This is a genomic window from Methylobacterium aquaticum, from assembly GCF_016804325.1.
GTDB classification, from domain to species: Bacteria; Pseudomonadota; Alphaproteobacteria; order Rhizobiales; family Beijerinckiaceae; genus Methylobacterium; species Methylobacterium aquaticum_C.
This window is the reverse complement of sequence record NZ_CP043627.1, coordinates 1,314,453-1,370,399: the sequence shown is the minus strand read 5'-3', so window position 1 is coordinate 1,370,399 and position 55,947 is coordinate 1,314,453. Positions and strand designations below refer to the sequence as shown.

Genomic DNA, 55,947 nt, shown 5'->3' with positions numbered 1-55,947 from the left:
ACCTCGAGGGTACCCCGAGCGCTGCTCGATCGTGTCGGCGAGGCTCAGCCCCATCGGGCCGCGCGGCGCGAACGGCGTGATCGGCTGCCCGAGCAGGATGCGGGCGCCGGCGTGGGGCGACCGGGCGGCGCGGTCGAGGCCGCGGTGGAAGTTGCCGAAGCGGCGCTCGTGGGCACGGCCCATGATACGCAGCAAACTGGCGACCATGCGCCGGCCCGGGGCCGGGATGGCGCCCAGGCGCAGAATGCGGCAGCCGTCCTGCCCAAAGGCGCGTGGGCGATATGGGGCCACCTTGCACGCGACAGGGCAGGACCGTCCGTCGTCAGCGCCCTTCGGAATCGGGCCGATGGTGGACATACTCGATGACGCTGCCGTCGGGATGCCGGACGTTGAACGCCCGACCGGTGGGAACGTCGCGAATCGGCCAGAGGATCTCCGCTCCCTCGGCCAGGAACCTGGCGTAGTACGGCTCGGCATCGTCGACCAGGAGCGTGCCCGTCGTCTGCCGGAACGGGGCGAGGTCTTCGTCGGAGCCTTCGATGATCAGGAACGAGCCGACCATCGCGAGGTAGAGGCCGACCTGCGGAAACGGGAAGAAGGCATCGTGCTCGAGCCCCTGCAGCCGCTCGTAATACGCGATCGTAGTCGGGAGGGAGCCCGGCTGAACGAATACGCGGATCAGGGTCCGGGTCGGCTTGCCGCGCGTGTCGTTCACACGGCGATACATCGGGCTGCGATACAGGGAGCTGCGATGGAGATCCCCGGTCATGGTCCAGCCTTTCGCTGTCGAGAATGGCCGATGGTGCCGCATCGCGCCCCGGAGCGTCGCCCGGTCACCGGGCGGGTGACCGGGCGACGCGACGCTTCAGTGCCGCTTCAGGGTGTGCAGCGCCTCGAGGAACAGGTCGACATCCTCGCGGGTGTTGTAGAAGGCGAGCGAAGCGCGGATTGACCGGTCGACGCCGAAGCGGCGAAGCGCCGGCTGGGCGCAATGGTGGCCCGAGCGCACCGCGATCCCGTGCCGGTCGAGATGGTGGGCGACCGTCTCGTTCTCGAACCCCTCGATCACGAACGACATCACGCTCGCCTTCTCGCGCGCCGTCCCGATCAGGCGCAGGCCCTTCACCTCGGCGAGCCCCTCCTGGGCATAGTCCAGCAGATCGTGCTCGTAGGCCGCGATGCCCGGAAGCCCGACACCCTCCAGGTAGTCGAGGGCGGCACCGAGCCCCACGGCGCCGGCGATGTCCGGGGTACCGGCCTCGAACTTCTCCGGCGCGCCCTTGTAGACGGTTCGCGTGAAGGTGACGTCCTCGATCATGTGGCCGCCGCCCTGCCAGGGCGGCATCGCTTCCAGCAGGTGGCTCTTGCCGTAGAGCGCGCCGATGCCGGTCGGCCCGAACACCTTGTGGCCGGAGAAGACCAGGAAGTCGGCGTCGAGTGCCTGCACGTCGATCGGGATGTGCGGCGTCGATTGTGCGGCATCGACCAGCACCGGCACGCCGTAGGCATGGGCGAGCGCGATGATCTCCCGGATCGGGTTCACCGTGCCGAGGGCGTTGGCGACATGGGTCACCGAGACGATCTTGGTGCGGCCCGACAAGAGGGCGGCGTATTGCTCGAAGATGATCTCGCCGCGGTCGTTGACCGGGATCACCCGGAGCGTCGCCCCGGTGGCCTGCGCCAGCAATTGCCAGGGCACGATGTTGGCGTGGTGCTCGATCGTCGAGACGATGATCTCGTCGCCCGCGCCGATATGGGCGCGGCCATACGAGTTGGCGACGAGGTTGATGCCCTCTGTGGTGCCGCGCAGGAAGACGATGTCGTCCTTGCTCGGCGCGTTGAGGAAGCGGCGGGTCTTCTCGCGGCCGCCCTCGAACAGGTCGGTGGCCCGCGCCGCCAACGTGTGGGCCGCCCGGTGGATGTTCGAGTTGTGGCGGCCGTAGAACTCGGATGTCGCGTCGATGACGCTCTGCGGCTTGTGGGTGGTGGCGGCGTTGTCGAGCCAGACCAGCCGGTGGCCGTTGACGCTCTGGTGCAGGGCCGGGAAGTCCCGGCGCACGCGCTCGACGTCGAAGGGCGCCGCGACCGGGCTCGATCCGAGGGCGATCGCCCGCGGGGCCGGGCCGTCGTGACGTGCCGGCTCGACCCGTGGCCGGGCCGCGGCCTTGCCGCCGCGCGCCGGGGCGGGCGACGGGCTCAGGAAGTAATAATCGGACTCCGCCGAGGGCACGGACGGTGCCACGTTCCTGCCGGCCCGTGCCGGATCCGCCGGAAACAGCGCCGGTGCCGCCGCCTGCGCGAAGGCGGTGGCGCGCGGATGGTCGGCGGCGATCTGCCGAAACAGATCGGTGCCGCCGGGCAGGCCGGCGGCAACCTCGCTCAAGCTCGGCACCGCGTATTCCGGCAGGCTTCTGGGCCGCAGCGGATCGCTCAGCGGATGTACCGGCGCGATGGCGCCGAGATCGAGGACGTTGGCGCTCGCCGGGCCTGGGGTGGCGCCGAGCGGCCTGGCGGCCGACGGACCGCTCACGCCGGCCAGGCCGACCGGCGGCGCCCCGAAGGAGCGGGCGCCGAGGGCCGAGAAGCCGGGCTCCGCCCCCGAGGGGGTGGCCCCGGCCGGAGCCGGGGACGAGGGGAGGGCGTCGAGGGCCTGCGGGACCTGAGGTCCCGCCGGCAGCGTCGGCGCGACGGGGGCGCTCGCGGCCTGGCCCTGCCCGTAGATCTCGCGGGCGAGGCGCCCGACGAGATCCGCGTGGGCGAGCTCGGCCGGCGTCCCGGAGGGGAAGCCGACCTCAGGCGTAGTCATGGTAGTTGCCGAGCAGCACGTTATCGAGACGGGCGATCGCGTCCTCGACCAGCACCGCGGCCGAGAAGTAGCGGGTCACGAGGTGCGAGGCGATCGAGTGGTCGTTGGTGCCCATGTAGCGCACCGACAGGCCGGGCTCGATCTCGCCGGTCACGCCCGACTTGTGCAGGCCGACCACGCCCTGCTCGCCCTCGCCGACGCGCAGCAGCAGGATCGAGGTGGTCTGGGCCCCGGTCGCCGGGTCGATGTCGATCGGCAGCTTGTCGCTCGGCACCAGCGGCACGCCGCGCCAGGTGATGAACGGCGCGCCGAACAGGTGCACCACCACCGGCGGCACGCCGCGCCGGGTCGCCTCCCGGCCGAAGGCCGCGATGGCGCGGGGATGGGCGACGAAGAAGGCGGGCTTCTTCCACACCAGGGTCAGCAGCTCGTCGAGGTCGTCCGGGGTGGGGGGACCGCCGCGGGTCGGGATGCGCTGGCGCGGCGCGACCTCGTGGAGCAGGCCGAACTGCGAGTTGTTGAGCAGCTCCCACTCCTCGCGCTCCTTCACGGCATCGACCGTGAGGCGGATCTGCTCGCGCAGCTGGTCGATCTCGTTGGAGTAGAGGTCGGTGACGCGGGTATGGGTGTTGAGGATCGTCTGGATCGTCGAGAGATGATACTCGCGCGGATCGAGTTCGTAATCGACGAAGGTGGTCGGCAGGCGCGGCTCGCCGGCATGGACCGCCAGCAGTTCGATGCCCTGCTCGCCGTGGGAATTGGTGTGGCCCTTCAGCCGGTCGCGCTCCTCGCGGTGCTGGGCGATGCGCGCGGCGATGGCCTCGTCCTCGATCGCGGCGCGGTCGAGGGTGAGCAGGGTCACCGCCGAGAGCGCCTTGACGGCCGGGGCGGGGCCGGGCTCGCCGACGAGGTCGCCGTCGCCGAAATGGTCGCCGCGGGTCGCGAGCCCCTGGCGCAGGCGGCCCTTGTAGGGGCCCGACAGGGTCAGCTCGACGGTGCCGTCGGCGACCACGACGAGGCTGCGCCCGGTCGAGCCCTCCTCGGCGATGACCTCGCCGGCCTGATGGCGGCTCTCGGTGAACCTGCCCGCCAGAGCCGCCAGCTCGGCGTCTCCGAGGCGGCTGAACAGCGGCACGGCGCGCAGGGACCCGGCCTTGACCGCCCGGGTCTCGCCCTCGGCCGCGACATCGATGCGGCCGGCCTTCGCCAGCACGACGGCGCGGCGGTTGACCCGGTAGACGCCGCCCGCGACGTCGACGAAGGGCAGGAGCCGCAGAAGGAAGCGCGGCGTGTTGGCCGCGTTCTGGACCGAGGTGACGGTCGCGGTGGCGAGGTTGCGTGCGGCTGAGGCGCTGACGCTCAAACCCGGTCCGCTCATCGTATTTCGTCTCCGTGTTGCCGTAGGACCCGATCGCGGCCCGGCATTGCGCACAGAAAGACGCCGGCAATCATCGTCGTCCGCATGGAATGACAAGTCGTAGCAAGACATCGACGACCGACGATCTTGCCCGGCGCAGCATCTCGACAGGGGCGAGGGCGGCGGCCACTGGTGAATGCTGGGCCGCCCGCCGTCTCGCTGACCCAGCGATAGCGGCCGGCAGGCCCGAGGGTCAATAGAATGTTTTTTCCTTTATCGCTGCGCCGGGATGTTCCTGTTTTCATTGCGTCACCCAGCAGATGAGAACGGCCTCGACATAGCGGTTTTCGTAAAATGGATTTCTCCGCGGGTGCGATCGTGTCGTGCCCGCGCGATCGCCCGTCTCCGGTACGGCGGACGCGGCGCCCGTCAGATCCCGTCGCCGAAGAACTGGTCCATGGTCAGGGCCGGCTCCTCGTTGCGGGGGATGCGCGACACGACCCGGGCCGGTACGCCCGCCACGGTGGTGTGGGGCGGCACCTCGTGGAGCACCACCGCGGCGGCCGCGACCTTGGCGCCTTCCCCGACCCGGATGTTGCCGAGCACCTTGGCGCCGACGCTGAGCAGCACGCCGCGCTCGATCTTCGGGTGACGGTCGCCGCTCTCCTTGCCGTTGCCGCCGAGCGTCACCGATTGGAGGATCGACACGTCGTCGGCGATCACCGTGGTCTCGCCGATGACGACCCCGGTGGCGTGGTCGATGAACACCCCCGAGCCGATCCGCGCTGCCGGATGGATGTCGCAGCCGAACACCTCCGAGATCCGGCTCTGGACGTGGAGGGCGAGCGTCATCCGGCCCTGGTGCCAGAGCCAGTGGGCGACGCGGTAGCCTTCGAGGGCGGCCAGCCCCTTGTAGAACAGGAACGGGTCGAGGAAGCGGCGGCAGGTCGGGTCGCGCTCGCGGATCGCGATCAGGTCGCGCACCGCGTGGGCGCCGGTTTGCGGATCGGCCTCGAAGGCGGCGAGGCAGAGGTCGCGCATCGCCAGCCGGGCGAGGTCGCCGTCGCCGAGCCGGTGGGCGAGGCGGTAGGCGAAGGCCTGGGCGAGACCCCGCTGGTCGAGGATCGTCGCCTGGATGATCCCGGCATAGAGCGGCTCCTCGATCAGGGCCGCCTCCGCCTCGGCGCGCAGCTCGGCCCAGACCTCGGCCTCCGCACGGCTGTGGCTCGTCGCGCGCAAGGGCGGGGGACGCAACGCGGAGGCGCTCGCCCGCAGGGCGGGCGGCAGGACCTGATCCATACCGGGCTATCTCCGTGACGGGGGCGTTATACCGACGGTCGCTGGAAACGACCGTTGGTTCCGTTCTCGAATTTTCGTCAAGCCTTTGGCTTGGCATAGACAATTCGAGATGGGTCAATGGACCGGTGCGTCAGCACCTTGGGCCATTGGTATGACTGCACGCGCCGGAAGATATCCGGCAGGTAGCGATGCAGGATCTCGTGGCCGTCGAACGCCACGTCGATGGTCGGGGTGCGGCCGTCCTGGCCGTGGATGCCGACGACCCGGCCCTTGGCGTTGCGCCAGATCCCGAGTGCATCCGCGACATCGAGCCGTTCGAACATCACCTCGTCGCCGCGGGTCATCGTCGCTGAAGCCATGGCGTGATCCTCCGATGGGGTCCGCGACGATGTCGGCCGCGCGCCGCTGACCACCGGGTGGGAAGAACGTCCCTCGATTCCGGTCATGCCGGAGAAGGCTGTGATCGCGAACGGTGCCGACACGAGCATATTCTTCGCTAAACCGTTGATTTATAATGATAATCAACGAAACGACCGCGTTCGGCAAGCCGTGCTCCGTACTTTCCCTTCGTCCCGTCGCGGCGGTCTGCGCCGGGGTGGCGGCCTGTGGGGACACATCCTCGGACTCGCGGTCGTGCCGGCCGACATCCGGGATCGCGACGGGCTGCCGGCCTTCGAGGCGAGCCGGAGCACTCGCCGAGCCTGCGCCCGGCGACCTTCGATGCGTGTTCCGGGCGAAAAGCTGCAAAGAGCGGTACCCTCCGCACGGCATGCGCTGCGGGGGCGTGCCGACGGAGCCGGGTCGGGAGGGGGTCGTCGTGCTCGAGCGGTGCCGGGTGGCCGAGTCCATCTCGGGCTGGTTCGGCCCCTTTGACGGCACGCTGCGCGGGCGGGCCGGTCGCCTCGCCTTCGTTGCCGGCCTGATGGCCCTCTCCGCTCTCGCCAATCCAGACTGAGACAAGCCGCTCGACCATGCCCCCGGATCCTCGACGACCTCTTCCGACCGGGCGCCTCGTCGCCCTCGACCACCTGCGCGGCTTCGTCGTCGGCCTCGTCGTCCTGCATCACGCAGTGCTGGCCTACTGCACCTTCGGACACGTCGACCGGGTCCACTACGCCCTGTCGACCGCGCCGATCGTCGATCCGCAGCGGTGGATCGGCTTCGATCTGGTCGTCCTGATCGACGACGGCTTCTTCATGCCGTTGCTGTTCGGGCTCTCGGGCCTGTTCGTCCGCGACGGGCTCGTGCGCAAGGGCGCCCGGTCATACTGGCGGGCGCGGCTGGTCCGCCTGTTCCTCCCCTTCTGCGCCGCCGAACTGACGATCGTTCCGCTGGCCTACTACCCGTCCTTCCTCCAGGCCGGCTTTGCGCCGGGCTTCCCGGCCTTCTGGCTCGCCACGGTCACGACCGGGCCGTGGCCGAGCGGGCCGCCCTGGTTCATCGGCGTCCTGCTGCTGTTCGATGCCGCCGCCATCCTCGGCTTCGTGCTGGCACCGCGCTGGTGGAAGAGCCCGCCCCTGAAAACGCCTCGCCCGGTCCGAGATTTCGCGATCCTCGCCACCGTCACGATCCTCGCCTTCCTGCCGCTCCTCCTCGCCATTGGTCCGAACCGCTGGTTCGCGATCGGGCCGTTCGCCGTCCAGGGCAGCCGCATCGGCCTCTACGCGGCGTATTTCGCCGCCGGGCTCCGGTTGGGCGCGGGCGGCGGGCCGGCAGTCGCCGGGTTCGGGCGGGCGCTCGCCCGCCGCTGCGGGCTCTGGGTCGCGCTGGCGGTAGGGGCGGGCGCGGCCTTCGTCGCGGCGGCCCGCTTCGGTACGGCCTTCCACTTGCCGGCCCGGTCCGCCCTCGCCGTCACGGGCATCGCGCAGGCGGTCTTCTGCGCCGCCGCCTGCTTCGCGCTGCCGGCCGTGTTCCTGCGCCTCGCGGGAGGCCGGCGCCCCGCCTGGGACAGCCTCGCGGCCAACGGCTTCGCGATCTACCTGCTGCACTATCCCGTCGTGACCTGGACGCAGTTCGGGTTGCTCGCATGGAAGGCCGGGGCCGTGGCGAAGGGCCTGACGGTGTTCGCCGTCGCGCTCGGCGTGACTTGGGCCGGGGCCGCGCTGCTGCGGCGGATTCCGGTGACGGGACGGGGGCCTTGAGGGATCTTCGGAACGCAACCGGCTTGCCGCCGGCGGAAATCCCGGTAGATTCCGCGGCGGGTCGGCAGTCACCCAGGCGTCACCGCCCCGAGAGGGGAGCTAAACCTGTCCATTCTCCTACGGACCGGGCTCGTTCCCGTGCCGCGTCGAAAGCCGGTGACCCTCGACACCTGATTCAAGGTCGGCACCCGGAGAATGATCGTGCCGAGAGACTTGATCCCCTTCGCGATGCGCGACGTGTCGGCGCTCGCCCAATCCCTGCGCGCCCAATGGGCGGCGCGGACGACCCCGCCGGGCCCCGTGCCGAGCCATGTCGAGATGCTGAACATGCTGGCCCGGGCCGCCGGCCACCGCAACTTCCAGCAATTGCGCGCCTTGAGAGATCGACTCCCGCCGGAGGAGCGACCCGCCCCCGTCGAGGCCGATTCCGCGTCCGTGCTGCGTGCCGCCCGCTACTTCGATTCTCAAGGAATGCTCTGCCGCTGGCCCGCCCAGCGGTCGATCCAGGATCTCTGCCTCTGGGCGCTCTGGGCGAAGATCCCGGCCGGCCGCAGCTTCGACGAGCGCGGGATCAGCGCCCTGCTCGTCACGCTGCACCTCTTCGGCGATCCCGCCATCCTCCGGCGGACGATGTGCCATACCGGGTTGATGACGCGGAGCAGCGATGGACGGGATTACCGCCGCATCGAGCGCCCGCCGTCGCCGGACGGGGCGGCGCTGATCCGCCACCTTCACCGCAGCGGGCACTGACCCGCCCTGCCGCGACGAGGCCTGCGCCCGGCCCCGTCGCTGCCGGATGGATCGAGGCCGGGCCTGTCAGCCCCGCACCGGCGAGACCGCGGAGGGCACCGTCCGGGTGGTCTCCGCCGGTTCCCGTGCCGCGACCCAGCGCAGGCACAGGGCCGCCACGAGCATCGGCAAAGCCAGGGCCACGCAGTACTCCGCCCGCTCCCAGCCCGCCGCCATCAGCATGCCGGCGAGGCCTGGGCCGGTGACGGCGCCGAGGCGGCCGACGCTCATGGCGAGCCCGGTGCCGGTGGTGCGCACCGGGGCGGGGAAGATCGGCGGCACCACCGCATACATCGCGTTGATCGAGCCGTAGAGGCAGAAGCCGATGAGGAGGGTGGCGGCGAGCAGAGCCGCGGGCGTCGCCGGGACGTGGCCGAAGACCGTGGCGGCGAGGAACAGGCCGGCCATGAAGGCGGCGGCGAGGCGCCGCGTCCCGGCCTTCCGGGCGACGAACCCGAACAGCAGGCAGCCGGCGGCGCCGCCGAGATTCATCAGCATCGCCCCCGAGATGCCGCCGCTGACGCTCAATCCCAGCTCGGTCAGCACCTTCGGGGTCCAGCTCAGGAAGAAGTAGCAGGTGGTCATCACGCAGAAATACGCCGCGCAGGCCGCGAGCGTCCGGCTGCGATAGGGCGGGCGCGCGATGGCCGCGAGGCTGGCACCGGTCTCGACCTCGGCACGCGAGGGGACCGGCAGGGCGGCGAGGCCTGGGCGCCCGAGGCGCGCCAGCACCCGGTTGACCTTCGCCAGCGCCCCGGCCGGGCGCCGGGCGATGAGGTAGTCGAGGGATTCCGGCAGGAAGGCGAGCACCGCCGGCACCAGGGCCAGCGCCACGAGGCCGCCGAAGACGTAGACCGCGCGCCAGCCATGCGCCGCGATCAGGTAGACCGAGAATGCGCCCCCGAGGGTCGCGCCGAGGGGATAGCCGAGCGACATCAGCGAGATCGACAGGTTGCGCCAGCGGTCGGTTGCGTATTCGGCGACCACGATGTTGACGGTGGCGAGCCCCCCGCCGATGCCGAGCCCGGTGAACAGCCGCATCAGGGCGAGCTCGGTCAGCGTGCGGGTCGCGGCCGCCGCCAGCATGCCCAGACACAGGATGGCGAGGCAGAGAAGCACGGTGGTGCGCCGGCCGAGCCGGTCGCTCAAGGGTGCGATCAGCAGGGCGCCGAGCCCCATCCCGGCGAGCCCGGCGCTGAACAGCAGGCCGAGATCGGTGGGTTTGAGGGAAAAATCCTTGGCGATCGAGGCGGCGGTGAAGGCGACGACCAGCACGTCGAACCCGTCCAGCGCGCAGATCAGCACGCAGACCGCCACGGCGGCGACCTGGAACGGGGTCATGGCGCCCTGGCGGATGGCGGCGCGGGGGTCGGATGGTTCCTGTGCGATGGCCACGGTTGTCCTCCCAAGGATTTCGATTGTCGTTTTCTGATGATGCTCGGGGGTGATGACACCCTCCGCGTCATTCCGGGGCCGCGACAGCGGAGCCCGGAATCCAGACGCTCGGTTGGTCAAGAACGAAGCGGGACGCCGGCCGCTCTTTCCTGGACCATCCGCGGTTCTGGATTCCGGGCTCCGCTTTCGCGGCCCCGGAATGACGTTTGGAGGATGATGGGACGCGTCCTCGGCTAGACTTCCGGTGCCGAGGAAAATCCCCCTCACCCCGCCCGATCCGCCGTATCGATGGTGATCCCGCCTCCCACCACCCGCGACACGCAGGTGCAGAGCTGGGCGTTCGTCGCCTTCTGGGCGTCGCTGAAGAACACGTCGCGGTGATCGACGGTGCCGTCGACGCCCAGGATCTTCACCGTGCACAACCCGCATTCGCCGCGCCGGCAATCGTGGATCATGCCGACGCCCGCCGCCTCCAGCGCCTCCAGCATGGTCTGGTGGCGCGGGACGACGATCTCCCGCGACAGGCGCGGGATGCGAACCGTGAACGCCTCGGCGGCGTGGCGGCCGCCGGTGCCGAAGGTCTCGAACCGCAGGCCTTGCGCCGGGCGGCCCGATTCCGCCCAGGCCCGGCGGGCCGCCTCCATCATCCCGAGGGGGCCGCAGAGATAGGCCTCGCCCCCGGGCGGCAGATCCGCGATCGCCGCCGCGAGGTCGATCCGGCCGCCCTCGTCGTCGGTGACGGTCTGGAGCCGGTCGCCGATCCGCGCCCGTAATTCCTCGGCAAGCGCCAGGTCCTGCCGGGTCCGCGCCGCATAGAGCAGGCGGAACGGGGCGCCCGTCCGGTGCAGGGCGAGCGCCATGGCGTGCAACGGCGTGATGCCGATGCCGCCGGCGACGAGCAGGTAGCCGGGCCGTCCGGGGCTGAGGCCGAAATGGTTGCGCGGACCGGAGATGCTCAAGCGGGCGCCGGGCTCCAGCCCGTGCATGTAGGTCGAGCCGCCGCGGCTGTCGGGCAGCCGCTTCACGGCGATGCGGTAGAGCCCGTCGGCGCCGGAATCGATGAGCGAGTAGGAGCGGGTATCCGGCCGCTCGCCGATCATCACCGCTACCCCGAGATGGCTGCCGGGCGGGGCCGGGGCGACCGGGCCCGCGGGTTCGATCTCGAGCAGGCGGATGTCGGGCGTCAGCGCCCGGGTGGCGCGCAGGCGCGCCGGCTGCCAGTCGGTCGCGGCCATGGCGGTCATTCCGCCGCGATGCCGACGGACGGGGCGGCTTTCGCCGGGTCGCGGCCCTCCTTCGCCATCATGCCGTCGATCAGCCGGTGGGCCCAGAGGGCGCCGGCATCGATGTTGAGGTTGTAGAAGGGCTGGCGCGGCTGGCGGTCGATCGCCCGTTGCTGGGCCTCCAGCACGTCGTGATCCTGGTCGTAGACACCCTTGCCGTCGTTGACGTGGGCGCGGTTGAGCGCCTTCGTCAGCTCCTCGTCGTCGGTGCGCCAGCTGCGCACGAAGTTCCAGAAATAGTGGCAGCTCGTGGCGGTCTCCGGCGTGATCGCCGCCAGGAAGAAGCCGTTGACGCCCTGGCTCCGGTCGCCCTGGCGGGCGCCGGTGCCGGCGAGCGCCACCCCGACATCGCCCGCCACCACCGTCGGCGCCTCGAACCGGATGATCTGCCAGCGGTCGACATGGCCGGGCTTGCCGAGATTGCGCGCCCAGAACGGCGGCGGCTCGATGTTCTCCATCCAGCGCTCGACCGTGACGCAGGTGTCGGTATGCGTCACCTCGAACGGGCTGCGGGTGATCGCCTCGTCGCCGATGCTGCCGGCATGGACGTAGGTCTCGTGGGTCAGGTCCATCAGGTTGTCGATGACCAGCCGGTAATTGCACTTCAGGCCGTAGAAGGTGCCGCCCTCGCCGACCCAGGGCGCATCGCTGTTCCAGTGGAAGTCCGGCACGAGGTCGGGATCGGCGAGGGCCGGGTCGCCCATCCACAGCCAGACCAGGCGGTAGCGCTCGACCGCCGGGAAGGCGCGCACGCAAGCGGACGGGTTGATCGTCTCCTGCGCCGGCATGAAGGTGCAGCGGCCCGACGCATCGAAGACCAGGCCGTGATAGCCGCACATCACCTGGTCGCCCTTGAGGTGGCCGAGCGACAAGGGCAGCAGCCGGTGCCAGCAGGCATCCTCGAGCGCCGCGACGGCGCCGTCGGTGCGGCGGTAGAGCACCACGTCCTTGTCGCAGATCCGGCGCGGGGTGAGCGCGCGGCCGATCTCGTGGTCCCAGGCGGCGGCATACCAGGCGTTCAGCGGGAAGCCCTTGGGATCCGTCATCGTTCTCTCCCTCGTCGTGTCGGCCTCGCGGGTCTTCTCGCCGCGCTGGAGGTCCGGTCGTGCGGCAGCCGGCTTGGTCGTATCTTGGCCGTATCGGGTCGCCGGGCGGCTCACCCGGACGGCTCCGTCGGCAGGCCGGCCGATATTGCGCCGCACACAAGTTTCGCGTGCCGGATCAGCAGTTTGGAACTGGTCCGGTTCGATGCTCGGACGCTACCTGCCCCGATGGGGCCCGGCCATGGACGGGCGTCGGAATTTCTTGGACGGATCTGGCGCCGGGCGTTAGCGTCAAGGGCACGTCCGGGTGAAGAAAGGACGCGGATTTTCTTCTCTCTCCGCGGGCGGCCACCGCATTCGTGCAACTCGGTCTGATCGTCCTCTCCATAAGAAAGTAGCGCGCCTCCCCTCCCCCTTGTGGGGAGGGGGCAAGGGGGTGGGGGTGGTGCCGGAGAAGCCTCGCGCTTGACGCGGCACCACCCCCACCCCTGACCCCTCCCCACAAGGGGGAGGGGAAAGCGCCCGATCTTGCAAAGGGTTGCGTGTCAGAAGCGCTGTGTGAATCCGTAAGCCGCCGGCGGGGAGAGGGGGTACCTGCGCCCTTTCTTCACCGGCACGGCTCTGCCACGGGCGGGAGGAGACGGCGATGCAGATGCAGCGCGAGCGGCCGATCCCGGTCTTTCGCCTCTACGGCGAGACCGCCGAGGCGACGGTGCCGAGCTTCGTCCATGCCGAGCGGATCGGCACCAGCGCGGCCCTGCACGATTGGGAGATCGCGCCCCACCGCCACGGCGCGCTGACGCAGGGGCTCGTGGTCACGCGCGGCCACGGGGCCCTGTCGCTCGACGCGCACCGCGAAGAGTTCTCCGCGCCCTGGCTGGTCTGGGTGCCGTCCGGGGTGGTCCATGCCTTCTCGTTCCGGCCCGGCACCGACGGCGTGGTCCTGTCGCTCGCCGACGACTTCCTCGCCGCCGTGCTCGATCCCGACCCGGACGCCGCGCGCCTGCGCGCCACCGCCGAGGCGGCGTTCAGCGGCCGGGCCGGCTCGCCGGAGGAGATCGACCTCGATCTGGCGTTCCTCGTCGAGGCCCTGATGCGGGAGGCCTCCGGTGCCCTGCCGGGGCGGCGAGCGCGGTGGCGGCCCTCACCAAGCTCCTGGTCGTCGGCGTGCTGCGCACCCGCGCCGCGCGCTCGATCACCGAGCCGGCGGCGCTGGCGCGGGCCGACCTGCACCGCCGCTTCCGCCGCCTGGTCGAGGCGCATTTGCGCGAGGGCTGGCCGGTCGCCCGCTTCGCCGCCTCGCTCGGCGTCAGCCCGGACCGGCTGCACGCCGCCTGCACCGAAGCGGTGCGGCGCTCGCCGCAGGGCATCCTGCACGACCGGCTGATGCTCGAGGCCAAGCGCAGCCTGATCTACACCACGCTGCCGGTCTCGAAGATCGCCTTCGATCTCGGCTTCAATGATCCGGCGTATTTCTCGCGGTTCTTCGCGGCACGCGCCGGCCTGAGCCCGGCGGCGTTCCGGCGGACCAATCGGGGAGGGGAGACCTGACAGACGGATCGTCAAGCGGGCGCAAAAGGCGTCGCCGCGAGATCCGAACACAGTGTCAGAATAAGGAAAGTGGCTCCCCGAGTAGGACTCGAACCTACGACAAGGCGATTAACAGTCGCCTGCTCTACCAACTGAGCTATCGGGGAACGTTTCTCGCCGGCGCCCTTGGTGGCCGCCGACGAGGGCTTCTTAGCCAGTTCATTTCGGGAGCGCAACCCCGCTCGTCACGCTCCAGGCGGACTTGCGTCGGCAGGCCGACGCAAAACCGCTTAAGTCCTTGTTTTGTCGCAGATTTTTCGCGCCGAACCGGTAACCACCTCGGCGAAATCTGGTTAGCGCGGCGGGCAGGCCGGGCCGAACGGACCGACCGTCAGGTCGCCCTGGCGGGGGTCGTTGAGCACGAACGGCTCGGTGCCGCCCTGGCCGAATCCCATCAGGCCGAGATCGTAGTAGCAGCGGTCGATGATCGCCGTGAACGTGTAGCTGTCCTGCGCCACCGGCGGCCCGACCGGGACGAGGCGTCCGCGCGGGCCGCGCCCGGCGCAATAGGCCGCGATATCGACCCGGCCCGGCGCCGTCATGCCGATCGAGCGGGAGGAATGGGGCGGGATGCCGACGCTCGGCCCGCCGTTGCGGCTGGCAACCGCGAAGTAAGGCGAGCGGTTGATGACGCGCCGGACGCAGCCGGCCTCCGCCGCGCTGATGCCGGCGACGAGCAACGCCGCCGCCGCCGACCACCGATAGAGCCGCTTCACGCACGGCCGCATGGCATACCCCCCTCCCGACGCGCGAGAATCCCAACGCGCAAGAACCCCAACGCGCAAGAACGCGTGACACCCGCAACCTAACGCTTCGTGGCGCAACGGCCAGGCTTGGCGTTGCACGCCCCCTGTGCGCGGGAACGAAACGGCAGAGCTTGGCGTTGAGTTCCGGTCTTCGTGTGAGGCGGCATCCCGGTGCCGCGCCGCACCCGCCTGGACCCATCGCCCGGAGCCCCGATGCGCATCCGTACCCTGCTGCTGGCCCTGTTCCTGCTCACCGGCCTCGGCGGCCTCGCCGGCGCCTCGCCGCTGATGCCGAGCGCCGCGGTCACCACCGCCCTCGACCAGCCCTCCACGGTCGAGACCGTGCGCTGGCGCCGACACCGCCATTGGCACCGCCGCCACTGGCATCGCCGCCATTGGCACCACCGCCGCCACTATCGCCGCCACTGGCATCACCGGCGCCACTGGCACCATCGCCGCCATTACGGGCGCCACCATGTCCGGCGCCACCGGCACACCATCCGCCGCCTGCATTTCAGCCGCCCGGCCGCCGCCCGCCCGGCGCGCTGGATCGAGCCGCGCTAACCGGGACATAGAACCTTGACCGAGCGGCCGCCCGAACCCGGACCCGATGGACGCAACCGCGACTGGCTCGACCTTGGGGGCGCGGTCGGGCCGGCCGCTCGGTCGGGGGCGGAACCCGCGGGCACGAAGCCCGCGGGAGCGCATCCCGGACACAGGCCGGAGGGCCGGTTCGCGGGATTCTCCCGTGCCGCCGCCGGACTCGGCGCCCGGATCGGCCCGGCCGCCCGGTCGGGATTCATCCGGATGCGGACGGGCGCCGGCCGCCTCGCCGATCACCCCGCCACGCGCCGCGCCGCGTCCGCGACAGCGGCGGCCTGGCGGCCTGTCGCGGACGTCGCCCGGCGCGTGCCCTGGCTCAAGGCGACCGCAGCCACCGCCGCGCTCGTGGCCGGTCTCGTCCTCGCCTACACGATCTACGCGCTGTCGACCCTGCCGGTGAATGGCGGCCTCACGGTCGAGCCGACGGCCTCAGCCCTCGTGGTGCGGGCCGCCGACGGGCAGGCCTTCGCCACCCGCGGCGTCATCAAGGGGGCGAAGCTCTCGGCGAAAGAGGTGCCGCCGGTCCTCGCCAAGGCGATCGTCGCGATCGAGGATCGCCGCTTCTACGAGCATCACGGCATCGACCTGCGCGGGCTCGTCCGCGCGGCCTTCCGCAACGCCGCCGCCGGCGGCACCCGGGAGGGCGGCTCGACCCTGACCCAGCAGCTCGTCCGCATGAGCTACCTGTCCCAGGACCGCACCCTGAAGCGGAAGGTGCAGGAGGCGGTGCTGGCGCTGTGGCTCGAATCGCAGCTGCCGAAGGACGAGATCCTCACCCGCTACCTCAACGCCGCCTATTTCGGTGCCGGCGTCTACGGCGCCGACGCGGCCTCGCAGCGCTATTTCGGCAAGCCGGCCAAGGACCTGACCTTGAGCGAGGCGGCCATGCTGGCGGGCCTGGTGCGCGCACCCTCGCAGCTCGCCCCCCACCGCAACCTCGACGGGGCCCGGGGCCGCGCCGCCCAGGTGCTCGAGGCCATGGTGGAGACCGGCGCGGTCACGAAACAGGAGGCCGACGCGGCCAAGCGCGCCCCCGCCACCGTCCGGGTGCCGACGGAGACGCCGGTCGGCACCAACTACTTCGTCGACGGCGTCGCCGACTCGGTGCGCGGGCTGATCGGCACCGGACCGGCCGACGCGACGGTCCGCACCACCCTCGACCTGACGCTCCAGAACATCGCCGAGAGCGTGATCGCCCGCCGCCTCGACCAGGACGGCGAGCGCCGCAAGGTCTCGCAAGGCGCCCTGGTGGCGATGTCGACCGACGGGGCGATCCTGGCGATGGTCGGCGGGCGCGACTATGCCGACAGCCAGTTCAACCGCGTCACCCAGGCCAAGCGCCAGCCCGGCTCGCTGTTCAAGCTGTTCGTCTACCTGACCGCGATGCGCCAGGGCTATCGGCCGGATTCGACGATGATGGACCGGCCGACCCAGATCGGCGAGTGGGAGCCGGAGAATTACGGCGGGCGCTACCGCGGCGCGGTCAGCTTGCGCACCGCCTTCGCCCACTCGATCAACACCGTGGCGGTGCAGCTCGCCGAGGCGGTGGGGATGCCGGCGGTGATCGAGACGGCCCGCGGCCTCGGCGTGACCTCCGACCTGCCGAACCTCCCGAGCCTCGCCCTCGGCTCGGCCGAGACCACGCTTCTCGAGATGACCCGCGCCTACGCGGCGGTGGCGGCCGGCGCCGAGACCATCGAGCCCTACAGCGTGCGCCAGATCCTCGCCCGCGACCAGACGCTCTATACGCGGCCGCAAACTCCCCCGACGCCCGCCCGCGATCAGGCGGCGCGCACCGCGATGCTCGATCTCCTGAGCGCCGTGGTCCGGGAGGGCACCGGCAAGAACGCCCGCGTCTCGATTCCTTCCGGGGGCAAGACCGGCACCACCCAGGACAGCCGCGACGCCTGGTTCGTGGGCTTTGCCGGCGACCTCGTGGTCGGGGTCTGGCTCGGCAACGACGACAACGCGCCGATGGCCGGCGTCACCGGCGGCGACATGCCGGCCCTGATCTGGCGCGATTTCGTCACCCAGGCGCTGGCGGCCCGGGCCAAGGCCGGCAAGGTCGAGGCCGGCAGGCCGGAGGCACGCGCCACCCCGGCGCCGCGGCCGGAGACGGCGAGCATCGCCGAGCCGGATGCGGATCCGCGGGCGCTCACCGATCGCGACCCGACCGGCCGCGCGGTGCTGCGGGGCAGCCCGGCGGTGGTCGATACCGGCACCCTCGATTTCGACGGGCGCACCGTGCGGCTCGCCGGAGTCGACGGCCTGTCCGGCCGCAACGCCCGCGAGCTCGGCCGCTACCTGCGCCGGCGCGACGTCGCCTGCGCGCCGGCGGGGGAGGGCGGCGCCTATCGCTGCTCCCTCGACGGGCAGGATCTGTCCGAGCTGATCCTGTTCAACGGCGGCGGCCGCGCCAGCGCCGACGCCACGCCGGACCTGCTCGCCGCCGAGGAGCAGGCGCGCTCCAACCGGATCGGGATCTGGCGGCGGTGATCATTGGCCCTTCAGGCAGGGTGCCAGCGCCGCCTTGAGCCGGTCGGCATCGGCCGCGCCGATCGGCACCGTGACCATCACCGGGTCGTCACCCTTGCGCGGGCTGTCCTGGCGCCAGCGCAAAGTTCCGGGTCCGGCACCGACGGCCACGGCGACCGCCCTGACCCGCGTCAGCTCGGCCGCCTCGCCGCGCAAGGCGGCAGCCGTGCCGAGGGAGAAGGACGTGCCGTCAAACGCGATGGAGCCATTTGCTGACAGGCGCACGCTCTGCACCACCGTGATCTCGGTCAGCGGCTTGCGGGTGCCCTCCGGTCCCTCGAAGGCGCCGAAATCGAAGCGTTTCTCCAGGGCCTCGAAATTCGGGATGTCGAAGCCGATCCTCAGGCTCCCGGTCTCGTTGCGCGACCGCGACGGGGTGCATCCGAACGTCATCGCGATCACACGGCTCTCGGGGCCGATCGCCGCCGTGCCGGGCAGCTTCACCTCGGTGGCGAGCGCGGCGCCGCTCCAGGCCAGGCAAGTCGCCAGCAGGGCAGATCTCAGCATCGTCGTCACCGGTCGCTCGGGAGGGAAACAGGGCCGTCGTAGCTGATTCGATGCGGGGAGGGCTGGCGGATTTGCCTGTCGGGCCGTTGGAAGCGCTGCGTGTCCCTGACACTTTTTGCGAAGATCGCGTCGTTCGGTGCCGGATTCTGGTGGTGCGGGTCGTACGTGAACCTCGACGGGTCGTCTGTCCGGGCTTTGCCGATGGCCTCGTACGGGTCAGACTACGCAAGGTCTTCAGTCGACATGCGACGTTGTAGGCTGCGCCCGTCCGGTCCTCGCGGTGGGCCACACGCAGCGACACCACGCCCCCGGATACGATATCGTTCGACGGTTGCGACACCCTCCTCAACGATTGCCGGCGATCGTTCGTTTTCGTAAATATGTCGCATGACGGCCCTGAACTACCACCACCTGCGCCTGTTCCATTGCATCGCGCATGAGGGCGGCCTGACCCGGGCCGCGGACGTCCTCAACCTGTCGCAATCCGCCCTGTCGGTGCAGCTGCAGAAGCTGGAACAGCAACTCGGGCACGACCTGTTCGAGCGCCGCGGCAAGAAGCTCGTCCTCACCGAGGCGGGACGCATCGCGCTCGACTATGCCGACACCGTCTTCGAGACCGGCAACGAACTGCTCAAGGTGTTGCAGGGGCGGCCCCGCGCCGCCCAGCAGGTGCTGCGCGTCGGAGCCCTGACGACGCTCTCACGCAACTTTCAGCTCGAGTTCCTGCGCCCGGTGATCGGGCGCCCGGACGTCGAGCTGGTGGTGCGCTCGGGGACGATGCGCGAATTGCTGGCGCAGCTCGAGATGCATGGCCTCGACGTGGTGCTGGCCACCACGGCGGTGCGCCGGGACGCGGGCACAGACCTCCACAGCCACCTCATCGCCGAGCAGCCCGTGAGCCTGGTCGGCCGGTCCGGGTCGGTGGCGGAGCCCCTGCGCTTCCCCGATGTCCTTCGGACCGTGCCGGTCACGCTGCCGAGCCTCGACAGCGAGATCCGCGTCGCCCTCGACCGCGTGCTGTCGCTCGCGGGCATCCACCCGATCATCCAGGCCGAGGTCGACGACATGGCCATGCTCCGCCTGCTCGCCCGCGAGGGCGAGGGCGTCGCCGTGGTTCCCCCGATCGTCGTGCAGGACGAGCTTCACACGGGCCTGCTGGTCGAGCATTGCCGCATCCCGGACGTGACCGAGCGCTTCTACGCCATCGTTCAGACCCGACGCTTCCCCAACCCGGTGCTGCAGGAGCTGATCGCCGCGAGCGTGACGCCACCCATCGCCTCGGCGACCGGGTGATCCATTTCGCGCATCGAGCGCGAGGCGCGCCGCCCGGACCCGGTGCCGGATCGACACCGGGCCCGCGACGGCGCTCAGACGGCGGCCTTCAGGTCCACGTCCGGGGCGGCGCCGGCCGGCGCCGTCGTGCCGACCCACCGCAGGTCGCCCGCGTAGCGCCACGCGATCCGGCCGCTCTCGTCCAGGGCGAACAGGTGCAGCCAGCGGTTGTCGAACAGGGCGCGCACCCCGGCGTGACGCCGCAGCACCTCCGTGATCGCCTCGCGCGGCGCCTCGAGGCAGACCGACAGCCGCAGGGGCTCGTGGGCGTAGGCCTCGCCGTCATGCACCGATTGCCGGGGCAGGCCGGCCCGCAGCGCTCCGCCATTGCCCTCCAGCACCCCGATGCCGCCCGTCACGTTGTGCAGGAGCTTGTTGCCGCTGCCGAACAGCGCGGGCGCGACGGTCGAGCCGTAATATTGCAGGCTGATCCAGCTCGCCACGACGACCGGGGCGGTCAGGATCAGCTCCAGCACGCCGAACCCATCGTCCTGCCGCCAGTCGTAATCGTGCAGGAAGGCGCGCCCGTCGAGCGCCCGGCCCGCCGTGCGGTGGCGCGGCGCGGCGATGAAGGCGCTGCACCCGGCCAGCCCCCATTCGGGGCGGGTCTCGGCCCAGTCGCGGCTGCGGCGCGCGAGGCTGTCGCCGTCCCGCGCCCCCGGCAGGCGGAGCGCCCGTTCCCCGCGGGCCAGGGCGCCGGCGGCCGCGAGCCAGCCCCGGATCCGCTCCAGGTCCCGCGGGCGCGCCGCCTCCGGGAGATCGTCCGCGTAGAGCGTGACCGCGTCCGTCGTGGTGTCGTGGAGGGCGGCGAGGAACACCGTGTCCGGCGGGACCGCGATGCCTCGCTCCCCGAGGCCGGCCCTCACCTGCGGGTCGTTGAGCAGTTGCGCCAGCAGGCGCGCGTTCACCTCGCCCGAATAGCCGCCGCAGGCGCCGCAATGCAGCGCGCTGGCGTGAGGGTTGTTGACCACGTTCGCCCCGTGCCCGGCCAGCAGCACGACCGGGGCGAACCCTTCCGTCAGCGACATCGCGCGCAGGATGCGCGCGGCGAGCGCGACCCGCGAGGCGGGATCGAGCCCCGGATCGAGGCGCGGGGCGGGGTCGTTCGCCGCCGCCGCTCGACCGAGGCCGAGCGAGGCGCCGACGAGCTTGCCGAGATAGAGGGGGCCCGCCGCCTCCACGAAGGCGAAGGACGAGACCGCGGCCTGCCGGAAGCGGCCCCAGGCCCGGCCCGCGCGCGCCGCGACCCGGGCGGACCGATCCTCGACCGCGGCCTCGTGGCCGCCCGCGCAGGTCTGCAGCGCCGGCTCGAGGAGGACGGGCAGGCGACGCTCCGCGACGTCGGAGGCGAAGCGCCGATGCGACAGGGGCAGGCCGAAGAAGCCCGCGAAGCCGAGGGTGCGGATGCCGGGATCGAGGGATTCGAGGGCGCGGCGGAAGACCTCCGACCGCACGTCGATGCAGAAGGCGGCCTGCAGCACCGGGCGGCCGGTCCGGCCCTGCGGCGCGGTCGCGGCGAGCGTCGCGGCGAGGGCGCGCTGGCTCGCGCGCTCCACGGCCTCCTGCAGGATGGCGTCGACGACGAGGTCGGGCGTCGCTTGCGCGGGCGCGGCGTGGGCGGCCGCGCAGGCCGCCCAGCGCTCCGCGACCGCCTCTCCGTAGCGGGCGAGCAGGGCCTCGTCGAAGATCACCCGGATGGCGAGGAGGTCCCGCAGCGTCCCGTCGGTGGTTCCGGACAGCTCCGCCTGCCACAGCCGGTAGCGGGCGACCTGGGCCCAGCCGCCGAGGGACAGCAGCACCTGGTGGAAGTAGCTCTCCAGGGCCTCCGCGCCGAGGCCGAGCCGCGCGACCGCGCGGGCCAGGGCCGGCAGCGTCCCGTCCGGCACCTCCGACACGTGCCGCGCGAAGCCGCTCAGGCCGGCGATCTCCGGGGTGAGGTCGTGGACGGCCCAGGCGCGCCAGAGCGCGAGCGCGCTCCCGCCGAGCTGCGCCGCCCACAGGGCCTGCCCCTCGTCGAAGTGGCCGACCGCCCAGGCCGTGATCCGGTCGGTGACCAGGCCCGGCCAGTCGATCCCCGACGCCTCGGCGCAGAGGGAGGCGAGGGTCGGAACGGCCGGGGCGGGCGGGGCCTCGGCCCGCATCGCCGCCTTGAGGGCGTCGAGGCCGGCCGGGCGCGAGGCCGCAGGCGCGTCCGCCAGGGCGTCCCGCAGATCCGCGTCGGTGAGGAGCCCCGAGGCGGCCCTGTCGCGGTACCAGTCGCGGGGCATCGTCACCGCCGCGCCGCTCGCCCGGGCGAGACGTGCGCCCGCGGCCCAAAGCGGCTCGCCGGAATGCCCGAGGAAGGGGTTGACCGCGACGCTGGAGGCGAGCGGCCACAGGGGCGGGATCAGCCGGCCCGCCGCGTCGGCGGCGGCCCTGACGGTGTCGTGCGCGGTCGGAAGGGAGTGGACGATCTCGATCATGGTGGCGTCTCCGGGCGGATCAGGCGGCGTGACGGGCGGACCAGCCGCCGATCAGCCGATCGAGGGCGGCATTGGCGTAGAGTCCGTTGGCGAGGTGCACCCGCAGGCCGGCGGCGGCGGGGTGGTGGGCCCAGAGCGGGAACATCGCCTGCAGGACCGCGACGAACCCGAAGCTGAGGAGCGCCAGCACGATCAGCGCCCATTCCAGCGGCCCCGGTGCGGGCGTCGGCGGCAGCACGCCCGCCGTGAGGCGGATCGCGAGGGATTGCAGGGCGAAGTAGCTCACCGAGGCGGCGACCGCGTAGGCGGCGGCCCGCGCCATCAGCGCCCGGGGCGCGGCGTCGGCGAAGCCCTGCGCCAGCATGTAGGCGACGCCGAGGATCAGGATGGCACCGAGCGCGAGCGCCTGGGGCGACTTGTGCACCAGGCCGAAGCCGAGGCCGGCGAGGAGGAAGATCACGAGGGCCGCCAGGAAGGCGCGCGCGATGGCGCCCGCGCCCGGGACCGCCACCGGCCCCGGCCGGCGGGTCGCCGCGACCGCCGCGACGGCGCCGCCCGAGGCCAGGAAGGCGTGGGCCTTGTAGAGCGAATGCGCCACGATGTGCAGGAGCGCGAGCGGGAACAGGGCGAGCCCGCATTCGAAGGTCATGAACCCCATCTGGGCGACGGTCGACCATGCGAGCGAGGTCTTCACCGACGGCTGCGTCAGCATCACGAGGCCGCCGAGCAGGGCCGTGAGACCGCCGACGATCACCAGGACCGCGAGCACGCCGGGGGCGAGGAGGAGCACGTCCGCGAAGCGGATCAGCAGGAACCCGCCCGCGTTGACGATGCCGGCATGGAGCAGCGCCGAGACGGGGGTGGGCGTCTCCATCACCTCGGTCAGCCAGCCATGGGTGGGGAACTGGGCCGACTTGAGCAGGGCGGCGAGGGCGAGCAGGCCGGCCGCCGCGACGGCGGGCCCGCCGCCCTCTCCGGCGCGGGCCGCGAGCAGGATCCGGCCGATGTCGCCCGTGCCGTAGGCCGCGGCCAGGAGGATTGCTGCGGCGACGAGCGCCGCGTCGCCGAGGCGCGCCGTGATGAACTTCTTGCGCGCCGCGCGCCGCGCCCCCGGCCGCTCGGGGTAGAACAGCAGGAGCCGGTGCAGGGCCAGGCTGGTGGCGATCCAGGCGACGACCAGCTGCGCGAGCGTGCCCGCCGTGACGAGCAGCAGCACCGCGGCGAGCGTGAGGCTAAGCCAGCCGGTGAAGGCGCCCTGACGCTCCTCGCCGTCGAGGTATCGCGCGGCGTAGCGCACCACGACCCAGCCGATGAAGGCGACCAGCAGGAGCATGGTGACGCTCACCGCATCCAGCCTGACCGAGAGGCCGATGCCGGAAAGGCCCAGGGCCGGGCCGGCGCCCGGACCCGACGCCACGAGCACGGCCAGGGCGGCGGCCGCGACCGCGAGGGCCGCGAGCGCCGTTCCCTCCGCGACCGGAAGGACGAGCCTCGGGCGACGCCCGGGACGTAGGAAACAGAAGACGGCGCAGGCGATGAACGCCGCCGGCGCGAGCAGCGGCAGGTTGAAGACGGGCACGAGGATCTCCCCCACGATGTGCTGGGACAGCGAGATCTCGTACCCATCCGGGTCATTTCGGTAAAATTGATTGTTTATGACTTATGGTTCTAAAAAATAGATGGAAGGCGGGCGGGATCCGCTGGAGGGGGAGCCCGTGCCGCGCCTGCGAGACCCACGGGCCGGTTCCGGATGTCGGCGACCCGTTCGACGGTGATCCGTTCCCGGCATGGGCGCGTCGAGGCGCGGCCGGCCGCCCTCAATGCCCCATGGCCAGCATCCAGACCGCCATGGCGACCATCATCACGTTCTCGGTGAGCGAGACGAAGCCGAGCGGCACCTTGCTCGACCCGCCGACGCAGGCGCACTTGATCTCGCGCCTGTCGAGGTAGACCGCCTTGAACACCGAGACCGCCCCGACCGTGCCGATGAACAGGGCCACCGGGATCGAGATCCAGTCCAGGACGCCCGCCACCATCAGGATGCCGGCGATGCCCTCCAGGAACGGGTAGGCATAGGCGTAGCGCACCCAGCGCTGCCCCAGCAGGTCGTAGCCCAGGAACATCGACGAGAACGTCTCGACGTCCTGGAGCTTCAGGAGCGCGAGCACGCACATGCTGAAGGCGACGAACCACTCCGCCGCCCGGGTGGTCAGCGGGGTGCCGTAGACCGCGTCGCTCGCCGCCAGGGCCATCAGCGCGGTCATCGAGAACACCGCGACGACGGGCCGGTAGGTCGTGGCGTCCGGGTCGTCGGACGCCTTGCCGAAGTGCCGTCGCAGGTCGTCGAAGCCGCCGACCCGCTCGCCGTCGATGAAGGTCTGGGGCGTCGACTTGACCCCGTGCTCGGCCTTGAAGGCGTCGGTCTGCTCGCGGGTGGTGAGCCAACGGTCCTCGACCGAGAATCCCTGGCGTTCCAGGAGGTCCTTGGCCTTCAGGCCGTAGGGGCAGACATGCCCGGGCATGACCATGCGGTAGAGGGCGGCCTTGCGGCCGGCGGTGGCTTGCATCGAACGCTCCGAAGAGTGGCTGGACCGGTTCCGCCCGGCACGCCGCATTTCGGAACGGCGGGCGGGCCCGGTCGTCGGGGGTTGCGGACCGTCGTGGACCTTCCCATCATGGTAAGGTCAACAGGGGGAAGCAGGCCGTCATGAACATCGGTCAGGCCGCCCGGACCTCCGGGGTCTCGGCCAAGATGATCCGCTATTACGAGAGCATCGGCCTCGTGCCTCCGGCCGACCGACGGGACAGCGGCTACCGCGACTACGGCGCCTCCGACCTGCACCGGCTCGGCTTCATCCGGCATGCCCGCGACCTCGGTTTCTCCCTGGAGCGCATCAGGGTGCTGCTCGGCCTCTGGAGCGACCCCGGCCGAAGCAACGCCGACGTGAAGGCCATCGCCCAGGCGCATGTCCGGGAGCTGGAGGAGCGCGCCCGCCGGCTCAACGAGATGGCGGACGCCCTGCGCTCCCTGGCCGAGGCCTGCGAGGGCGACGGACGTCCGGATTGCCCGATCATCGCCAGCCTGGAGACCGGAGCGGACGTCCCGGCCTGCCACCCGAACCCCGCCGCGACGGCGCCGGAACCCCGGGGCCGCGCGGGAAGGCCCGGGCCGAGCGTTGACGACGGGAGCGACCGCAACGCTCGGCCGCCCGCGTCACATCGTCATCGACTTGTCCATCTTCATCGACTTATCCATCTTCATCGACTTGCCCATGCCCTCGCAGCAGCAGCCCTTCTTGCCGCTCTTCATGGACATCGACGCCATCGGCTTGGCGCACATTCCCTTTCCGCCCTTGCCGCAGCACCCGGCCGCCATGGCCGGGGTCAGCGAGAGGGCGAGGAGGGCGGCGGCGGTCACGAGACGCGTCATGGTCATTCTCCTTGGATAGTGCGATGGCGAACCGGCGTTGCGGGCAGCGGTTCGGCGGGGAAGCCGGCTTGCGCGATCGCCCGGGCGATCCGGTCCGCCGGGCCGTCGGCGCCCGACACGGTCACGGTCTTGCCCCCGAGATCGACCTCGATCCGGGCGTTCGGCTCGATGGCGAGGACGGCGCGGGTCACCGACCTGGCGCAGCCGCCGCAGCCCATCGTCTCGACCCTGAACCCCTGCATGACGCTCTCCCTCGACGGCGTCCCCATCGGATGGGGCTTCCCACGATGGGAAGGTCAAGGGTCGGCAGACCACTTTCCGTCAGGCAGGGAGGGATGCTGCCGGGGAGGCGGCCCGGGTATGGTGACCGTGGCGGATGCCCTCCCAGCCGAGCCAGCCGGTGTAGAGGCCGACCAGGACGATGAGCGCGGCCGAGGCATAGGGCGCCCGCAGCGCAAGCCTGCGGAAACCGGACCAGCGCGGGGCCACGTGCCTGACGCTGAGCGCCGCGATCACGCCGGCCGAGACTATGGTGAGCGCCAGGCCGAGGCTCCGGCGGCCGGTCGCGTAAGACCTCGACGATGTCGGCGCAGGTCGCGGCAGCGGGCGCCCCGGGCCAGCGCGCGAATCCCCGCCCTCATCGGACAACCCGCGAGGTCGAACCTCTGGCGTTGAACGCCACCGCCGGCCGCCTCTGAAAACCAGGGTCGCATCAGCGTTCCCCTTCTACCGGGTTGATCTGCTCACATCATGATTCCGGCGGCTTTATCGGAGAGTTATAATTTAGTAACACTTGCCCGGGGCCGCGCATTCGGAGAGAGGCTGTCAGGTTCCATTGTCGGTGCCGCCGGCGGTTCACTGCCAGGCAGGGCAGATACCTGCAAACTCAGCGTTCTTTCGATCTTGGGTTGTATATCTCCCGCCGGGTATGGCTGCCGCCCTGCCTCCGCACCATGACCTCCCAGCGACGGCGGCCGGTTTGGCGCTTATCGCCTTCAGGTTGTCTTTATTCATCGTGCAACCTTAAGGGTTGTAGACTCCCGGCGGCGGAGTTTTTCTGACGGTTGCTATCCTCTGCCAGGCGGTAAATCTTCTCGATATTCGCATCAGACTCGTTGAAGGCTGCAGAGCGATAAGCATTGGCAGCGGCACACCCTAGTTGATATATGATGCGAGAGCGTTATATGTGGCCTTAACAAGACAAGCATTACATCGGAGCCTGCCGTGGATCGCAATCCTGCGCTTGACAGACTCAAGAAAAATTTCCTGGATCGTGGATATTTAGGCGGAGATGTTGGTGCCTGGGAATGGGATATCGTGAACGACCAGATGTGGTCGGACAGTTATGTACATGAGATGCTCTGGGCAAGTGCCGAGCAGCGCAAGGGCAGCGGCACGCTGGCCGAGTTCGCCACCTGCATCCATCCTGAAGACCGCGAAGCCGTCATCGCACGCATGAAATCGAACGCGTCGCAGGGCGCTGCATTCATCGCCGAATTTCGCGTCTGCTCGGCTAAAGGCAACGTGCGCTGGGTGCTCGCCCGCGGGCGCTACGACTTGGACGAGGCCGGTCGGCCCCTGCACGGGCGAGGCATTCTTCTCGACATTACAGGCGCGCACCTCAGCGAGACATCGTATGATCAGCGGATCGAGGCGCTGCAGGCCTGTCATCCGCTGGAATGCGCTGCCGACCATTGCATATCGATGCGACAGGTGATCGCCGAGGCAAATCAGCCTTTCCTCCTGAAGCTCGCCGACATGGTTCTGCTCGAGCTTGGCCGCTGTCTCGCCAGCCTTGCTCGGAAAGAACGCAGCAGCAGGCTGAACTGATTAACAAACATAAATATTATTATCATCAATAAGTTGTTTAATTATTTTAAAGTCTGATCATAAAATTGATATTCAAATATATAACTGTTATCTATAAAATTATATTAATATTTTCGTCAAGTGTCATCAATGGATCTTTACGTCGCGCGCATTTTCGATCGATGTTAGCTTGGATGTTCTGGTGTCATTTCCCTGCCAATGGAGGTCGTATTTTCCCGCCTGCGCAGGGTTTCTCATTAAAGAATGTTACTCTGCACCATTAATTTTGCTCCCAGGGTCGTCATTGCAATCTATATTGCCTCCATAATAAACGCGCGCGATTGATTTCGGAAATAAAAGTTGATTGATTGCCTACCAACGTGTTGATATTGACGTTATTGAAATAATCGACGATTATTTAGAAAATTTTAGGATGCCATGCGTAAATCAACTATAGTAATTTAACGTATTTAAAATTCAACTCATATCATAGTTTAGACAACCAATCATCATTATGTTTGTGACGTTGTCGTTACTGCGTCGATGTTAGAAATAAATACATAAAATTGATGAATATGCCATATTTTTATAATTGCGCGATGACCTGCGGGACTGGTGGCAAAAGTCAGTCCTCGCCTGATCGCCGCGGAGATTGGCGTTGCGCAGACGATGCCGCGCCCGATCCCGCACTGGTGATACGCGGCCTGATCTCGCACACCCGATGCTCGTTGACGTCGAGCCCCGGCATCCGGGGCTTGTCGGCATTAGGCGATCCAGGCCGACGGCGCGGGCATCCGCGCCGTCGGTCGAGAAGGAGGGATGGCCTCAAGCGTCCGGGCCGTCGTCAGGGTGTCGCACCGGCGGGTCCCGCTCGGGTCGAGGCCGGTCGGCAGGCCGCGCGCGTCGGGGACGAGGTGGCGCCTCGTCCCCGACTCGACCGAGGTCCATCCGGTGCGACCCTGGTGCGGATCCGCGCCACGCCGACGCGATCCGCGCCTGCTCCGTCGGACGCGTTCAGGCGATCGTGTCGGTGGGCAGGAACACCGTCGAGGCCTGGAGCTGGACGACGCTCGCGCCCTGCGCGTAGATGGTGTGCTGGTTGCCGATATTGATCAGTGCCCCGCTGTCGTAGGTACCGAAGCTGACATCTGCCTGCACCGAGGTCGGCAGGTAGACGGCGTCGCCGACGCTCAGATCGGTGATGACGTCGTAGAGACCGTCGTAGAGGTCGGCGCGATTGAAGATGAAGTTGTCGGATCCGCCGCCGCCGGTGATGAGGTCGATGCCGGAACCGCCGATCAGGTTGTCGGCCTGTCCCCGCCGACGAGGGTGTCGTTGCCCGTGCCACCGTACAGCCCGGCACCCTGGTTCGCACCCGCCGACAGGACGTCGTCGCCGGCACCACCCACCGCGTAGGAGAAGCCGCCCGTGCCGGCACCGGCGACGATGGTGTCGTTGCCGTCGCCGCCGTCGATGTTGTTGCTGCCGGCGCCGCCGGAAATGGTGTCGTTGCCGCCCTGGCCGAAGATGACGTCGTTCCCGTCGTCGCCGGAGATCACGTCGCCGGCCGAGCCGCCGACGATCAGGTCGTTGCCCGCGCCGCCGTTCAGGACCTGTGCGGCCTCGGCCGTGTTGTAGGCGATGGTGTCGTCGCCGCTTCCGCCGAAGACGGTGTCCGATCCCTCGCCGAGGCCGCCTTGGATCAGGTCGTTGCCGCCGCCGGCGAAGATGAGGTCGTTGCCGAGTCCGCCGCGGATGTAGTCCGCCCCGTCGGTGGCCAGCTCGCCGTCCTGGTCGCCGTAAATCACGTCGTTGCCGGAACTGGCCGCGATGCTGTCGTTGCCGCCGCCGAGGACGAAGGTGGAGCCGGTCGTGCTCGGCACGTAGTAGACGTTGTCGTTGCCGAGGCCGGCATAGACGACGTCGTGCCCGGTCTCGTTCGGAGTCGCGGTGTTGCTGAAGATGGTGTCGTTGCCGTCGCCGCCCGAGATCACATCCTGCGCCGCCGAACCCACGATCGTGTCGGGGCCGGCATTGCCGGCCACCGTCACGCCGTCCGCGAAGATCGCGGTGTTGAGACCCGGCGTCGCGTCCAGGGTCAGGTTCGCCACGGCCTGGTTCTGCGGGGCCGCGCCGACCAGCAGTTCGACGACACCGATGGCGAGCCCGGCCACCAAGCCGAGGACCCCTCCGCCGGAGGCGGTTCCGAAGTTCACGCTGCGCGGCTGGATGTCCGCCGCGGCCAGAACCTGGTTTCCACTATACACCTCGATCCGGCTATACGAGCCGCTGGCGCTCACCGTGCCGGTCAGGATCCCGTTGTTGAAGTCGACCTGCCAGTTGCCGATGTAGCGATAGGTCAGCCCGTTGGACTGAAACTCGAAGGCCGAGAACTGGGTCTGCGATTGCCCGGCGAGGAGGGTGCCGGTCTGGCCCGTCTGACCGATGAATTGCTTTCCGGTCGTTTGCCCCAGATCGCTCACGAAGAAGCCGGCCGTGTTGAATCCTGAACCGGTGCCGATGACAACGGACGACATGCATACAGCTCCATGCGCGACGCGTCACAACCTGACGTTGTGACGTTCTTAGCACGAGGCGCGGTCGTTGCAAGCGTTAGTTGTCGGCGTCTTGAAGGCATTCGCCGTCGTCACGGCTACCGGCGCCCCTATCCCGATAAATTTTCGTAAATCATTGCATGAAATCGTGGTCCTTCTCGATCGTGTTCGCTCGAGCGCATCGCCACGTCCCCTCACGATGACGGGCGCTCTTCATCGGCGTCCGGATCCCTCGACTTCGACCGCCTGCGCGAGCGGCCGGAATCGACCGGTGCAACCACCGCAGCCCGCTCGCGCCGATCGGCGGCGTCCCCCGCCGGAGCCGATGCGCGCAACAGCGCAAACGTCGCTCTCATCAGGCGGTCGCTCCCGCTCCGAGGTTTTTTTACAGCCGCGCGAATTCGAAGGCTGCGGCTGTCGAGGTGAGGGCCATGTCGATCCGCTCCCGCCCTCGGACCCGGACGCGGCCGATCAGGCCGATCTTCTTGCTCCAGCCGAATGCGGAACGCGAGATCCACCTGAAGACGCGTCACGATCGCGGTGCGATCGTGACGCGTCTTCAGAGACGCCGCTCCCGCTCCCGCCCGGCCTCGATGATCGAGCGGATCCGGGCGGCCATCGTCTCGATCGAGAACGGCTTGGTCAGCACCGCCATGCCGGGGCTCAAGGTCCCGCTGCCGAGGATGGCGGTCTCGGCGTAGCCGGTGATCAGCAGCACCTTGAGGTCGGGCCGGGTCTCCCGGGCCGCCTCGGCCATCTGGCGGCCGTTCATGCCGCCGGGCAGGCCGATATCGCTGACCAGAAGGTCGATCCGCACGTCGGAGCGCAGCACCGCGAGGCCGGCCGCGCTGTCGCCGGCCTCGATCGCCGTGTAGCCGAGGTCCTCCAGGATGTCGGTGACGAGCATCCGCACGGTCGGCTCGTCGTCGACCACCAGCACGGTCTCGCCGCCCTCGGAGCGGGGCAACGGCGTGGTCGCCCCGGTCTCGTCCTCGCCCGGCACCGGGCCGGCATGGCGCGGCAGGTAGAGGCTGACGGCGGTGCCCTCGCCGACCCGGGAGGCGATGCGCACCTGCCCGCCGGATTGCTGGGCGAAACCGTAGATCATCGACAGGCCCAGGCCCGTTCCCTCGCCGATCGGCTTGGTGGTGTAGAACGGCTCGAACACCCGGGCGATCACCTCCGGGCTCATCCCGGTCCCGGTATCGGTCACGCGCAGGCGCACGTATTCGCCCACGGGCATGTCGTGCCGGCGGGCGGTGGGGGCGTCGATCGTCCGGTTGGTGATCTCGACGGTGATGCGCCCGCCGTCGGGCATCGCGTCGCGGGCGTTGAGGCAGAGATTGAGGAGCGCGTTCTCGAGCTGGGACGGGTCGACCAGGGCCGGCCAGGCGTCGGGCGCCTCGACCACCGCGAGGGCGATGCCGGGCCCGACGCTGCGCTGGATCAGCTCCTGCATCCCCCGCGCCAGCCGGTCGACGTCGGTGGGGCGCGGGTCGAGGGTCTGGCGGCGCGAGAAGGCGAGCAGCCGGTGGGTCAGTGCCGCGGCGCGCTTCGCGGCGCCTTGCGCCGCCGCCATGTAGCGCTCCACGTCGCTGAAGCGGCCCTGGGCGAGGCGCGTCTGCATCAGTTCCAGCGAGCCCGAGATGCCGGCGAGCAGGTTGTTGAAGTCGTGGGCCAGTCCCCCGGTGAGCTGGCCCACCGCCTCCATCTTCTGCGACTGGCGCAACGCCTCCTGGGTCGCCGCCAGCTCGGTCTCGGCCCGCAGCCGGTCGGAGATGTCCCTGGCGAAATGGAACGCGCCGATCACCCGGCCCTCGCCGTCGCGCAAGGGCGAGTAGGACACCTCCCAGGCCGGCTTCGCCAGGTCCGGGTCGCCGAATTCCTCCGTGACCGTATAGGATTCGCCTTTGAGCGCCCGGGCCATGAAGCCGCGCATCACCGGGGCCTGGTCCGGCGGGAAGAGGTTGGGAAACACCTCGCCGATCCGCACCCGGTGGCCGAAGATCCGGTGGAATTCGTCGCTATGGGCCTGGTTGAAGGCGATCAGCCGGAACTCGGTGTCGAAGGCGCAGATCGGGTCGGCGCTCGACTGGATGATGTCGCCGTAGAGGCGCAGCTCCGCCGTGCGGTCGGCGACCTGCCGGCCGAGCGACAGGGTGAGATCGCGCGAGGCGACCTCGGCGGCCTTGCGCTCGGTGATGTTCGTGGCGGCGCCGTACCATTCGGTGATCCGGCCGTGCTCGTCGAGCACCGGCACCGCCCGGGACGAGGCCCAGCCGACCGAGCCGTCGGCGAGGTAGACCCGGTGCTCGAGGCTGTAGGAGGTCTTGGTGTCGATGGCGCGCGCGATCTCGGCCCTGAGCGCCGGGCGGTCCTCCGGCGGGATGTAGGTCTCGATCCAGTCGCTGCTGGTCGAGGTCGTGTCGGCCATGAAGTCGCCGCCGGAGAGCTGGTACAGCCGGCTCCAGTCGGCGCTGATCCGGTAGCGCACCTCGGACGACGAGCGCACCAGGGCGTCCAGCATCTGCTCGCGCCGGCGCAGGGCCTCGCCGAGGTCGCGCAGCCGCTCGCGCTCCAGCGTCACGTCGAACTGCGAGGCGAAGAAATAGGTGAGCGTGCCGTCCTCGTCGAAGACCGGCGAGATCAGCAGCCGGTTCCAGAACCGCTCGCCGTTCTTCTTGTGGTTGAGGAGGTCGATCTCGATCGCCACGCGGCGCTCGATCGCGTCGCGGATCTTGTCCACGTCGGCGCGGTCGGTCTCCGGCCCCTGGAGGAAGCGGCAATTCTGCCCCAGCACCTCGTCGCGGGTGTAGCCGGTCAGCTTGGTGAAGGCGGCGTTGGCGAAGACGATCGGGTTGTCGGGCCGGTGCGGATCGGTGATCAGCATCGGCATCCGCGTCGCGCGCACGGCGGCGGCGAACGGATCGTGGCTCGGGGTCGAGCGGCCGATCTCGGCATCGATGCGGTCGGTTTCGCGGCGATCCGTCACTGTGTTCCGCCGCCCCCTCGCGACCTCCGGCGGTTCCCGACCACCCGGGGCGGGGCCTAGCACAACCGGGCCCGCTCGCGCACGGGTCTCTTTGCACCGCGGCAAAGCGCGCGGGGGCGTCGGGCGCCGGGTTGGAGCCTGCCTATTTGATTCAGTACCTGATCCCATCCGCGACCTCATCCCGAGGTGCGAACGGAGCGAGCCTCGAAGGAGAACTCCAGGGATCGCTGTGGTCTCTGGAGCCCGCCTTCGAGGTCAGTCGATCTTCGATCGAATAATACCAATGGCCCAAGATGCTGACGCATCGGGCCATTGACCCATCTCGAATTTTCGATTCCAAGCCAGAGGCTTGACGAAAATTCGAGAACGGAACCAAAGGTCGTTTTCAACGACTGTTGGTATAACACCTCAGAGCCTGTTTGAGCATCGTGATTTGACGAAAACTGAGAAAAATCAGGAGATATCCTACCATTCCACCTCATCCTGAGGTGTCAGTCGATCGCAGATCGACTGACCTCGAAGGAGGGCTCCAGAAGCCTCTGCGATCCTTGGAGCCCTCCTTCGAGGCTCACTTCGTTCGCACCTCAGGATGAGGTTAGCGGGTAGGATGATCCCGTCTGCCTCAAATATTGGGTAGAAATCACGCTCAAACAGGCTCTCAGGATGAGGCGGGAGGGAGGGTCATCGGGTTCGCCCGAAACTTGCGAATCCCGATATTGCCCGCGCAGCTTTTCAAGCTACGTCGAGCCCCAGATCGACGATCGGCGCGCTGTGGGTGATCCAGCCGGTCGAGATCAGGTCGACCCCGGATGCCGCGACGGCGCCGACGGTCTCGCGGGTGATCCGGCCCGAGGCCTCGCTGACCGCCCGCCCGTCGATCATCGCCACCGCCCGGCTCAAGGTCTCCGGCGTCATGTTGTCGAGGAGCACCGCGTCGGCGCCGACCGCCAGGGCCTCGTCGAGCTGCGCCAGGGTATCGACCTCGACCTCGATCTTCACGAGATGCCCGACGCTCGCGCGGGCCCGCCGGATCGCCGGGCCGACGCCGCCCGCCACCGCGACGTGGTTGTCCTTGATCAGAACCGCGTCGTCGAGGCCGAAGCGGTGGTTCGCTCCGCCCCCGGCCCGCACCGCGTGCTTCTCCAGGCTGCGCAGGCCCGGCGTGGTCTTGCGGGTGCAGACGATGCGGGCCTTCCCGTAGGGCTGCGCCGCCTCGACCAGCGAGGCGGTGGCGGTCGCCACCCCGGACAGCCGGCAGAGCAGGTTGAGGGCGACGCGCTCGGCGGAGAGGATCGCCCGGGCCGGGCCGTCGAGGGCGATCACCGCCTCGCCCGGGGCGATCGCGCTGCCGTCCGGCCGCAGGATCCGGACCCGGATCGCCGGGTCGAGCAGCTCGAAGGCCAGCAGGGCGGTGAGCGTCCCCGCCACGACCCCGGACTGGCGGGCGACGATGGCGCCGGAGAACCGGGCCTCGGCTGGGACGATGCTGTCGGTGGTGAGGTCGCCGGCCCGGCCGAGATCCTCCAGCAGGGCCGCCCGGACGATCGGCTCGACCATCAGGCGCGGCAGCGGCGGCAGGGGTGACATGCGGGTGGCGTCGGTCATGGGACCTCCTGGAGTCGGGCGGGTCGGGGGGCCGCGTCCGCGACGGACGCGGCCTGAGTGAAGGCCTGAGACAGCGTGATCTCGGTCGAGCGAGGCGCATGCTGCCCCGGATGGTCGGCCCGCCAATGGGCGCCGCGGCTCTCCCGGCGTCGGAGGGCGGCCGTTGCCACCAGAAGGCCGGTGACCGCCTCCGCCGAACCCGCTTGCGCCAGGGCGGCGAGGCGCCGGACCGCCCGGGCGAGCCCGGCCTCGTGGCGCACCAGCCCGACCTCGGCCTCCATCAGGGCGCGGATCTCCGGCAGGGCATCCGGCAGGGAGGAGGGGAGCGGCGCGGCCGCTTGCCAAGCCGCTTGCCCAGACCCTTGCCCAGACCTTTGCCCGGGGCCGGCGGGAGCGCCGGCCTGGATGTCCGCCGCGATCGGGCTTGCGAAGGCCATCGCCTCGAGGAGCGAGTTGCTGGCGAGGCGGTTCGCCCCGTGCAACCCCGTGGCGGCGACCTCGCCGCAGGCCCAGAGTCCCGGAAGCGAGGACCGGCCGTGCCCGTCCACCCGGATGCCGCCCATGTGGTAGTGGGCCGCCGGCCGCACCGGGATCGGCTGCGCGGCCGGATCGAGGCCGGCCGCCCGGCACAGCGCCGCCACCGTGGGGAAGCGCCGCGCCACGTCGAGGCGGCGGGCATCGAGGAAGACCGCCTCGCCGCGGATCGTGCGCGCCGCGATGGCCCGGGCGACCACGTCCCGCGGCGCCAGCTCGGCCCCGGCGATCCCCGCCATCACCCGGGCCCCCGCGGCGTCGACCAGGACCGCGCCCTCGCCCCGCAGGGCCTCGGTGGCGAGCGGCAGGGGACCATCCGTCCGGGTCGCGATCGCCGTCGGGTGGAACTGCACGAACTCGACGTCGCGCAGCACCGCGCCGGCCCGGGCCGCCAAGGCGAGGCCGGAGCCGACCGCGCCGGCCGGGTTCGTGGTCGAGCGGTAGAGGCCGCCGAGCCCGCCCGTCGCCAGCACCACGGCGCGGGCCGGCAGGGGGAGGGGGCCGTGGGCGGTCTCGGCGATAAGGCCGGTGACCCGGCCCGCCTCGTCCTGCATCAGGGTGCGGGCGTGCCCGACCACGACGGAGATCGACGGACACGCCAGGGCCGCCCGGCCCAGCACCGCCAGGACCGCCGCGCCGGTGGCGTCGCCCCCGCCTTGACGATCCGGCGCCGGCCATGCGCCGCCTCGAGGCCCAGCGCGAGGTTTCCGTCCGGCCCGCGATCGAAGGCGAGGCCCAGGCCGGTCAGCCACGCGATCAGGCCGGGCCCGGCCTCGGCGACGCAGCGCGCCACCTCCCCGTCGCTCAGGCCCGCCCCCGCCGCCAGGGTGTCGGCGGCGTGGAGGGCGGGGTCGTCGTCATCGCCGATCGCCGCCGCGATCCCGCCCTGCGCCCAGGCCGTCGCCGTCTCCTCGCCCAGCGCCGCGGCGCTCACCAGCGTGACCGGCAGGGGCGAAAGCCGCAGGGCCGTGGCGAGGCCGGCGACGCCGGCCCCCACCACGACGACGCGATCCCCGCTCACGGCCGCACCGCAAGCATGCGCTCGACCGCGCGACGTGCCGGCGCGATCAGGTCGTCGGGCACCGTGACCGCGTGGGTCATGGTCTCCAGGCTGCGCCGGATCTTGCCTAAGCTCATCCGCTTCATGTGCGGGCAGAGGTTGCACGGCTTGACGAACGCGACGTCCGGATTGCGGACCGCCAGGTTGTCGGCCATCGCGCATTCGGTGATCATCACCACCTGCGCCGGCCGGCGGGTCTCGACGTAATCCTGCATCGCCGCGGTCGAACCGGCGAAATCGGCCTCGGCCACGACGGCGGGCGGGCATTCCGGGTGGGCGAGCACGGTCACGCCCGGATAGGCCTCGCGCGCCTCGCGGATGTCCTGCGCGGTGAAGCGCTCGTGGACCTCGCAATGGCCGGCCCAGGTCAGGATCTCGATGTGGGGCAGCTCGGCCTGGACGTTCTGCGCCAGGTACTCGTCGGGCAGCATCAGCACCCGGTCGACCCCGAGGGATTCGACCACGGCCTTCGCATTGCCGGAGGTGCAGCAGAGGTCGGATTCGGCTTTCACGGCGGCGGAGGTGTTGACGTAGGTCACCACCGGAACGCCGGGATGGCGCCGCCGCAGGGCGCGGACATCCGCCGCGGTGATCGAATCCGCGAGCGAGCAGCCGGCCGCCGGGTCCGGGATCAGCACGGTCTTGCCCGGGTTCAGGATCTTCGCCGTCTCGGCCATGAAATGCACGCCGGCGAGCACGATCACGTCGGCGTCCGTCCGGGCGGCCTCGCGGGCCAGTGCCAGGCTGTCCCCGACGATGTCCGCCACAGTGTGGAAGATCTCCGGCGCCTGGTAGTTGTGGGCCAGCACCACGGCGTTGCGCTCGCGCTTGAGCGCCCGGATCGCCGCCACGTCGCCGGCGAGCGCCGGCCATTCGAAGGCCGGCACGTGGTGGCGCACGCGCTCGTAGAGCTCCGCCTCGGGCAGCAGCGCCGCCCCTCCGGTCATCGCGTTCATTCCGGCCTCCCGGGATATGCTCATAGTGAGCATTTACCCGGCTAGGCTAATCCGCCGGTTTCGTCCTGTCCAGATATGCTTGATGTGAGCATAAGTGCGGCGAGACGCCGCATGTCGACGCTCCGGCTGCCTCGTCAGGCGAGGCGGCCGGCCGAGAGGCGCAGGCCCGGGGCGGGGCGTTCCAGCAGCACCTCGCGGCGGAAGCGCATCAGCCGGGCGGGGCGGCCGCCGGTCTCGGCGGTGATCGCGTCGGTCTCCTCCACGAGACCCTGCTGGGCGACGAGGCGGCGAAAGTTCTGCTTGTGCAGGAGGATGCCCGACAGGGCCTCGACCACGAGCTGGAGCTGGCCGAGGGTGAAGGCCGGCGGCATCACCTCGAACACCACCGGCCGGTACTTGATCTTGCCGCGCAGGCGCCCGAGCGCCGTGGCGAGCATGCGGCGGTGATCGAGGGCCATGGCCTGGCCGGCGAGGGTGTCGGGAGCGCCCGCCTCCGGCACCAGCCCGGCCTCGAACAGAAGCTCGTAGCGCTCCAGCACCCGTTCCTCGTTCCAGCCGCTCCCGGCGCTGCCGAAGGTCAGGCCGATCCGGTCGCGGCGGCGGCGCTCCTCCTCCGGGTCGGGCGCGGCGGCGGCCCAGGCCTCGAGCCGGGCCTGGAGCGCGTCGAGGGCGGGCGGGCGCCCGGCCCGCCGATCCTCGTAGGGGAAGTACCGGTACCAGCAGTGCCAGGCCGAATCGGCGGCGGGCCGCGCCTCGCGCACCAGGGCGAGATAGGCGACCGAGAGGGCGTGCCGGCCGCCATCGCCCGTCCCGGGCCGGCGGTTGCGGTCACCGAAGGTGTAGAGCTGCTCGACATAGCCGAGGGTTTGGCCGGTCTGGCGCTCGACCCAGGCGCGCAGGCCCCGTTCCAGCGTCGGGTGGGCCGGTTCCAGCGGGCCGGCGGGCAGGCCCTCGCCCCGGCCCTCGGGCTGGCCGGCCACCGGGACGGTGAGCACCCGCGGCTCGTCGGGCGTCGCCGCCAGGATCACGGCGGCGAGGCCCACCAGGGGGGACGCCGTGGCAGGCTCCGCCTCAGTCATATCCGGTCAAGCCCCGTGCGATGCGCCGGGGCCTTAGCACGGCCAGCCGCGGATGCCAGACCGGTTGTTAGCGTTCCGCAGCCGGATGTCCGCCGCCCGCGACCCGCGCCACGGCCTCGGCGCAGGCCTGCATCGCCCGCAGCACCGTCCCGGCCGGCAGGGTCTCGAAGCGATAACGCGGCAGGCTGACGCTGATGCAGCCGAGCACCTTGCCCCCCGCGCCGCGCAGGGCCCGGCCGTAGCAGCAGATGTCGAGCTCGTTCTCCTGCAGGTCGAGGGAATGGCCGCGCTCCCGCGTCTCGGCGACGGCCCGCCGCAAGGCATCGCGGTCGGTGAGGCTGTGGGGGGTGCGCGCCGGCAGGGCGAGGCGGTCGAGCAGCGCGGCGAGTTCGGAATCCGGCAGGGTCGCGAGCCAGGCCTTGCCGACCGCACTGGTATGCAGCGACACCCGGGTGCCGATGCGCGAGGCCATGCGCACGGTGCGGTGGCTCTCGAGCTTGTCGATATAGACCATCTCGCCGAAATCCGGCACCGCGAGATGCACGGTCTCGTCGAGATCGTCGCGCAGGCGCGACAGCGGCTCCTGCGCCGCCTGGCGCAGGAGCGAGCCGTCGACGGCGCGGAAGGCCAGGCTGACGAGGCGCGGACCGAGGCGCAGCGCCCCGTCCTCGTCGACCGCCAAGCCCTCCGCCACCAGGGCGGCGGCGATGCGGTGCACCGTCGGCCGCGGCAAGGCCGTGTCCCGGGTCAGCCGCGCCACCGTCGCGCCGTCGGGGGCGTCCGCCACCGCCTGGAGCACCCGCATGAACTTGCCGAAGGCGGCGGTGCCCGGCACCTCGGGGCGAAGGTCCGCCCGGGCGTCGTCGTCGGAACCCATGCGGACCTCGGTCCTCTCCGGTGACCTCACGCGATCAGGTAGCCGCCATCGACCGGCAGCACCACCCCGGTCATGAAGGCGGCGGCGGGGCTCACCAGGAAGGTCACCGCCGCCGCGACATCGGCGGGCGTGCCCCAGCGGCCGAGCGGCGTGCGCGCCAGGATCGGCCCGGCGCGGGCCGGATCGTCCTGGAGCGCCTGCGTCAGCGGCGTGGCGATCCAGCCCGGCGCCACCGCGTTCACCCGGATGCCGTCCGGCGCGTAGGCGATGGCGAGCGACTTCGTCAGCTGCGCCACGCCGCCCTTGCTGGCGCTGTAGGCCGGCACGAGGCCGCCGCCGAAGAACGACAGCATCGAGGCGGTGTTGACGATTGCACCGCCGGCCTCGGCCAGCTTCGGGCGGGCCGCGGCGCAGACCCGCATCGTACCCGTGAGGTTGACCGCCAGCACCTCCTCGAACACGTCGGGCCGGTGCTCGTCGCCGCGCCGGATGATGCCGGCGCAGTTGACCACGATGTCGAGCCGGTCGCAGGCCTCGACGAGGGCCGCGACGGCACCGCCGTCGGTCACGTCGAGCTCGTGCGCGGTGAGCGCGAGGGTGTCGGGGATCGCGCAGGACGCCGCGCCGATGCCGGCCGCATGCACCCGGGCGCCGAGGCGGGCGAGCGCCTCGGCGATGCCGGCGCCGATGCCCGAGGTGGCGCCGGTGACGAGGGCGGTGCGGTCCTTCAGGAGATCGGGGGTGAAGGTCATGCCGTGCGCTCGCTGGGAATCAAGGTCTCGCCGCCTTCGAGCGGCTTGCGCACCAGGACGATGTAGGCGATCGCCGCCAGCACCGCGACCGCGGCGGCGGCGAGCAGCGCGTTGACGTAGGAGCCGGTGCCCTGGACGATGTAGCCGGTGATCACCGGGGCGAACGACCCGGCGAAGTAGCCGCCGAAATTCTGGATGCTGCCGAGCGAGGCGACCTGGCGCTTGGGCACCGCGACGCTCACCATCATCCAGGCGGCGCCGCTCGCCATGTTGATGAAGAACATCGCCAGGCAGATATAGACCACGGCCATCGTCACGCTCGGGGTGTAGGCCGCCGGCACCGTGAAGGCGCCGCCGCCCAGCAACCCGATGCAGACCGGCCATTTGCGGCTGGCGACGATGCCGGCCCCGCGGGCGAGCAGCCGGTCGGCGGCCTGTCCGGCGCAGAGCATGCCGAGCGTGCCGAACACGTAGGGAATCGCCACCACCCAGCCGGTGCGGGCGACGCTCAGGCCGCGCTCGTGCTCGAGATAGGACGGCAGCCAGGTCAGGTAGAGCCAGACCATGTAGATGACGCCCATGAATCCCAGGATCATGCCCCAGGTCGTGGCATGGGCAAACAGCCCGCGCCACTCCGCGAAGGTCATCCGCCGGGCCGGCGGCTCGGGGGCCGCTCCCTCGTCGAGATGCGCATTCTCTTCCCGCGTCAGCGCGACCTCGGCCCGGTTGCGGTAGACGAGATACCAGCCGACCGCGACCACGATGCCGACGAGGCCGGTGACGACGAACATCCAGCGCCAGCCGAGTCCCAGCATCATCGCGGTGAGCAGCGGCGGAGCGATGCAGGGCCCGATGCACGACGAGGCGACGAAGATGCCGGTCGGCGTGCCGCGCTCGCGGAGGCTGAACCACTCGCTCACCGTCTTGGCGCCGGCGGGAAATTGCGGGGCCTCGCCCAAGCCCAGCACGGCGCGGGCCAGCACGAATTGCTGGAAATTCGCCACGAAGCCCGAGACGAGTTGCGCCAGGGACCAGAAGAACATGCCGGCCCCCAGCATGATTCGCGAGCCGATCCGGTCGAGCAGCGCCCCGACCGGCAATTGCGAGAAGGCATAGGCCAGCGAGAAGGCCGAGAGCAGCCAGCCCATCTCGGCCGGGGAGAGGGCCATCTCGTCGCGGATCGCCGTGTTGGCGATCGAGAGCGCCGAGCGGTCGACGTAGTTGATGATCCCCGCGGCGGTCAGGAAGGCGACCGCGATCCACTGGATGCGGCGCAGGCGCGCCGACTTGGCGTATGATGCAGTGCCGGACGACATCGCGTGCCGGTCCTCCCGATTGGTGATGTCCGTGCGTGTTTGTTAGATCTTAACGACGGCCTTGCAGCCCTCCCGCCATCTCCGGCCCGCGCAGCGGGGCGCGCGGGATGGCAGGGTCGGCATTGCTCGGGTCGATCAGTGTTTCAACGGCCGAAACGCCGGGCGGCGTCAGCGGATGAACCGATCGACGTAATCGGCCCCCAGCCCCACCGCCTCGTAATGCGCCCGGCACAGGTCGATCTTGGTGAAGACGTCCTCGTACCCGGTATGCCGGCCCCACGGATCGACGTAGTACATGCAGCCGTTGACCTGGAAATAGGTGATCATCTCCTCCACGCCCTCGTCGACCACCAGGGTGTGGGTCTCGCCCGGCGGCTCGAAGGCGTAGGCGCCCTCGCTCGCGACCCAGTCGTGCTCCAGGTAGCGCCAGCTGCCCTTGAGCACGAAGGCGTGGACCGGGCCGGGATGGCGGTGGCGGCTGAGGATACCGGCCTTGCGCACCTTGAGCAGGTTCATCCAGTAGCCGGCCGAGACGTTCAGGCAGAGCGGCCGGAACCACACGCTCTCGGCCTGCGGCACCCAGATCCGGTCGTCCTCGGGATGGCCGGCGCCACCACGAGGTCGGGCCGGATCTCCGCCGGCTGCGGATTCTGGTAGGGCATGCGCCGCAGGGTGGCGGCGTCGAGCCCGGCGGCGGGATCGTCCCCGACGTGGGGGCTTGTCATGGCATCCTCCCGATGTCCATATCGTGGACGTTCTGTCCGTGATGTGGATGGTCGGAGAGGTGCGTCGTCCTGTCAAACCCTGGCCGCTGCATGGCAGCGTTGCAGGCACCTTGGCGGTGCGGCCCGCGCGAGACACAGCATTCGAGCCCCGAGCCCCGAGTCCGACGCCCATACCGGTTCCGGTCGGCAGCTTCCCGGAGCGGAACCTGACTCTGCTCGCCGGCGTGAAGCCCGCGGCTCCGCCGCGCGGGCTGACGATGCGAATCCCGGACGATCGCGTCCGGGATTCGCATCATATCAATGGCCCAAGATGCTGACGCATCGGGCCATTGAGCCATCTCGAATTTTCGATGCCAAGCCAGAGGCTTGACGAAAATTTGAGAGCGGAACCAAAGGTCGTTTATAACGATCGTTGGTATCATTCGTGCGCTTGCGTCGGATCGACCGCCACGATGGCGCCGTTCTCGGCATAGACCGCCCCCAGCACCGAGCGGAAATGGCCCCGGACCTTGCCGTAGCACTCGCAGGCGGCGTGCTCGGCCTTGGCGCGGTCCAGGATCGTGATCTGGCCGCGGCGGACCGAGATCAGGCCGCGGCGCTGCAGCGACCCGATCACGCCGGTGAGATAGGTGCGGCGCACGCCGAGCATCTCGGCCAGGATCTCCTGCGTCACCGGCAGGACCGGGGTGCCGAGCCGGTCCTGGAAGGTCAGGAGCCAGCGCAGGCAGCGCTCCTCGATCGGATGGACGGCGTTGCAGGCCACCGATTGCAGCACCTGGGCCAGCAGGCAATCGGCGTAGCGCACGAACAGGTCGCGCAAGGACGGGGAGGCGGCGCGCGCCTGGGTCAGCCGCTCGGCGTCGAGGCGCAGGACGTCGCCCGCGACCTGCACCACCGCTTCGCTGAAGGCCGGCAGATAGCCGTGGCTGACCACGCCGCCGATCGCACCTTCGTGACCCACCGTCGCGGTCTCGACCATCCGCCCATCGCGCATCCGCGAGACCAGCGTCACGGTGGTCCGGTTCAGCGGGAAGGTGACGTGCGACACGTCCTCGCCGGCGCGGAACAGCACGGTGCCGCGGCTGCGCTGCCCGCGCTCGAGATGCGGCGCCAGAAGGGCGCGATCGCCCGCATCGAGGGCTTCGAGCAGGAGGTTGCCTTCGAAAAGACCGGCCTCGAGGGGCCGCGACTCGTCCGGCGCATTCAACGTCGTCGTCTCCGGGAAATCAGGGCCGCCGTACAATCGGGGCGGCGGCCGGCGACGCCCGGAAATGCTCGATGGTGATGCAACGCGCAGTCTCGCGATAGGGATGACGCCACGCTTGATCTAACGATGCGTGAACCGCGTGTCTGTCCTGTTTCTGACACTGCAACAACAATTCCGGCCTATTCCGATCAGCCGAGTGCGCAATTCCGCGCCATTTCACATACTGCCTCATAGTATAATCGAAGCCAATTGGGATGAATGACGCTGCTGTATCAGCAGATATCCCCTCAATATGTCAAGAAAATTCAAAAACGCATCCAATTGATCAAATTTTTGTCTTTTATGCTTCCAGGGTGGCACAGAATTTTTGCAAATTGAACGAAATTGCGCTCAACCTCGACAACCTGAATGATGCGAAGACCGATCGGCGCAAACATATGGCCGGCAATATAATCGACCGATGGCATTCCCATGATGAGCGGCGCCCGTCATACGCCACGCCTTCCTGCGCAGGAGGCGACATTCGCCCGGCCGGATCGGGGCGCCCGGCCTACCCGTCGGACAGGGGCGATCTGCCCCATTCGTGAATGCCGACGTCCGATCTCCCGGAGGGAGGCCTGCGAAGCGGTCCTGGCCGCCGGGTGGTCCGTCGCCGTCGGGCCAATGACGCACTGCCTGCCGTGATCCCTCGACCGCAGGCGGTGCGAAGGACCGGGAAGCACTGCGGGATTGTCGGAAGAAATTTGTCTTGCCTCAGAGCCTGTTTGAGCAGCGTGATTTGACAAAAACTGAGAAAAATCAGGAGATATCGTACCCTTCCACCTCATCCTGAGGTGTTGGCGATCAGAGATCGCACGCGATCGCAGATCGACTGACCTCGAAGGAGGGCTCCAGAAGCCTCTGCGATCTCTGGAGCCCTCCTTCGAGGCTCACTTCGTTCGCACCTCAGGATGAGGTTAGCGGGTAGGATGATCCCGTCTGCCTCAAATATTGGGTAGAAATTCTGCTCAAACAGGCTCTCAGGTGGGCGAGGCCAAGCAGACTTGCGTTGGCAGGCCAACGCCCCCGGGCGACGATGGAAGCAGACCCGGGCAGCCGTGACAACACCGGTGCCCTCGCCGCACCAGCCTGCGGCCGCACGCCAGGCACAGGAAGCCGGATGATCCGATACGCTCTTCCCTCGACATCCCGGCATTCGCTTTCACGGCCCGGAGATGCCGAGGGAGGGAATCCAATCCGTCGCGGCGGGCTCACGCCGCCGGAATATACTGATACGTCCAGGTCTCGCTCAGCGTCTCGTCGCCACGGCGCAGGAACAGCCGCAGCTCCACCGGTTCCGCCCCCGTCACCGCCAGGTCGAACTCGGCCCGCCAATGGCCCGGCACGTCGTCCGGCACCGCCTCGGTGCGGGCGAGCGGGAAGCTGCCGTGCGATGCGGTGAGCACCGGCTCCGGCCTCACGCCGGCCGGCAGGCGGCCGAGCGGCTCGCCTAAAAACTCGACCACGAACTTGCGCACGCCCTTCGGCCGGTCGGTGCCGGCCTGGCCGCCATTGCCCTCGCGGGTCGCGACGACGCGGGCGAGGTTGCTCGGATAGGGCTCGTCCGCGACCCAGTGCAGGCGGTAGGCGAGGTCGTGCGAGGTGCCGGCGCGGGCGGGCTCGGCGGGCACCCACATCGCCACGACGTTGTCGTGGATCTCGTCGTCGGTGGCGTTCTCGACCAGCTGGACGCTGCCCTTGCCCCAGTCGCCGAGCGGCTCGACCCAGAGCGAGGGCCGGCGGTCGTAATAGACGCCGTCCTGGTAGTGGTCGAACAGGCGGTCGCGCTGCATCAGGCCGAAGCCGCGCGGGCGTTCGTCGGAGAAGGCCGAGACCATCGTGCGGGGCGGGTTGCGCAGCGGGCGCCAGATCCGCTCGCCGGTGCCCGTCCACAGCGCGAGACCGTCGGAATCGTGCACCTCCGGACGCCAGTCCACGGCGGTGGGCTTGGCGGTCTCGGAGAACCAGTACATCGAGGTAAGCGGCGCCAGGCCGAAGCGGCCGACATCCTTGCGCAGGTGCAGGCTCGCCTCGATGTCCATCACCACCGACTTGGTGCGGCGCATCTTGAAGCGGTAGGCGCCGGCGGCCGAAGGGCCGTCGAGCAGCGCCATCACCGTGACGGTGTCGGATTCCGCCGCCGGGGTCTCGAACCAGACATGGGTGAAGTCCGGGAATTCCTCGGGCCGGTCCGGCATCACCGTGTCGAGGGCGAGTCCCCTCGCCGAGAGGCCGTACTGGTAGAGTTCGCCGATCGCCCGGAAATACGAGGCGCCGAGGAACGCCACCCAGTCGTTGCGGCGCCAGTCGAGGGGGCCACCGCGGCGCTCCTGGAAGCGAAAACCCGCAAAGCCCGGATTCGGGGCTAGCCGCCTGGCCGGCGAATCCGCCGGCATCTCGAAAGCGGCCGGATCGTAGACGATCTCGCGGGCCTGGCCGCCCTCGACCACGTGCATCCGCACCGGCTTCTGGAAGTAGCGGCCGAGATGGAAGAACGTGACCGGGAAGGCGCTCGGGCCGTCGGCCCACAGGGCGTGGTCGGGCTTGAACTTCAGCTTGCCGTGGGCGTCGTAGTCGATCGCCTGCAGCACGTCCCGGTCGGGCACGGCCGGGGCCGCGTAGGGCCGGCCGGCCATCGCCTTTGCCCGCGCCTTGAGGGCGTCGAAGCTGAAGGGCTCGGGCTTGCCGAGGGGCAGTTCGGCGCTCAGGACCTGGGGGCCGGACCCGAGCAGGAGCGCGGCGCCGGCGAGCAGCGTGCGGCGATCGATCATCGGCGGCTCCTTAGCGGATCGGCTCGATGCTGGTGGCCCGTTGCCAGAGCTGGACCATGATGTAGAGGGCCAGCAGGCTGAACAGCCCCATCAGCACGTGGCCGACGGTGTCGCCGAGCTCGAAGATGCCGGCGAGCGCCCAGCCCGCCGCGATCGCCACCGCGAACACCTCGACGCCGACCAGCACCATGATGCTGAGGATGGTGACGAGGCTGCGGGGCTTGAGGGATCGTGATGCGGGCACGCGGCCTGACCCTTGTGTCTGTGTGGCGGGGCGATGGGCGTGCGAGGCGCCTATCGTTTCATGGCTCCGGGGACTAGCCTGAACCGCAGGCGCCGCGCAACCGCGCGGGAGCGGCCTCGCCGTACCGTCACGTCGAACCGTACGTCACTCAAGCCCGGATCACCGTAAGCCCCCGATGCCCGAGACCCCCGTCTTCTCCCGCGCCGCCTGTGCGGCTCCCCACCACCTCGCGGCCGAGGCCGGCCGGGCGATTCTCCAGGAAGGCGGCAACGCCGTCGAGGCGATGCTCGCCATGGCGGCGACCATCGCGGTGGTCTATCCGCACATGAACGGGCTCGGCGGCGACGGCTTCTGGCTGATCCGCGGTCCGAACGGCGTGGTGCGGGCGATCGAGGCCTGCGGGCCGGCCGGCAGCCTCGCGACGATCCGGCGCTACCGCGACAAGGGCTACGAGACGATCCCCGAGCGCGGGCCCGACGCGGCCCTGACGGTGGCCGGCGCGGTCGGCGGGTGGGCGCTGGCCCACGGCATCGCCCGCGACCTCGGCGGACGCCTGCCCCTCGACCTGCTGCTGTCCGACGCAGGGAGGCATGCCCGCGAGGGCGTGGCGGTATCCCCCTCCGAAGCCCGCTACGTGCCGAAGGAACTCGATACGCTCCACGACCAGCCGGGCTTCAAGGACACCTTCCTCATCGACGGCAAGATCCCGCAGGCAGGCACCCTGCGAAAGCTGCCGGCGCTCGCCGCGACCCTCGAACAGCTCGGCCATGCCGGGCTGGAGGACTTTTATCGCGGCGATATCGGCCGCGAGATCGCCGCCGACCTGGGGCGGGCCGACAGCCCGGTCACCCGCGGCGACATCGAGCGCTACCGGGCGGTGTCGCGGGCGCCGCTCTCGCTGAAGCTGTCGGGCGGCACGGTCTACAATTGCCCGCCGCCGAGCCAGGGCCTCGCCGCCCTCCTGATCCTCGGCCTCTACGAGCGTCTCGGCAGCATCCGCCCCGAGACGGCGGCCCACTACCACGGGCTGATCGAGGCGACGAAGCGCGCCTTCCGGATCCGCGACGCGGTGGTGACCGATTACGACCGCCTGCGCCACGATCCCGCGAGCTTCCTCGCACCGGAGCGCCTGGCGGCGGAGGCCGCGGCGATCCGCATGGACCGGGCCTCGGCCTATTCCGTCCGCCCGGTCGGCGACGGGGATACGGTGTGGATGGGGGCGGTCGACCAGCACGGCGTCGCGGTCTCCTACATCCAGTCGGTCTACTGGGAGTTCGGCTCCGGAATCGTCCTGCCGCGCACCGGCCTCACCTGGCAGAACCGCGGCGTCGCCTTCTCGCTCGATCCGAAGGCGGTCAACCCGCTGGAACCGGGGCGCCGGCCGTTCCATACCCTCAACCCCGCCATGGCCGTGCTGGCCGACGGGCGGGTCATGTCCTACGGCAGCATGGGCGGCGACGGGCAGCCGCAATTCCAGGCCCAGGTCTTCACCCGCTACGCGACCTACGGGATGGGCGTCGCCGAGGCGGTGGATGCCCCGCGCTTCCTGTTCGGCCGCACCTGGGGCGCCGAATCGATGAGCGTGAAGGTCGAGGATCGGTTCGAGTCCGCCTGCATCGCCGCGCTCTCGCGGATGGGCCACGAGGTCGAGGAACTCGGCGGGTCGTACATCGACTCGCTGGGCCATGCCGGCCTGCTGGTGCGCCACCCCGGCAACGGGCGGATCGAGGCGACGCATGATCCGCGGTCGGATGGTGGGGCGGCGGGGGTGTGAGCCGTCGCGCTCGCTGTCCGCAAATTCGGTGAATCCGGGTCCTGCCCGGTGATGTCGGATCAGAACGGATGAGCGGTGTTGAAAAGATAGCCGGAAATCTTGAGGGTATCGATCGCGAAGCTATGGGGCGGCGTTGTATGCAAGATCTGCACGCGTCGCCCCCGGTATCAGCTTCAGCTTCGCCAGCTCGATCGTGGCGAAGACCGGGATCGGATGACCGGCATCCGACACGCTCTGGCTTCCGAACTCGACAAGATACGCAGCACCACCGCCGAGAACGGACAGGACCGTTCCGCGCGCGCCCTCTTGAACGGTCTCTCCCTCGTCACCTGTCACATCGGTGCGAACCAAGACCTGATCGAGTTCGTGGATGACCGCGGATGCGACGGGAAGCGAGGTGTAGGCGAGGTGCGTGGTCACGGCGACACTCCTGAGGTTCAAGGAGACGCAGGTGCGAAGCTAGGCCGTAGTGAGAAATTAACTATCTGAGCCAGATGGCGATGGCCGCAAGCTTGACGAAACCCATGTAGTTGGCAAGCAACTTGTCATAGCGTGTGGCCACCCGCCGAAACTGCTTCAGCTTGTTGAAGAAGCGCTCGATCTGGTTGCGTTCCTTGTACACGTCGCGATCGAACTCACGTGCGACTTTGCGGTTGCGGCGCGGTGGGATCACCACCGTTGCGCCGCTTGCGCTCGCCACCTCGACCAAGCGGTCCGCATCGTAACCTTTGTCAGCGATCACAGAGCCAGGCTCGAACCCATCGATCAGCGCGCAGCCGCGTGTCACGTCGTGTTCCTGGCCAGGGCCGCCAATCAGCCGAACCGGCAAGCCAAGACCGTCCGTCGCCGCGTGGATCTTCGTCGTCAGGCCGCCGCGTGACCGACCCAAGCCCTGGGCATTCGCCCCCCTTTGACCTTGCGCGCTCCCGAAGCCTGACTGTGCGCGCGCACAATCGTCGCGTCCAGCATCAGCCAGTCCAGATCAGCTTCCTCGGCCAGGGCATCCAGCATCTCGTCCAATACACCACGAGAAATCCAGTCGTAGTAGCGCCGCTTGACCGTGTCGGGTTTGCCAAGACGCTCCGGAAGATCCTTCCAGCGGCCACCCGAGCGAGCCATCCAGAGCAGCGCGTCAAGAAAACGCCGGTTGTCGGCCCGGCGTCCACGTGTTCCTCTTCGACCGCCAGGCACCAACATCTTGAGGCGATCCCATTGCTCGTCCGTCAGGGCATCGTGATCTCGCGACATGGCCAGCACTCCTCCGGCCACAATCAGCAACCGCAACCTTGCGCCAGGCTGGCGATCGTTAATTTCTCACTGCAGCCTAGTGCGAACATCGCATCCCGGGCAAGGCATCCCGGGCAAGAGGCATGCGCGTCGACCGGAGACCGTGTCATACCAATGGCCCAAGATGCTGACGCATCGGGCCATTGAACCATCTCGAATTTTCTATGCCAAGCCAAAGGCTTGACGAAAATTCGAGAACGGAACCAAAGGTCGTTTCCAACGACCGTTGGTATCAGTCAGAGTTGCCGGGGCCAGTAACAATGTCCGGCTCACGGAAGCATGCCGACATGCGAAAGGCCCGGCACCTTACGGCACCGAGCCCTTCGCGATTTATCCATCCTGGCTTCAGCGCGGCGCCCGCTTCGCCAGGATCCGCTGCAGCGTGCGCCGGTGCATGTTCAGCCGGCGCGCCGTCTCCGAGACGTTCCGGCCGCACAGCTCGTAGACCCGCTGGATGTGCTCCCAGCGCACCCGGTCGGCCGACATCGGATTCTCCGGCGGGTCGGCCCGCTCGCCGGGCTCGGCCATCAGGGTGCCGTGGATCTCGTCGGCGTCCGCCGGCTTTGCCAGGTAGTCGAAGGCGCCGAGCTTCACCGCCGTCACGGCGGTGGCGATGTTGCCGTAGCCGGTGAGGATCACGCCGCGGGCTTCCGGCCGGCGCTCCTTCAGGCGGGCGATCACGTCGAGGCCGTTGCCGTCGCCGAGCCGCATGTCGATGACGGCAAAGGCCGGCGGCTTCGCCTCCACCGCCGAGACACCCTCGGCCACGCTTTCCGCGACATGGACCAGGTAGCCGCGGGCCTCCATGGCCCGGGCGAGGCGGGTCGAGAACGGCTTGTCGTCGTCCACGATCAGCAGGCTGCGGTCGGCGTGGTTGAGGAGGGCGTCGCCCTCCGGGATGGTGCCGGCCGGAGCCTCCGGGCTTAACGTTCCGTACTGCGTCATCAGGCGACGCTCCTTGCGAAGTTCAGTCAGTCTATTCAGAGAACTATATAGGAACGTCGCGGGCCTGCGTCAGGGGTGCGGCGTCGCCCGTACCCGAGTTTCGACGGCCTTTCGCCTCCCTCTCGAAAACGTGACGGGGCCAGGCGATCCGCACCACCGCGCCGGTCGAGGGATCGACCGCGTTGGCGAGGTTGAGCTGCGCGCCGGAGCGCTCGATCAGCGTCTTGGCGATGAAGAGGCCGAGGCCGAGGCCGGTCCCGCCATCCGGTCCGTCCTTGGCGGCGCTGCGGGTGCTGACATAGGGCTCGCCGACCCGCAGCAGCACGTCGGGGGCAAAGCCCGGCCCGTCGTCGCGGATCTCCAGCGAGACCCGGTCCGGCGACCAGCGCGCCTCGATCGACACGCAGCTTTCCGCGAAATCGACCGCGTTGTCGACGATGTTGCCGAGGCCGAACATCACCCCGGGATTGCGCCGGCAGGCCGGCTCCGGTCCCTCGCCCTTGGTCGTCACGTCGAGGACGATGCCGAGCGCGCGCTGGGGCGCCACCAGTTCCTCGACGAGGTGGCTCAGGGAGATGGTCTCGATGAAGCCGCCCTGGTCGGCATCGAGCGAGGTGAGCTTGGAGAGGATGCCGCGGCAGCGCTCGACCTGGTCGCGCAGGAGCGCCAGGTCCTCGGCGACGCTCGGGGAGGCGCTCGGCCCGAGCTGCCGGTCGAGTTCCTTGGCCACCACCGTGATGGTGGCGAGCGGCGTGCCGAGCTCGTGGGCGGCGGCCGCCGCCAGCCCGTCGAGCTGCGACAGGTGCTGCTCGCGGGCGAGCACGAGTTCGGTCGCGGCCAGCGCCTGGGCGAGCTGGCGCGCCTCCTCGGCGACGCGCCAGGCGTAAACTCCCGTAAAGGCGGTTCCGAGCAGGATCGCGGTCCAGACGCCCGACACGTACAGGAACGGCAATTCGAGCTTCTCCCCGGCGAACCACGGCAGCGGCCGGTAGACGAGCGCGAGCAGCGTCGAGAGGCCGACGGCCAGGAGGCCGAGCGCCAGGGTCCGGGCCGGGGGGAGGGCGGTGGCGGAGATCAGCACGGGGGCGAGGAACAGGAGGGCGAAGGGGTTCTGCAGGCCGCCGGTGAGGAAGAGGAGGGCGGCGAGCTGGATGATGTCGAAGGCGAGCAGCAGCACCGCGGCGTCGTCGCTGAGGCGGTGGCTCGCCGGATAGCGGATGCGCAGGGTGAGGTTGAGCCAGGACGAGGCCGCGATGACGAGGAAGCACCAGCCGAAGGGCAGGGGCAGGCCGAGCCCGAAATGGGCGCCGGCCACCGCCGCGCCCTGGCCCGCCACCGCGAGCCAGCGCAGCCGCACCAGGGTGTCGAGGCGCAGGTGGCGGGCGTCGCGCACCAGGTCGGCTTGCAGGGTTTCGAACATGCCTGACACCATAGTGCGCGCCCGCCCGCCGGCCAGGGCGGGGAGATGGAAACCCTTCGCGCTCCAGTGCGTTGCCTTCGACGGCGAACGTGCCGGTTCAGGGCCGGCGCATGGCCGGTCCGGGCCGGTCATCGCACTGCACAAGGCACACGCGGGAGTTGAGGTAAAAAAGGCACAGTTCCACCTTTTGACACCTTGGATTTCCGTAAGTGTTGCCCTTCAATATCGGACCTCTATTGTCCTGACTCCCAATCGGGACAGGCGTCTCCCGGCGGCGGTGCGCGCGCCTCTGGGTCAATCGTGGACGGTGGCGTCATGGATCTCTCGTATTTCTGGTATGAAGCCGCGCACTGGATGTTGACGCCTGCCCGTGCGGCCGCCGACGCCACGCAGCTCGCGTTCAAGAACCCGGTCAACCCGATCACCTACACGCCCTATGGCCGGACCGTGTCGGCGGCCTGCGAGATGTTCGAGCGCACCACGCGCCGCTACGGCAAGCCGGCCTTCAACCTGCCCAGCACCGTCGTCGAGGGCGTGGTCACGGACGTGACCGAGCGGATCGTGTGGTCGAAGCCGTTCTGTCAGGTCATCAAGTTCGACCGCGCCCTGAAGCGCCCGACGGCGCAGGCCCAGCCGAAGGTGCTGGTGGTGGCGCCGATGTCGGGCCACTACGCCACGCTCCTGCGCGGCACCGTCGAGGCGATGCTGCCCGCCCACGAGGTGATGATCACCGACTGGATCGACGCCCGCATGGTGCCGCTCGAGGCCGGCCGCTTCGACCTCGACGATTACATCGACTACCTGATCGAGATGTTCCAGGCCCTGGGGCCGGACCTGCACGTGATCGCGGTGTGCCAGCCCTCGGTGCCGGTCTTCGCCGCCGTCGCCCGCATGGAGGCCGAGGGCATGCAGGGCGTGCCGACCTCGATGACCCTGATGGGCGGCCCGATCGACACCCGCCGCTCGCCCACCGCGGTGAACTGCCTCGCCGCCGAGCGCGGCTCGGAGTGGTTCAAGCGCAACTGCATCACCGTGGTGCCGCCGGGCTATCCCGGCACCTGGCGCGAGGTCTATCCCGGATTCTTCCAGCTCTCCGGCTTCATGGGCATGAACCTCGACCGTCACCTGACGGCGCATTGGGACATGTTCAAGCACCTGGTGCGCGACGACGGCGACTCGGCCGAGAAGCACCGCGACTTCTACGACGAGTACCTGTCGGTGATGGACCTGACGGCGGAGTTCTACCTCCAGACCGTCAACACCGTCTTCGTCGAGCACGCCCTGCCGAAGGGCACGATGCGCCACCGCGACAAGCCCGTCGATCCCGGCGCGATCCGCCACTGCGCCATCATGGCGGTCGAGGGCGAGAAGGACGACATCTCGGGCGTCGGCCAGACCCTCGCGGCCCTCGACCTGACGACGAACCTCTCGGCCGAGCGCAAGCTCTACCACCTGCAGCAGGGCGTCGGCCATTACGGCGTCTTCAACGGCTCGCGCTTCCGCGCCAACATCGCGCCCCGCATCTCCGCCTTCATGCACGAGATGCAGGGCACGCAGGCCCTCGCCGACCTGCGCGAGGCGTCCTGATCCTCTCCATCCGGCGCCGCCCCCGCGGCGCCGGTCCTTCGCCCTGACGCCTCACCATGACGACGTCGCCGGTCCGCCGCCTGCGCGCCTGGGTCGCCGGACTTCTCGGCCTCGCGCGACGCACCGGGACGCTGACAGGCTCCGGGTCTCCCGGATACAAGGGTGGCATGCGAGTCGCGCTCCTTCGCCGTTCGGCGCCCGAACCCAGCCACGTCACCGTCATCCACGCCGGCACCTGCTACCCGGTCGCCGTGCGCCGCCGCGCGACCGCGCGGCGCATCACCCTGCGGGTGTCGAGCGCCACCGGCGAGATCGTCCTGACCCTGCCGGAGCGCACCGCCCTCGCCGCCGCGCAGGCCTTCGCCGATTCCCACGGCGCCTGGATCGCCGCCCGGGTGGCCAAGCTCCCCGAGCGCGTCGCCTTCGTCCCGGGCGCGTTGGTGCCCCTGCGCGGCGTTCCCCACCGCATCCTGCACTGGTCGACGACGTCCGGCGCCACCCTCGCCACGACCGAGCCGGACGGCACGCCGGTGATCGCGGTCTCCTGCGGGCTGCCCCACGTAGCGCGTCGGGTCCGCGACTTCCTGGAGGCCGAGGCGCGGCGCGACCTCACCGAGGCGGTGGCGCGCCATGCCGGGGCGCTGGGCCGGACGCCGAAGCGCCTGACGGTGCGCGACACCCGCAGCCGCTGGGGCTCGTGCTCGGCCGCCGGCCACCTGAATTTTTCCTGGCGGCTGATCATGGCGCCGCCCGCGGTGCTCGACTACCTCGCGGCGCACGAGGTCTCGCACCTCGCCGAGATGAACCACTCGGATCGGTTCTGGCGCGTCGTCGAGACGCTGTCCCCGGGCTACGACGAGCCCGAGGCCTGGCTGAAGCGGCACGGGACGGAGCTGCACCGCTACGGGTGATCGGGCCGAGGGCCTATCGCGATTCGCTCTGAGAAATCTCGAACCGTCCGGGTCATTCCGGGCTCCGCTTCGCGGCCTTGGAATGACCCGGAGGATGGTCATTCCGTCGCGGTAAAGACAGATTCGGCCGCTCAGCCCTTCGTCCGCACCACCACGACGCGCTGCGCCGGCCAGGCCGGGCGCGGATCGACGTGGCCCGGGTTGAGGGTGCGCGGCGCGATGCTGTCGCAGGTCTCGCGCTGGCGCAGGATGACCTCGCCGTACTCGCCCCGGCGCCGGATCGTCCCGCCGTCGCGGCAGAACCCGGCGATCTCGGCCGAGCGCGAGGCCCGGCGACCGCGCGGGTTGCGCGGCACGGGCGGGTGCTCGATCGTCAGCGTCGCGTCCCGGTTGAGCGAGCGCTCGACATAGGTGGTCTCGCCGATCGGCAGCGACTGGGCTTGGGCATACCCGGCGGTCAGGACCAGGAGGGCGAGGGTGGGGGCGGCGAGTCTCATCGTGGGCTCTCGCGAAGAGGGGCGGATCCGGGGCGGTCGAGCCGGTATGAACCGGAAACCATGCACAACCGTGAACGGCACGCGGCCCCGGACGCGGCCGGACGGGATCCTCCTGCTAAGCCCGTTTCCCTCCGCGGGTTCCCGACCCGAACGGGCGCCTCGGCTTGACAGCATCCCGGCCCCGTGGTCGGAACGCCCCCGGGACCGGCGGATGGCCGGGGCAGCGGAGCGGTGAACGGCGTGGGAGACAGCTTGCAACGGATCGGACGCCGGGTGCGGGCCGCCACCCTCGGATTCGCGCTCGCGGTCGGCCTGCCGGCCGGGACCGCCCTGGCGCAGGGCGCGGTCAAGCAGACCTTCGACGACTGGCAGCTGCGCTGCGAGACGCCCGCCGGCGCCAAGGCCGAGCAATGCGCCCTGGTGCAGTACGTCGCCGCCGAGGACCGGCCGAACCTGTCGCTCGTGGTGATCGTGTTGAAGACCGCCGACAACCGCGGCACCCTGCTGCGGGTCGTGGCGCCGCTCGGCGTGCTCCTGCCCTCCGGCCTCGGCCTGAAGGTCGACCAGGCGGAGATCGGCCGCACCTCCTTCGTGCGCTGCCTCTCCACTGGCTGCGTCGCCGAGGTGGTGATGGACGACAAGCTCATCACCCAGCTCAAGACCGGCAAGCAGGCCACCTTCATCGTCTTCCAGACGCCCGAGGAAGGGGTGGGCATCCCCCTGTCCCTCAAGGGGTTCAAGGAAGGCTTCGACAGCCTGAAGTGATCGACGAGCGGGAGCGAATTGTGACGGCCGGTTGTCTTCGTAGCTTGAGCCTCGGTCCCCTCGCCCTGGCGTTCAGCCTGCTCGCCGCGTCGGCGCAGGCGCAGAACGCGGCGCCGCCGGACGAGGGCAATCCCTTCACCAACATCTTCAAGTACGGCGGCACCACCAAGCCGCCCGAGGCGCCGCCCAGCCTCGACGACGTCTATTGCCCGACCATCGACGTGGCCGAGGGCGGCGCCTCGCTCCAGACCATGGCGGGAAGCACGGTGCGGACGCAGATCCGCCTCGGACAGGTCAGCCGTTCCTGCCAGCCCGGGGCGAACGGCGGCATCGTCGTCACGGTCGGCGTGCAGGGCATGGTCCTGCTCGGGCCCGGCGGCGCCCCCGGCCGCTTCAACGCCCCGGTGACCGTCACGGTGAAGAACGGCAGCCAGGTCATCGCCCGGCGCAGCCGCCAGGGCTCCGCGACGATTCCCGCCGGCCAGGCCAGCGGCAGCTTCACCGTGGTGGAGGAGGGGATCGTCGTTCCGGCCAACCTCGCGCGCGACTTCGAGATCGAGGTCGGCCTCGGCAGCTCGGGCAAGCCCGCACGGGCGCCCCGGCGCAAGCCCGCCGCCGCAGCGCCGGCCGACGGTTGACCGCCCGGGTGGCGGCGAGGGAGGCAACCTGGCGTCTCGCCCCCCGCCCTGACGATCCGGATTTCTCCCGCGCCCTGGTCTTCGAACGGCTGCCGGCCGGGCGCTGGCTCGCCCTCGACTTCGCCCTCGACCGCTTCGCCGCGCCGGTGCGGCCGGTTCTGCGCTTCGCGAAGCGCGACGGCAGCCACGAGGATGCGCTGCTGCCCGGACCGGTGCTCGGACGCGCCTCGTGGCTCGGTCCGGTCCCGCCCGGCACCGAGGACATCCGTCTCGCCGCCCCGCAG

Annotated in this window: 50 protein-coding genes, 1 tRNA gene and 5 pseudogenes (2 of these 56 running past the window's edge); 17 read left to right on the top strand and 39 right to left on the bottom strand. The window is 69.9% G+C overall.

Going from position 1 to position 55,947, the window contains the following annotated elements; all coding sequences use genetic code 11:
- From F1D61_RS06000 to F1D61_RS35275, 6 genes are all read right to left on the bottom strand, one after another.
- Window positions 1-207: the 5' portion of a hypothetical protein gene (locus tag F1D61_RS06000; protein WP_203156916.1), read on the bottom strand. 39 nt of this gene lie to the left of the window's left edge; the window shows 207 of its 246 coding nt (coding positions 1-207); the start codon lies at window positions 205-207; its stop codon lies beyond the left edge, outside the window.
- A 115-nt stretch (window positions 208-322) separates the two neighbouring features.
- The gene (locus F1D61_RS05995) at window positions 323-769 is read right to left on the bottom strand and encodes a VOC family protein (RefSeq protein WP_203156915.1); all 447 of its coding nucleotides are present in this window, start codon (window positions 767-769) and stop codon (window positions 323-325) included.
- A 96-nt stretch (window positions 770-865) separates the two neighbouring features.
- Complete coding sequence (locus F1D61_RS05990) at window positions 866-2,806, bottom strand: family 2A encapsulin nanocompartment cargo protein cysteine desulfurase (protein ID WP_203156914.1); 1,941 nt, start codon at window positions 2,804-2,806, stop codon at window positions 866-868.
- Window positions 2,793-4,184 (bottom strand): family 2B encapsulin nanocompartment shell protein, encoded by a 1,392-nt coding sequence (locus tag F1D61_RS34785; protein WP_203156913.1) that lies wholly within the window; start codon window positions 4,182-4,184, stop codon window positions 2,793-2,795. Before F1D61_RS34785 ends, F1D61_RS05990 begins: the two co-directional genes overlap by 14 nt.
- Window positions 4,185-4,592: 408 nt before the next feature.
- On the bottom strand, window positions 4,593-5,462 hold the full coding sequence (cysE, locus tag F1D61_RS05980) for a serine O-acetyltransferase (RefSeq protein ID WP_203156912.1): 870 nt from the start codon (window positions 5,460-5,462) through the stop codon (window positions 4,593-4,595).
- A gap of 77 nt (window positions 5,463-5,539) precedes the next feature.
- On the bottom strand, window positions 5,540-5,944 hold the full coding sequence (locus F1D61_RS35275; RefSeq protein WP_432443213.1) for a hypothetical protein: 405 nt from the start codon (window positions 5,942-5,944) through the stop codon (window positions 5,540-5,542).
- Between the two features lie 335 nt (window positions 5,945-6,279).
- On the opposite strand from F1D61_RS35275, the gene F1D61_RS05970 reads away from it, so the two are divergent.
- The 3 genes from F1D61_RS05970 to F1D61_RS05960 all read left to right on the top strand — a co-directional run bounded on the left by F1D61_RS05970 (window position 6,280) and on the right by F1D61_RS05960 (window position 8,353).
- Window positions 6,280-6,417: a hypothetical protein gene (locus tag F1D61_RS05970; protein WP_203156911.1), complete on the top strand. Its 138-nt coding sequence runs from the start codon at window positions 6,280-6,282 to the stop codon at window positions 6,415-6,417.
- A gap of 16 nt (window positions 6,418-6,433) precedes the next feature.
- On the top strand, window positions 6,434-7,603 hold the full coding sequence (locus tag F1D61_RS05965) for an acyltransferase family protein (RefSeq protein WP_203156910.1): 1,170 nt from the start codon (window positions 6,434-6,436) through the stop codon (window positions 7,601-7,603).
- 201 nt (window positions 7,604-7,804) lie between these two features.
- Window positions 7,805-8,353, top strand: coding sequence for a DUF2087 domain-containing protein (locus F1D61_RS05960; RefSeq protein ID WP_203156909.1), 549 nt, complete (start codon window positions 7,805-7,807; stop codon window positions 8,351-8,353).
- Window positions 8,354-8,419: 66 nt separating this feature from the next.
- On the opposite strand, the gene F1D61_RS05955 is transcribed toward F1D61_RS05960, so the two are convergent.
- From F1D61_RS05955 to F1D61_RS05945, 3 genes are all read right to left on the bottom strand, one after another.
- Window positions 8,420-9,787: an MFS transporter gene (locus F1D61_RS05955; RefSeq protein WP_203156908.1), complete on the bottom strand. Its 1,368-nt coding sequence runs from the start codon at window positions 9,785-9,787 to the stop codon at window positions 8,420-8,422.
- Window positions 9,788-10,050: 263 nt separating this feature from the next.
- Entirely contained in the window at window positions 10,051-11,022 is a 972-nt protein-coding gene (locus tag F1D61_RS05950; protein WP_203156907.1) for a PDR/VanB family oxidoreductase, read from the bottom strand.
- Window positions 11,023-11,027: 5 nt separating this feature from the next.
- The gene (locus tag F1D61_RS05945) at window positions 11,028-12,116 is read right to left on the bottom strand and encodes an aromatic ring-hydroxylating dioxygenase subunit alpha (RefSeq protein ID WP_203156906.1); all 1,089 of its coding nucleotides are present in this window, start codon (window positions 12,114-12,116) and stop codon (window positions 11,028-11,030) included.
- Window positions 12,117-12,759: 643 nt separating this feature from the next.
- Here F1D61_RS05945 and F1D61_RS33930 point away from each other — a divergent pair.
- A complete protein-coding gene (locus F1D61_RS33930; RefSeq protein ID WP_246775741.1) occupies window positions 12,760-13,500 on the top strand; it encodes a hypothetical protein in 741 nt (246 codons plus the stop codon).
- A complete protein-coding gene (locus F1D61_RS33925) occupies window positions 13,461-13,664 on the top strand; it encodes a helix-turn-helix domain-containing protein (protein WP_246775740.1) in 204 nt (67 codons plus the stop codon). Before F1D61_RS33930 ends, F1D61_RS33925 begins: the two co-directional genes overlap by 40 nt.
- A 70-nt stretch (window positions 13,665-13,734) precedes the next feature.
- On the opposite strand, the gene F1D61_RS05935 is transcribed toward F1D61_RS33925, so the two are convergent.
- A tRNA-Asn gene (locus F1D61_RS05935) sits at window positions 13,735-13,810 on the bottom strand.
- A 186-nt stretch (window positions 13,811-13,996) separates the two neighbouring features.
- Window positions 13,997-14,431 carry a hypothetical protein gene (locus tag F1D61_RS05930; RefSeq protein ID WP_203156904.1) on the bottom strand — a complete coding sequence of 145 codons (435 nt, stop codon included), beginning with the start codon at window positions 14,429-14,431 and terminating at the stop codon, window positions 13,997-13,999.
- A 231-nt stretch (window positions 14,432-14,662) separates the two neighbouring features.
- Here F1D61_RS05930 and F1D61_RS05925 point away from each other — a divergent pair, with 231 nt between their 5' ends.
- On the top strand, window positions 14,663-15,013 hold the full coding sequence (locus F1D61_RS05925; protein WP_203156903.1) for a hypothetical protein: 351 nt from the start codon (window positions 14,663-14,665) through the stop codon (window positions 15,011-15,013).
- A gap of 243 nt (window positions 15,014-15,256) precedes the next feature.
- Complete coding sequence (locus F1D61_RS05920; protein ID WP_246775739.1) at window positions 15,257-17,548, top strand: PBP1A family penicillin-binding protein; 2,292 nt, start codon at window positions 15,257-15,259, stop codon at window positions 17,546-17,548.
- Here the strand turns inward: F1D61_RS05920 and F1D61_RS05915 are convergent, their stop codons facing one another.
- Window positions 17,549-18,103, bottom strand: coding sequence for a hypothetical protein (locus F1D61_RS05915; protein ID WP_203156901.1), 555 nt, complete (start codon window positions 18,101-18,103; stop codon window positions 17,549-17,551).
- A gap of 378 nt (window positions 18,104-18,481) precedes the next feature.
- Here F1D61_RS05915 and F1D61_RS05910 point away from each other — a divergent pair, with 378 nt between their 5' ends.
- A complete protein-coding gene (locus F1D61_RS05910) occupies window positions 18,482-19,387 on the top strand; it encodes a LysR family transcriptional regulator (protein WP_203156900.1) in 906 nt (301 codons plus the stop codon).
- Between the two features lie 74 nt (window positions 19,388-19,461).
- Here the strand turns inward: F1D61_RS05910 and F1D61_RS05905 are convergent, their stop codons facing one another.
- The 3 genes from F1D61_RS05905 to F1D61_RS05895 form a co-directional block, all read right to left on the bottom strand.
- Window positions 19,462-21,888 carry a YbcC family protein gene (locus F1D61_RS05905; RefSeq protein WP_203156899.1) on the bottom strand — a complete coding sequence of 809 codons (2,427 nt, stop codon included), beginning with the start codon at window positions 21,886-21,888 and terminating at the stop codon, window positions 19,462-19,464.
- A gap of 19 nt (window positions 21,889-21,907) precedes the next feature.
- Window positions 21,908-23,467, bottom strand: coding sequence for an NADH-quinone oxidoreductase subunit L (locus F1D61_RS05900; protein ID WP_203156898.1), 1,560 nt, complete (start codon window positions 23,465-23,467; stop codon window positions 21,908-21,910).
- 238 nt (window positions 23,468-23,705) lie between these two features.
- On the bottom strand, window positions 23,706-24,455 hold the full coding sequence (locus F1D61_RS05895) for a MauE/DoxX family redox-associated membrane protein (RefSeq protein WP_203156897.1): 750 nt from the start codon (window positions 24,453-24,455) through the stop codon (window positions 23,706-23,708).
- Between the two features lie 140 nt (window positions 24,456-24,595).
- Between F1D61_RS05895 and cueR the strand changes: the two are divergent.
- Window positions 24,596-25,003, top strand: a pseudogene (gene cueR / locus F1D61_RS05890) (Cu(I)-responsive transcriptional regulator); the annotation flags it as partial.
- Between the two features lie 99 nt (window positions 25,004-25,102).
- Here cueR and F1D61_RS05885 read toward each other — a convergent pair.
- From F1D61_RS05885 to F1D61_RS05875, 3 genes and pseudogenes are all read right to left on the bottom strand, one after another.
- Entirely contained in the window at window positions 25,103-25,318 is a 216-nt protein-coding gene (locus F1D61_RS05885) for a hypothetical protein (protein ID WP_203156896.1), read from the bottom strand.
- Window positions 25,319-25,320: 2 nt separating this feature from the next.
- The gene (locus tag F1D61_RS05880; protein WP_203156895.1) at window positions 25,321-25,560 is read right to left on the bottom strand and encodes a heavy-metal-associated domain-containing protein; all 240 of its coding nucleotides are present in this window, start codon (window positions 25,558-25,560) and stop codon (window positions 25,321-25,323) included.
- Between the two features lie 79 nt (window positions 25,561-25,639).
- Window positions 25,640-25,870, bottom strand: a pseudogene (locus tag F1D61_RS05875) (nickel/cobalt efflux protein RcnA); the annotation flags it as partial.
- A 672-nt stretch (window positions 25,871-26,542) separates the two neighbouring features.
- On the opposite strand from F1D61_RS05875, the gene F1D61_RS05870 reads away from it, so the two are divergent.
- Window positions 26,543-27,148: a PAS domain-containing protein gene (locus tag F1D61_RS05870; protein ID WP_203156894.1), complete on the top strand. Its 606-nt coding sequence runs from the start codon at window positions 26,543-26,545 to the stop codon at window positions 27,146-27,148.
- A 993-nt stretch (window positions 27,149-28,141) separates the two neighbouring features.
- Here F1D61_RS05870 and F1D61_RS05865 read toward each other — a convergent pair.
- The 14 genes and pseudogenes from F1D61_RS05865 to F1D61_RS05810 form a co-directional block, all read right to left on the bottom strand.
- A complete protein-coding gene (locus F1D61_RS05865) occupies window positions 28,142-28,285 on the bottom strand; it encodes a hypothetical protein (RefSeq protein WP_203156893.1) in 144 nt (47 codons plus the stop codon).
- 140 nt (window positions 28,286-28,425) lie between these two features.
- Window positions 28,426-29,664 carry a calcium-binding protein gene (locus F1D61_RS05860; RefSeq protein WP_203156892.1) on the bottom strand — a complete coding sequence of 413 codons (1,239 nt, stop codon included), beginning with the start codon at window positions 29,662-29,664 and terminating at the stop codon, window positions 28,426-28,428.
- 577 nt (window positions 29,665-30,241) lie between these two features.
- Window positions 30,242-32,116: a PAS domain-containing protein gene (locus F1D61_RS05855; protein ID WP_432443291.1), complete on the bottom strand. Its 1,875-nt coding sequence runs from the start codon at window positions 32,114-32,116 to the stop codon at window positions 30,242-30,244.
- Between the two features lie 159 nt (window positions 32,117-32,275).
- Window positions 32,276-32,842 (bottom strand): annotated as a pseudogene (locus F1D61_RS35270) (PAS domain-containing protein); the annotation flags it as partial.
- A 564-nt stretch (window positions 32,843-33,406) separates the two neighbouring features.
- On the bottom strand, window positions 33,407-34,279 hold the full coding sequence (gene nadC / locus F1D61_RS05850) for a carboxylating nicotinate-nucleotide diphosphorylase (protein ID WP_203156890.1): 873 nt from the start codon (window positions 34,277-34,279) through the stop codon (window positions 33,407-33,409).
- Entirely contained in the window at window positions 34,276-34,560 is a 285-nt protein-coding gene (locus tag F1D61_RS33920) for a hypothetical protein (protein ID WP_246775933.1), read from the bottom strand. The genes nadC and F1D61_RS33920 overlap by 4 nt, the downstream gene beginning before the upstream one ends.
- A 225-nt stretch (window positions 34,561-34,785) precedes the next feature.
- Window positions 34,786-35,810 (bottom strand): annotated as a pseudogene (locus F1D61_RS05845) (FAD-binding protein); the annotation flags it as partial.
- 20 nt (window positions 35,811-35,830) lie between these two features.
- Window positions 35,831-36,829: a quinolinate synthase NadA gene (nadA, locus tag F1D61_RS05840; protein ID WP_246775737.1), complete on the bottom strand. Its 999-nt coding sequence runs from the start codon at window positions 36,827-36,829 to the stop codon at window positions 35,831-35,833.
- A 134-nt stretch (window positions 36,830-36,963) separates the two neighbouring features.
- A complete protein-coding gene (locus F1D61_RS05835; RefSeq protein ID WP_203156888.1) occupies window positions 36,964-37,908 on the bottom strand; it encodes an NUDIX hydrolase in 945 nt (314 codons plus the stop codon).
- Window positions 37,909-37,975: 67 nt separating this feature from the next.
- Window positions 37,976-38,785, bottom strand: a complete 810-nt coding sequence (locus F1D61_RS05830; RefSeq protein ID WP_203156887.1) for an IclR family transcriptional regulator — start codon at window positions 38,783-38,785, stop codon at window positions 37,976-37,978.
- Between the two features lie 26 nt (window positions 38,786-38,811).
- A complete protein-coding gene (locus F1D61_RS05825) occupies window positions 38,812-39,537 on the bottom strand; it encodes an SDR family NAD(P)-dependent oxidoreductase (protein ID WP_203156886.1) in 726 nt (241 codons plus the stop codon).
- The gene (locus F1D61_RS05820) at window positions 39,534-40,853 is read right to left on the bottom strand and encodes an MFS transporter (protein ID WP_246775736.1); all 1,320 of its coding nucleotides are present in this window, start codon (window positions 40,851-40,853) and stop codon (window positions 39,534-39,536) included. The genes F1D61_RS05825 and F1D61_RS05820 overlap by 4 nt, the downstream gene beginning before the upstream one ends.
- A gap of 168 nt (window positions 40,854-41,021) precedes the next feature.
- A pseudogene (locus F1D61_RS05815) lies at window positions 41,022-41,578 on the bottom strand (2,4'-dihydroxyacetophenone dioxygenase family protein).
- Window positions 41,579-41,996: 418 nt separating this feature from the next.
- Window positions 41,997-42,785 carry a Crp/Fnr family transcriptional regulator gene (locus tag F1D61_RS05810; RefSeq protein WP_203156885.1) on the bottom strand — a complete coding sequence of 263 codons (789 nt, stop codon included), beginning with the start codon at window positions 42,783-42,785 and terminating at the stop codon, window positions 41,997-41,999.
- 254 nt (window positions 42,786-43,039) lie between these two features.
- Here F1D61_RS05810 and F1D61_RS05805 point away from each other — a divergent pair, with 254 nt between their 5' ends.
- Window positions 43,040-43,372, top strand: coding sequence for a hypothetical protein (locus tag F1D61_RS05805; RefSeq protein WP_203156884.1), 333 nt, complete (start codon window positions 43,040-43,042; stop codon window positions 43,370-43,372).
- 663 nt (window positions 43,373-44,035) lie between these two features.
- On the opposite strand, the gene F1D61_RS05800 is transcribed toward F1D61_RS05805, so the two are convergent.
- Window positions 44,036-45,595 carry a glucan biosynthesis protein gene (locus tag F1D61_RS05800; RefSeq protein WP_203156883.1) on the bottom strand — a complete coding sequence of 520 codons (1,560 nt, stop codon included), beginning with the start codon at window positions 45,593-45,595 and terminating at the stop codon, window positions 44,036-44,038.
- Window positions 45,596-45,605: 10 nt separating this feature from the next.
- Window positions 45,606-45,785, bottom strand: coding sequence for a hypothetical protein (locus F1D61_RS05795; protein ID WP_203158940.1), 180 nt, complete (start codon window positions 45,783-45,785; stop codon window positions 45,606-45,608).
- Between the two features lie 229 nt (window positions 45,786-46,014).
- Here F1D61_RS05795 and F1D61_RS05790 point away from each other — a divergent pair, with 229 nt between their 5' ends.
- Window positions 46,015-47,613 (top strand): gamma-glutamyltransferase family protein, encoded by a 1,599-nt coding sequence (locus F1D61_RS05790; protein ID WP_203156882.1) that lies wholly within the window; start codon window positions 46,015-46,017, stop codon window positions 47,611-47,613.
- A 120-nt stretch (window positions 47,614-47,733) separates the two neighbouring features.
- Here the strand turns inward: F1D61_RS05790 and F1D61_RS05785 are convergent, their stop codons facing one another.
- The 4 genes from F1D61_RS05785 to F1D61_RS05770 all read right to left on the bottom strand — a co-directional run bounded on the left by F1D61_RS05785 (window position 47,734) and on the right by F1D61_RS05770 (window position 51,265).
- Window positions 47,734-48,033 (bottom strand): hypothetical protein, encoded by a 300-nt coding sequence (locus tag F1D61_RS05785; RefSeq protein WP_203156881.1) that lies wholly within the window; start codon window positions 48,031-48,033, stop codon window positions 47,734-47,736.
- Window positions 48,034-48,094: 61 nt separating this feature from the next.
- Window positions 48,095-48,861 (bottom strand): IS5 family transposase gene (locus tag F1D61_RS05780; protein ID WP_432443212.1). Its coding sequence is split into 2 segments (ribosomal slippage): window positions 48,095-48,516 and window positions 48,516-48,861, totalling 768 coding nucleotides; the frame shifts between segments, so codons are not numbered across the junction.
- 384 nt (window positions 48,862-49,245) lie between these two features.
- On the bottom strand, window positions 49,246-49,845 hold the full coding sequence (locus tag F1D61_RS05775) for an ActR/PrrA/RegA family redox response regulator transcription factor (RefSeq protein ID WP_246775735.1): 600 nt from the start codon (window positions 49,843-49,845) through the stop codon (window positions 49,246-49,248).
- Between the two features lie 43 nt (window positions 49,846-49,888).
- On the bottom strand, window positions 49,889-51,265 hold the full coding sequence (locus F1D61_RS05770) for an ActS/PrrB/RegB family redox-sensitive histidine kinase (RefSeq protein WP_203156879.1): 1,377 nt from the start codon (window positions 51,263-51,265) through the stop codon (window positions 49,889-49,891).
- Window positions 51,266-51,580: 315 nt separating this feature from the next.
- On the opposite strand from F1D61_RS05770, the gene F1D61_RS05765 reads away from it, so the two are divergent.
- Window positions 51,581-52,852, top strand: coding sequence for a polyhydroxyalkanoate depolymerase (locus tag F1D61_RS05765; protein WP_203156878.1), 1,272 nt, complete (start codon window positions 51,581-51,583; stop codon window positions 52,850-52,852).
- A 167-nt stretch (window positions 52,853-53,019) separates the two neighbouring features.
- Window positions 53,020-53,763, top strand: coding sequence for a M48 family metallopeptidase (locus F1D61_RS05760; RefSeq protein WP_203156877.1), 744 nt, complete (start codon window positions 53,020-53,022; stop codon window positions 53,761-53,763).
- Window positions 53,764-53,894: 131 nt separating this feature from the next.
- Here the strand turns inward: F1D61_RS05760 and F1D61_RS05755 are convergent, their stop codons facing one another.
- Complete coding sequence (locus F1D61_RS05755; protein WP_203156876.1) at window positions 53,895-54,260, bottom strand: hypothetical protein; 366 nt, start codon at window positions 54,258-54,260, stop codon at window positions 53,895-53,897.
- A 261-nt stretch (window positions 54,261-54,521) separates the two neighbouring features.
- Here F1D61_RS05755 and F1D61_RS05750 point away from each other — a divergent pair, with 261 nt between their 5' ends.
- The 3 genes in view from F1D61_RS05750 to F1D61_RS05740 are tightly spaced (at most 44 nt apart) and all read left to right on the top strand, a layout consistent with a single transcriptional unit that may run on beyond the window.
- Window positions 54,522-55,025 carry an invasion associated locus B family protein gene (locus F1D61_RS05750; RefSeq protein ID WP_432443290.1) on the top strand — a complete coding sequence of 168 codons (504 nt, stop codon included), beginning with the start codon at window positions 54,522-54,524 and terminating at the stop codon, window positions 55,023-55,025.
- 44 nt (window positions 55,026-55,069) lie between these two features.
- Window positions 55,070-55,663, top strand: a complete 594-nt coding sequence (locus F1D61_RS05745) for a hypothetical protein (RefSeq protein ID WP_246775734.1) — start codon at window positions 55,070-55,072, stop codon at window positions 55,661-55,663.
- An 8-nt stretch (window positions 55,664-55,671) separates the two neighbouring features.
- Window positions 55,672-55,947, top strand: the start of a protein-coding gene (locus tag F1D61_RS05740) for a glycosyltransferase family 2 protein (RefSeq protein WP_203156873.1). The gene runs 1,707 nt beyond the window's last position; only the first 276 of its 1,983 coding nucleotides appear in the window; it begins with the start codon at window positions 55,672-55,674; its stop codon lies off the right edge, out of view.

What these genes read in the sequence shown, in the direction of transcription:
- F1D61_RS05765 (WP_203156878.1), top strand. Translation starts at nt 51,581, where the DNA reads ATGGATCTCTCGTATTTCTGGTATGAAGCCGCGCACTGGATGTTGACG.
- F1D61_RS05905 (WP_203156899.1), bottom strand. Translation starts at nt 21,888, where the DNA reads ATGATCGAGATCGTCCACTCCCTTCCGACCGCGCACGACACCGTCAGG.
- F1D61_RS05930 (WP_203156904.1), bottom strand. Translation starts at nt 14,431, where the DNA reads ATGCGGCCGTGCGTGAAGCGGCTCTATCGGTGGTCGGCGGCGGCGGCG.
- F1D61_RS05855 (WP_432443291.1), bottom strand. Translation starts at nt 32,116, where the DNA reads ATGGCCGACACGACCTCGACCAGCAGCGACTGGATCGAGACCTACATC.
- F1D61_RS05945 (WP_203156906.1), bottom strand. Translation starts at nt 12,116, where the DNA reads ATGACGGATCCCAAGGGCTTCCCGCTGAACGCCTGGTATGCCGCCGCC.
- F1D61_RS05795 (WP_203158940.1), bottom strand. Translation starts at nt 45,785, where the DNA reads ATGGTGCTGGTCGGCGTCGAGGTGTTCGCGGTGGCGATCGCGGCGGGC.
- nadC (WP_203156890.1), bottom strand. Translation starts at nt 34,279, where the DNA reads ATGACCGACGCCACCCGCATGTCACCCCTGCCGCCGCTGCCGCGCCTG.
- F1D61_RS05830 (WP_203156887.1), bottom strand. Translation starts at nt 38,785, where the DNA reads ATGGGTTCCGACGACGACGCCCGGGCGGACCTTCGCCCCGAGGTGCCG.
- F1D61_RS05950 (WP_203156907.1), bottom strand. Translation starts at nt 11,022, where the DNA reads ATGGCCGCGACCGACTGGCAGCCGGCGCGCCTGCGCGCCACCCGGGCG.
- F1D61_RS05995 (WP_203156915.1), bottom strand. Translation starts at nt 769, where the DNA reads ATGACCGGGGATCTCCATCGCAGCTCCCTGTATCGCAGCCCGATGTAT.
- F1D61_RS05790 (WP_203156882.1), top strand. Translation starts at nt 46,015, where the DNA reads ATGCCCGAGACCCCCGTCTTCTCCCGCGCCGCCTGTGCGGCTCCCCAC.
- F1D61_RS05895 (WP_203156897.1), bottom strand. Translation starts at nt 24,455, where the DNA reads ATGCAAGCCACCGCCGGCCGCAAGGCCGCCCTCTACCGCATGGTCATG.
- F1D61_RS05910 (WP_203156900.1), top strand. Translation starts at nt 18,482, where the DNA reads ATGACGGCCCTGAACTACCACCACCTGCGCCTGTTCCATTGCATCGCG.
- cysE (WP_203156912.1), bottom strand. Translation starts at nt 5,462, where the DNA reads ATGGATCAGGTCCTGCCGCCCGCCCTGCGGGCGAGCGCCTCCGCGTTG.
- nadA (WP_246775737.1), bottom strand. Translation starts at nt 36,829, where the DNA reads ATGAACGCGATGACCGGAGGGGCGGCGCTGCTGCCCGAGGCGGAGCTC.
- F1D61_RS05880 (WP_203156895.1), bottom strand. Translation starts at nt 25,560, where the DNA reads ATGCAGGGGTTCAGGGTCGAGACGATGGGCTGCGGCGGCTGCGCCAGG.
- F1D61_RS05760 (WP_203156877.1), top strand. Translation starts at nt 53,020, where the DNA reads ATGCGAGTCGCGCTCCTTCGCCGTTCGGCGCCCGAACCCAGCCACGTC.
- F1D61_RS05925 (WP_203156903.1), top strand. Translation starts at nt 14,663, where the DNA reads ATGCGCATCCGTACCCTGCTGCTGGCCCTGTTCCTGCTCACCGGCCTC.
- F1D61_RS05805 (WP_203156884.1), top strand. Translation starts at nt 43,040, where the DNA reads ATGAATGACGCTGCTGTATCAGCAGATATCCCCTCAATATGTCAAGAA.
- F1D61_RS05800 (WP_203156883.1), bottom strand. Translation starts at nt 45,595, where the DNA reads ATGATCGATCGCCGCACGCTGCTCGCCGGCGCCGCGCTCCTGCTCGGG.
- F1D61_RS05920 (WP_246775739.1), top strand. Translation starts at nt 15,257, where the DNA reads ATGCGGACGGGCGCCGGCCGCCTCGCCGATCACCCCGCCACGCGCCGC.
- F1D61_RS05860 (WP_203156892.1), bottom strand. Translation starts at nt 29,664, where the DNA reads ATGTCGTCCGTTGTCATCGGCACCGGTTCAGGATTCAACACGGCCGGC.
- F1D61_RS05835 (WP_203156888.1), bottom strand. Translation starts at nt 37,908, where the DNA reads ATGACTGAGGCGGAGCCTGCCACGGCGTCCCCCCTGGTGGGCCTCGCC.
- F1D61_RS05990 (WP_203156914.1), bottom strand. Translation starts at nt 2,806, where the DNA reads ATGACTACGCCTGAGGTCGGCTTCCCCTCCGGGACGCCGGCCGAGCTC.
- F1D61_RS33920 (WP_246775933.1), bottom strand. Translation starts at nt 34,560, where the DNA reads ATGGAGGCCGAGGTCGGGCTGGTGCGCCACGAGGCCGGGCTCGCCCGG.
- F1D61_RS05770 (WP_203156879.1), bottom strand. Translation starts at nt 51,265, where the DNA reads ATGTTCGAAACCCTGCAAGCCGACCTGGTGCGCGACGCCCGCCACCTG.
- F1D61_RS05755 (WP_203156876.1), bottom strand. Translation starts at nt 54,260, where the DNA reads ATGAGACTCGCCGCCCCCACCCTCGCCCTCCTGGTCCTGACCGCCGGG.
- F1D61_RS05885 (WP_203156896.1), bottom strand. Translation starts at nt 25,318, where the DNA reads ATGACGCGTCTCGTGACCGCCGCCGCCCTCCTCGCCCTCTCGCTGACC.
- F1D61_RS05775 (WP_246775735.1), bottom strand. Translation starts at nt 49,845, where the DNA reads ATGACGCAGTACGGAACGTTAAGCCCGGAGGCTCCGGCCGGCACCATC.
- F1D61_RS05820 (WP_246775736.1), bottom strand. Translation starts at nt 40,853, where the DNA reads ATGTCGTCCGGCACTGCATCATACGCCAAGTCGGCGCGCCTGCGCCGC.
- F1D61_RS05825 (WP_203156886.1), bottom strand. Translation starts at nt 39,537, where the DNA reads ATGACCTTCACCCCCGATCTCCTGAAGGACCGCACCGCCCTCGTCACC.
- F1D61_RS33930 (WP_246775741.1), top strand. Translation starts at nt 12,760, where the DNA reads ATGCAGATGCAGCGCGAGCGGCCGATCCCGGTCTTTCGCCTCTACGGC.
- F1D61_RS34785 (WP_203156913.1), bottom strand. Translation starts at nt 4,184, where the DNA reads ATGAGCGGACCGGGTTTGAGCGTCAGCGCCTCAGCCGCACGCAACCTC.
- F1D61_RS05965 (WP_203156910.1), top strand. Translation starts at nt 6,434, where the DNA reads ATGCCCCCGGATCCTCGACGACCTCTTCCGACCGGGCGCCTCGTCGCC.